This is a genomic window from Streptomyces sp. NPDC001927, from assembly GCF_053594455.1.
The window spans coordinates 281,777-338,701 of the sequence record NZ_JBSFEN010000011.1 but is presented as its reverse complement, the minus strand read 5'-3'; the positions used below and the strand labels follow the sequence as shown (position 1 = coordinate 338,701).

The window sequence follows — 56,925 nt, the reverse complement described above, 5'->3', positions numbered from 1 at the left end:
CGGTCCGTGCGGCCCTGCGTGGACGAAGAGTTGTACGCATTTCTGCCCCGTCTCTCCTGTGCGCGGTGCGTGGCCCCCGCACTCAGGTCTACGCCGGGGGCCCGGGGCCCGCAATACCGCCTTCCGTGCCAAGTGGGCGATCGTGATGGGCTCGTGACGTCCTGTCAGGAGCCGTTCAGGTGCCGTCGGAGGTTGTCAGGTGCGCGTCGCGGGGGTGAGCGGGGAGAGCGGGGTCGCGTCGAGGGAGCGGGCGGCGCGGTCGAGCGCGCTGGCGAGGAGTGCCAGGTCGGTCGGGCCGTTGCCCAGCTCGCGGACGGGTCTGCGGGTGGGCGGATCGCCCATCCGCTCCCACTCCAGCGGGACGACCGTGGGCCGGAGCGTCGCCGTGCGCGGGATGCGGCCGGTGACCCGTCCGGCCTGGAACGGGGTGACCCGGCCGTCCGGGTGACCGAGCCGTCCCCGGCCGGGCGCGGGGTCGTCGGGACCGGGCGCGGCGGGGGCCGCGTCGAGCACGATCCGCAGCCGGGCGCCGTGGGCCAGCTCCGTGTCCGCCGTACGGTCGGGGCGCGCCGAGGTCGCGACCAGGTGCACCCCGAGCCGCGCACCGCCGCGCGCGACGGCTTCCAGGGCCCGTACGACCGACCCGGCGGCGGGCCGGCCGGGCGAACCGAGCGCGGGCGCGACGAGCGCGTCGAAGTCGTCGACCAGCACGACGAGCCGGGGGAGCGCGGCGGCCTCGTCACCGGCCCACAGCCGCTGCGGGTCCGGCTCCCCGCCGGGCCGCGGCACGCGCCCCGACCCCGGCGCCACGAGCTCGTCCGCCCCGGGGCGCGGCGTGTGGCCGCTGGGGAGGTAGGTGAGGGCGTCCGTCCCGGGGTGGGGGGTGCGGCCGCTCGGGCGGTACGTGAGGTCGTCGGCGCCCGCGCCGGGGTGCGGGGTCCGGCCGCTCGGGCGGTCGGCGAGGTCCTCGGCCCCGGAGCGGTGGGTCCGCGCGCTCGGGAGGTAGGTGAGGTCGTCGGAGCCGGGGCGGGGTGTCCGGTCGCTGGGGAGGTACGTGAGGTCGTCCGAGCCGGGGCGGGGTGTCCGGTCGCTCGGGCGGTACGTGAGGTCGTCGGAGCCCGGGCGTGGGGTGCGGGTGTCGGTCGGGGTGTCGGTGCCCGGGCGGGCGCCGACCGAGCCCTCGCCCGTGCGGAGGGTGCGGCTGCTCGGGCGGTCGGCCAGGTCGCCCTTGCGGGCGTCCGGGATGCGGGCGGCGCCCAGGGACTCCGCCGCGCTCGCCGTGCGCTGGCCGATCATGCGGGCCGCCTGGCGGTCCGCGAAGTGCCCGTCGCCCAGGATCTCCGCCCGGCGCTTCAGCTCCGCGCCCAGCGCCTGGGCGAACTCCCGCATCCGGACCGGGTCGGAGGCCACCAGGTGCTCGGTGACGTGCGGCAGCTCCGTGCACGCCGCGAGCCCCTCGCCGCGCTCACCGCCCGCGCCGTCCACAAGGAGCAGCCCCAGCCGGTCCGGGCGGCCGCCGGCCGCCAGGGAGGCCGCGATCGAGCGCAGCAGCTCCGTCCGTCCGCTGCCCGCGGGCCCCTCGATCAGCAGATGGGGCCCCTCCTCCGTCAGGTCGACGGAGACCGGCCCGCGCGGCCCGGCACCCAGGACGGCCGTGCCGTCCCCGGCCGCCGCCCAGCGCGCGAGGAGCGAAGCGGGCGTCGCCCGGGCCAGGCCCAACTCGTCGAGGAGCCGCGCGGACCGGGGCAGCGCCGTCGCGGCCGTCCGCCCCCGCGCGGCCGGGGCGTCCGTGCGCAACGGGGCGAGCGCCCGGCCGAAGCGCTCCGCCCAGGCCACCGACACCGCGTCCACCACGCCCACGGTCCCGTGGCCCGCGGCCCGGCCCCCTGCCGTACGCAGCAGGCGCAGCGCCGTCGCCACGTCACCGCTCAGCAGGGCGACCGCCCCGCACTCGCGGAACGCGAGCGAGGCCGCGCAGGCGCTCTCGTACGTCGCGGCGACCGGGGAGACCGGCGACGCGGCCGGCGCCTCGGCCAGACAGATCAGGTGGATCCCGGCGGCCGGGCCCGCGCCCGCGAGCCGCGCGGTGGTCTCGCGCAGCGCCGCCGAACCGGGGTCGCCGTCCACGATCACGACCGTCACCGGTCCTTCGTACCGCGCCGCTGCCTCGGCGACCGTCGCGCGGTCGGCGCTCGGCCAGCCGGGGCCGAGCGGTCCGTCGTCGAGCCGCCGGGTCAGCTCCGCCGTACGGGCCTGGGCCTGATCGCGGTCGTACGCGAGGAGCAGGCGGCAGTCCTGGCCGTGCGCCGGGCGCAGGTGCGGGAGCCAGCCGAGCCAGCCCCAGGCCCGCCGCCGCTCCTCCACGGGGCGGGCGCGGTCCGCGCTGATCAGCACGATCTCCAGGTCGGCGGGGGAGTGCAGGGCCGCGAGCTGCGCGACCACGGAGCGGGCCAGACCGGCCAGGCGGGCGCCGGGGCCCGCGAGCCCGAGCGAGCCGGCCTCGCGCAGCCCGACGGTGACAGGCACGCCGGACAGCTCGGCCCGGTCGGTGGTGCCGAGCCGGACGACGAGCGCCTCGGGGTGGTCCGCCCCGCGCTCCCAGAGCCGGGGGCCGGGACCGAGCGCCGTGAGCAGGACGGCCGCCGGGTCCGGCCAGGTCTCGGGGCTCGGCGCGGCGGGGCCTGCGAGCAGGTCGCCGCCGGGCTGCCGGGTGTGGGTGTCCGTACCGGAGTCGCCGGGGGCCTGGACGTCCTCCCTGGCGCCGGTGAAGCGGCGGGCCCAGGCTCCTATCCCGCCGCGCCTGCCACGCGGTGCCGGGGCCTCGGGGTTGGTCGCCCGGATCCTGCTGTGCGTCTCGCCCGCGCCCTCGCCGTCCGCGTCCGCGCCCGCGCCCTGCGAGTCGGCCACGCGTGCGTGCGGCGGTGAGCCGGTGGCGGAGCCGCCGTCGCCGGCCGCTCCGTCGCGGGGCGCCGGCGTCGCGAGCTCCACGCGCAGGTGGCCCTCGCCGTCCGGCGCCGTGCGCAGGGAGGCCGAACCACCGGCCGTACCGCCGTCCTCCGGGCCCGTCAGGCGGAGGGCGGACTCGCCGAGGCGCAGGAGCGCGCCCGGGGCGAGCCGGACGGGGCGGTCGCCGACCGCCGTGCCGTCCAGCGTCGTGCCGTTCGTGGAGCCGAGGTCCGCGACCGTGACCCGGCCGTCGTCCCCGACCGTGACCGTGCAGTGCACCCGGGAGACGTCCGGGTCGTCGAGCGGGACGTCCGCGTCCAGGGAACGGCCGATTCTGATCGGTCCGCGGTGCAGGAGGTGCACGCCTCCCGCGTCGGGCCCCGCGACGACATGGAGCCGGGCCGAGGCGTCCTCGGCCGGAAGGTCGTCCTCGCCGGGGACGTGGAGCGTGAGGATCGCGCCGTCGACCAGTGGGGGCTCGCCGAGCGAGCACCGGCGCGCGTCGAGCCGCTCCCGGCCCGCGTACAGCACGGTGGAGCCCGACAGGGAGGTGTCCGGGCCGGAGACGGCCGCGGCGAGATTGGAGGCCACGGCGGCCAGGGCCGTCCCCGCGGGGGCGGTGACGAGCACGTCGCACGCGCGCCCGGCGCCGTGCCCGGCGTTCGGCGCGAGGACGGTCAGCCGGATCTGCATCGCCGTCAGCGGTCCCTTCTGCGCGTGTGCCCGGCAGGGGAACCACCCGTATCTCCCCCCACCCGGCACGGACGCGTCGCCCGGTACAGGTCGGCACGGCGCGAGGGGCTCCCGACCCGTTACGCGACGTGCTGTGTGCATCCTCGCACCTGCCACTGACAACCCGCCCGCGGGTCGCCTTCAAGTGATCTTGAATGGTCGGCTGTGGACCTAAAAGTGCCTGGTTGGGTACGGCTTCGGACGTGCGCGGCAACCACCGGCACCCCCTGCGCGTCTTGTTTTCGGACAAGTCGGATGCCGGAATCAGCCGTCCAGGGGTCGACCGTTGACCCGTGCGGCGGCACTAAAGTGGGTCGGACACCCGGACGGGTCACCACACAGGACAGGAACCCCGGGAACCCCAGGACCACGATCAGCAGGGAGCGCGTGACGTGCGGCCAATCGGCAGCAAGTACCTGCTCGAGGAGCCGCTCGGACGCGGCGCCACGGGCACCGTCTGGCGAGCCCGCCAGCGGGAGGCGGCAGGCGCCGAGGCGGCCGTGCAGGGCCAGCCCGGCGAGACCGTGGCGATCAAGGTCCTCAAGGAGGAGCTGGCCAACGACGCGGACATCGTGATGCGCTTCCTGCGCGAGCGGTCCGTCCTGCTCCGGCTCACCCACCCGAACATCGTGCGCACCCGCGACCTGGTCGTCGAGGGCGATGTCCTCGCCCTGGTCATGGACCTCGTCGAGGGCCCCGACCTGCACCGGTACATCCGCGAGAACGGCCCGCTCACCCCGGTCGCCGCCGCGCTCCTGACCGCGCAGATCGCCGACGCGCTGGCCGCCAGCCACGCCGACGGCGTCGTCCACCGCGACCTGAAGCCCGCCAACGTGCTGCTCGCGGAGCAGCACGGCCAGATGCACCCGATGCTGACCGACTTCGGCATCGCGCGGCTCGCCGACTCCCCGGGCCTGACCCGGACGCACGAGTTCGTCGGCACGCCCGCGTACGTCGCGCCCGAGTCCGCCGAGGGCCGCCCGCAGACCTCCGCCGTCGACATCTACGGCGCGGGCATCCTGCTCTACGAGCTGGTCACCGGCCGTCCCCCGTTCGCCGGCGGCACCGCCCTCGAAGTCCTGCACCGGCACCTGAGCGAGGAGCCGCGCCGCCCGTCGACCGTGCCCGCCCCGCTGTGGACGGTCATAGAGCGCTGCCTGAGCAAGGACCCCGACCGCCGGCCGAGCGCCGAGAACCTGGCCCGCGGCCTGCGTACGGTCGCGGCCGGCATCGGCGTCCACTCCACGCCCGCGCAGATCGAGGCCGCCGACGGCGTCGGCGCGCTGCTCGCCCCCGACCCGGCGCCCGCGCCGGTCCCTGGGATGCCCGGCGCCGCCGACCCGACCCAGGTGCTGCCGAGCAACGCCGGGCAGTACGACCCCGCCGCCCCGACGAGCGTCATGCAGACGAGCGGCCCCGGCGGCGGCCCGATGGGCGGCGCGGACCCGACGGCGGTCATGCCGCCCGTACCGTCGCAGCCGCCGCAGGTCGCGGCGAACGAGGAGCAGCCGCACCCCTGGCAGAGCCAGCTGGCCGCCGCCCGCGACCGCAACGAGCAGACGCAGATGCAGTACCTGGACCCGAGCGAGGACCCGCTGCGTCGGCGTCCGCAGCGCCAGCCGCAGCCGCCGCAGCACCAGCCTCAGCAGCACCAGCAGCAACGGCAGGCCCCGCAGCCGTACCAGCAGCCCCAGCAGCAGCCCCGGTACCAGCAGCAGCCTCCGCAGCAGCAGTACGCGCCCGCGCCGCAGCAGGCGTACCACCCGCCCCAGCAGCAGCAGTACAACCCGCCGCAGCAGCCCGCCCCGCAGGCTCCGCAGCCGCCGGCTCCGCGCGAACCGCGTCCGCCGCGCCGGCGCGGCGCCAACCCGATGCGGATCCCCGGCCTCGGCTGTCTGAAGGGCTGTCTCTTCTCGATCCTGATGTTCGTGGTCGCGGGCTGGCTCATCTGGGAGCTGACCCCGCTCCAGAGCTGGATCGCCGAGGGCAAGAGCTACTGGCAGGCCATCGGGGACGGAATCTCGTCCTTCACCGACTGGGTCTCCGAGCTCGCGGACTCCGGAAGCGGGAGCACCAGCGGTACCACTACCGGCGGTACGGGGCAGTAAGTCTGCCGATTTATCGACTTCCGAGGGGTGATTTCGCTTCGGAAGTGACGACCAGCGGCTGCGGACGCGTAACTTTGACGCGTCCGCCAGCCGCTGAGGGAGCAGTCTTGGCACGCAATATCGGCAGCCGCTACACGGCCCACCAGATCCTCGGTCGGGGCAGCGCCGGCACGGTGTGGCTCGGCGAGGGCCCGGAGGGCCCCGTCGCCATCAAGCTGCTGCGCGAGGACCTGGCCTCGGACCAGGAGCTCGTCGGCCGCTTCGTCCAGGAACGCACCGCCCTGCTCGGGCTCGACCACCCCCGGGTGGTCGCCGTCCGCGACCTCGTCGTCGACGGCAACGACCTGGCGCTCGTGATGGACCTGGTCCGCGGCACGGACCTGCGCACCCGGCTCGACCGCGAGCGCAGGCTCGCCCCCGAGGCGGCCGTCGCGATCATCGCCGACGTCGCGGACGGCCTCGCCGCCGCGCACAAGGCCGGCGTCGTCCACCGGGACGTCAAGCCCGAGAACATCCTGCTCGACATGGAGGGCCCGCTCGGCCCCGGCGGCGCCCACCCCGCGCTCCTCACCGACTTCGGCGTCGCCAAGCTCATCGACACGCCCGGCCGCACCAAGGCGACGCGGATCATCGGCACGCCGGACTACCTCGCCCCGGAGATCGTCGAAGGCCTGCCGCCGCGCGCCGCCGTCGACATCTACGCCCTCGCGACCGTCCTGTACGAGCTCCTGGCCGGCTTCACGCCCTTCGGCGGCGGCCACCCGGGCGCGGTGCTGCGCCGCCACGTCACGGAGACGGTCGTCCCACTGCCGGGCATCCCCGAGGAGCTGTGGCAGCTCATCGTCCAGTGCCTGGCCAAGGCCCCGGCGTCCCGGCTGCGCGCCTCGGAGCTGGGCAGCCGGCTGCGGGAGTGCCTGCCGCTGCTCAAGGGGCTGCCGCCGCTGGACGTGGACGAGCCCGACGACGCCGAGCAGCAGGCGCAGGAGCCGCGCGAGGACGACCCGTACCCGACGGGCGCGAGTGCGGGCGGGGCGGGCACGCCCTCCGGGACGGCCGCCCCGCGCCGGGCCGCCGTGCCCCTGGTCCCGGGCGCGTCCCCCGACTCCAACCGGGACACCCACACCTCCATGCGCGTCCCCGCCCCCGACGAGCTGGCGGGCGGCCCCCTGGGCACGGCCCGCGCCCCGCGCTCGGCGGGCGCCCGGCGCCCGGGCTCGGCCCGCCACAAGGCGGAGACGGTCCGCAAGCGCCGGATCACCCTCGCCGTCGCGGCGCTCCTGGTCGCGGGAGCGGTGGGGGTGGGCGGCTACCTGGCGACCGCGGAGGAGTCGGACGTACCCCCGCAGGACTCGAAGACGTCGACGCAGCCCTAGGGCCTGTCTGGGCCCACGGGGGCCCACCGGGGCCCGTCGTGGCCTGGGGGGCGGGGGATTCGCGGCGAGCCGTTACGCTGGACGCGTGGCAGTCGTCGATGTATCCGAAGAGCTGAAGTCCCTCTCCTCGACCATGGGGTCGATCGAGGCCGTCCTGGACCTCGAAAAGCTGAGGGCCGACATCGCCGTGCTCGAAGAGCAGGCCGCGGCCCCGTCCCTGTGGGACGACCCGGAGGCGGCGCAGAAGATCACCAGCAAGCTTTCGCACCTCCAGGCCGAGGTCCGCAAGGCCGAGGCCCTGCGTGGCCGGATCGACGACCTCGGGGTGCTCTTCGAGCTCGCCGAGGAGATGGACGACCCGGACACCCGCGTCGAGGCGGAGACGGAGCTGGTCTCCGTCCGCAAGGCGCTGGACGAGATGGAAGTCCGTACGCTCCTCTCCGGCGAGTACGACGAGCGCGAGGCGCTGGTCAACATCCGCGCCGAGGCGGGCGGCGTCGACGCCGCCGACTTCGCGGAGCAGCTCCAGCGCATGTACCTGCGCTGGGCCGAGCGGCACGGCTACGGCACCGAGGTCTACGAGACCTCGTACGCGGAAGAGGCCGGCATCAAGTCGACCACGTTCGTGGTCAAGGCCCCGTACGCGTACGGCACGCTCTCGGTCGAGCAGGGCACGCACCGACTGGTGCGCATCTCGCCGTTCGACAACCAGGGTCGCCGCCAGACCTCGTTCGCGGGCGTCGAGATCCTCCCGGTCGTCGAGTCCTCGGACCACGTCGAGATCGACGAGTCCGACCTGCGCGTGGACGTCTACCGCGCGTCGGGCCCCGGCGGCCAGGGCGTCAACACGACCGACTCGGCGGTGCGCATCACGCACATCCCGACCGGCATCGTGGTCTCCTGCCAGAACGAGCGCTCCCAGATCCAGAACAAGGCGAGCGCCATGAACGTCCTCCAGGCCAAGCTCCTCGAGCGCCAGCGCCAGGAGGAGCGCGCCAAGATGGACGCCCTCAAGGACAGCGGCAGCTCCTGGGGCAACCAGATGCGCTCGTACGTCCTGCACCCGTACCAGATGGTCAAGGACCTCCGCACGGAGCACGAGGTCGGCAACCCGCAGGCGGTCCTCGACGGCGAGATCGACGGCTTCCTGGAAGCGGGCATCCGCTGGCGCAAGCAGCAGGAGAAGTAGCCTCCAGCTTTCTGTCCCACCACGCGACGGGCCCCACTCGACCACGAGTGGGGCCCGTTCGTGCGGGTGAGCCGTTCGCGGGCGCAAGTGCCTGAGGGGCGATCCTGACGCTTTGTCGACATGGGAACTGGCCTTGGAGGGACGGTAGTTCCACGTTTACGTCACAGTTGCATCCCCGCATGCTGGGCAACTGGTGATCTTTCGGGCATCGCACGCGCAACGACCTTGACGCGTATGCGGAAACTCGGAAGGGTGACAGGTTGCATGCGTATCTCTGGGGCGTGTGTGAAACGGGGGCCGGTTGAGTGACACGCCGCTCCCGGTGCCCGAGGCCCCGAGCGCTGCTCCAATGACGAGATGAGCTACTGGGGGTAGCAGCCAGATGACCAAGAAGACGCGGATCCGCGTAGCGCGTATAGCGGCCGGCGCGGTGATCGCGGCCGGCGCGTCGCTCACCGCGGCCGGTGCCGCTTCCGCCGTTGGTGTGTCCTTCGGGGCCGAGGTCAACGACGGCACGGTCGAGGTCAAGGCCGGCGTCGAGGGCCTTGATGGTGGCGTCGACGGCGGCGTTGACGGCGGCGTCGATGGCGGCGTTGACGGTGGCGCCGGTAACGGTGGCAACGACGGCGGTGCCGGCAACGGCGGTAACGACGGCGGTGCCGGTAACGGTGGCAACGACGGTGGCGCCGGTAACGGTGGCAACGACGGCGGTGCCGGCAATGGCGGTAACGACGGTGGCGCCGGTAACGGTGGCAACGACGGTGGTGCCGGCAATGGCGGTAACGACGGTGGCGCCGGTAACGGTGGCAACGACGGCGGTGCCGGCAATGGCGGTAACGACGGCGGTGCCGGTAACGGTGGCAACGACGGTGGCGCCGGCAATGGCGGTAACGACGGTGGCGCCGGTAACGGTGGCAACGACGGCGGTGCCGGCAATGGCGGTAACGACGGCGGTGCCGGCAATGGTGGCAACGACGGTGGCGCCGGTAACGGTGGCAACGACGGCGGTGCCGGCAACGGCGGCAACGGTGGCAACGCCGGTAACGGCAACGGCGGGAACGGGAACGGTGGCAACGCCGGGAACGGCAACGGCGGGAACGGGAACGGTGGCAACGCCGGGAACGGGAACGGCGGCAACGGCGGCAACGGCAGCGCCGACAACGGTGGCAGCACCTCCACCAACGGTGGCGCCGGCACCTGCACCGTCGACCTCGATGGCGCCGAGTGCGTGAGCAACAACCCCGACACCGACAACGCCGGCTCGCAGCCCGTCGAGCAGGGCAAGGCCAAGGAGGAGCTGGCTGAGACCGGCGCCGCCGAGACCTCGTTCCTGCTCATCGGTGCCGCGACCATGATCGCCGGTGGCATCGGCTTCCGCATGCTGCCGCGTCTGGTCGGTGGCGGCCGCGCCGCCGTCTGAGACGACGGGCGGTAGCGCGTCGGCGCGGGTAAGTCAGCGCGAAGGCGCGTAGAGCGTACGAGAGGGCCGGGGGGTCACCCCCGGCCCTCTCTCACGTTCCGGCTCGCGTGCGGGGCCTACGCCGCCTGCAGCGCCGCCAACAGGGCCATCGTCGCCAGCAGGGCGATCACGAGGGCCAGCACCATCGCAGGGGTCAGGCCCGTCGACGGGTCAAGCCGCTCCCGGTTCGCGCGGCAGACGGGGCAGCGACCCTCCGCGACGGGGGCCGCGCAGTTGGCGCACACCAGTCGGTCATACGTCATGCGCTCTCCTCCTCCCGCACAGCGGTCCACACGGGGTTTCACACCAAGGACAACGCCCGGTGGCACCCGAGCGTTCCCCCTACCACTGTGCCAGCTCCGACGCGTTTCGGCGCGCCCCGTCGGATTACACCCGGATCGCATCGCTTCCGCCCCGGAGGGCGAAAAGGATAAAGCACGCAAGCCGGGACCGCGACTGCGCGGGCCATCCCCGGTCGCGTAAGGTCGCGCACACCTACTCCCGGCCGACCGTGGTGCATCCGTGATCCGATTCGACAACGTCTCCAAGTCCTATCCGAAGCAGAACCGCCCCGCGCTCCGGGATGTATCCCTGGAGATCGAGAAGGGGGAGTTCGTCTTCCTCGTCGGTTCCTCCGGCTCCGGAAAGTCGACTTTTCTCCGGCTGATCCTGCGCGAGGAGCGCTGCAGCCACGGCCAGGTGCATGTCCTCGGCAAGGACCTCGCCCGGCTCTCCAATTGGAAGGTGCCCCACATGCGGCGCCAGCTCGGGACCGTCTTCCAGGACTTCCGGCTGCTGCCCAACAAGACCGTCGCCGAGAACGTCGCCTTCGCCCAGGAGGTCATCGGCAAGCCGCGCGGCGAGATCCGCAAGGCCGTGCCCCAGGTCCTCGACCTCGTCGGCCTCGGCGGCAAGGAGGACCGGATGCCCGGCGAGCTCTCCGGTGGTGAGCAGCAGCGCGTCGCCATCGCCCGGGCCTTCGTGAACCGGCCCATGCTGCTGATCGCGGACGAGCCCACCGGCAACCTCGACCCGCAGACCTCCGTCGGCATCATGAAGCTGCTCGACCGGATCAACAGGACAGGGACCACCGTCGTCATGGCGACCCACGACCAGAACATCGTCGACCAGATGCGCAAGCGCGTCATCGAGCTCGAAAAGGGCCGCCTCGTCCGCGACCAGGCGCGCGGCGTCTACGGATACCAGCACTGAGCAGGTAGGGGATAGATCACCATGCGCGCTCAGTTCGTGCTCTCCGAGATCGGCGTCGGCCTTCGCCGCAATCTCACGATGACCTTCGCCGTCATCGTCTCCGTGGCCCTCTCGCTCGCCCTCTTCGGCGGTGCGCTGCTCATGCGCGAGCAGGTCAGCACGATGAAGGACTACTGGTACGACAAGGTCAACGTCTCCATCTTCCTCTGCAACAAGAATGACGCGGCCGCCTCCACCAAGTGCGCCAAGGGTGCGGTGACCGCGCAGCAGAAGGAGCAGATCCAGGCCGATCTGAAGAAGATGGACATCGTCGAGTCCGTCCACCACGAGACGACCGACGAGGCCTACAAGCACTACAAGGAGCAGTACAGCGACACCGCCATCGCCTCGGTCATCACGCCCGACCAGATGCAGGAGTCGTTCCGGGTCAAGCTGCACGACCCGGAGAAGTACAAGGTCGTCGCCACCGCCTTCGCCGGCCGGGACGGCGTGGAGTCCGTGCAGGACCAGCGCAACATCCTGCAGAACCTCTTCGACCTGATGAACGGCATGAACATCGCCGCCCTCGGCATCATGGGGCTGATGCTCGTCATCGCGCTGATGCTGATCGTCAACACGGTGCGCGTCTCCGCCTTCAGCCGGCGGCGCGAGACCGGCATCATGCGGCTGGTCGGCGCCTCCAGCTTCTACATCCAGATGCCGTTCATCATGGAGGCCGCCTTCGCCGGACTCCTCGGCGGCGCCGTCGCCTGCGTCATGCTCCTGGTCGGCCGGTACTTCCTCATCGACCACGGCATCGCCCTCGCCGACAAGATGCAGCTCGTCAACTTCATCGGCTGGGACGCCGTCCTGGCCAAGCTGCCGCTCGTCATCGCCATCGGCCTGCTGATGCCCGCCCTTGCGGCCTTCGTGGCGCTGCGCAAGTACCTGAAGGTGTGACAAGGACCCCTCAGACACCCTTGGCGCCGTACGGTCAACCACCGTACGGCGCCATTGCTTTGTCCTAGAGTGAGCGCCATGCCTACCGGCCCCGACCCCAGTCCGCGGCCCCGCGGAGTTCTGCGCGGGGCCGCCCTGACGCTGGTCTTCGCCGGAGTGCTCGCGACGGCCGCGGCCACCGGGGCCCTGCCGCGGCAGGAGCCCATCGCCCTCAAGCGCGCCCCGCAGGCCGCGCCCGCCCGTGACCGGGACACCGTCGACCCGGCCGACCTCTCCCGCGCCGCCGCCGAGGCGATGGCCGACGGGAAGTCCGGCAAGCAGGCCGCCGAGGAGTTCGTCAGCCGCAGCGGCGACCGCTGGGGCGCGGTCTACGGCAAGGCCGAGTTCGAGGAGTTCGCACAGGCCCTCGACGGCTCGTACACCGGCGTCGGGCTCTCCGCGCGCAAGGCGGGGGTGGAGAGGATCGAGATCTCCCGCGTCCACGCCGGCGGACCCGCCGCCAAGGCCGGGCTGCGCGCCGGCGACCGGCTCGTCACCGTCGACGGGCGCTCCCTGGCCGGGCTCTCCGTCTCCGAGGTCGTCGCCCTGCTGCGCGGCGACGGCGCCGGCCGGGCCGGTTCCACCGTCGCCCTCGGCGTCGAGCGCGGCCGCGCCGCCTGGACCGAGACCCTGACCCGGGCCCGGCTCGCCAACGACGACGTCACCGTGCGGCGCCTCGACGACGGCGTCGTACTGATCAAGGTGGCCGCCTTCACCAAGGGCGTGGGCGAGCGGGTACGGGCGGCGGTACGGGCCGCCCCGGCCGGCGCCGGGGTCCTCCTGGACCTGCGGGGCAACGCCGGCGGCCTGGTCGCCGAGGCCACCGTGGCCGCCTCCGCCTTCCTCGACGGCGGTCTGGTCGCCACGTACGACATCGACGGCGAGCAGCGCGCGCTGTACGCGCAGAGCGGCGGCGACACCGCCCGGCCCGTCGTGGCCCTGGTCGACGGCGGCACGATGAGCGCCGCCGAGCTGCTCACCGGCGCCCTCAAGGACCGCGGCCGGGCCGTCACCGTCGGCTCACGGACCTTCGGCAAGGGCGCGGTGCAGATGCCGAGCACGCTGCCCGACGGCTCCGTCGCCGAGCTGACCGTCGGCCACTACCGCACTCCGGCGGGTCACGGCGTCGACGGCCTCGGCATCACCCCGGACCTCGTGGTCAGCGACAGCACGGGCGAGCGGGCCGAGGAGCGGGCCAGAACAGTATTGAGTGGCCTCGGAGGGGGCTCGTAGTGCGAAAATGGCCGCACTATGGCTAAGGGACTCGTGAACGTGCAGGGCAAGCCTGCCAAGAAGAAGGACCAGGACAAGGCTCCTGAGCGCAAGCTCATCGCGCAGAACAAGAAGGCGCGCCACGACTACCACATCATCGACACCTACGAGTGTGGACTGGTGCTCATGGGCACCGAGGTGAAGTCGCTCCGGATGGGCCGGGCGTCGCTGGTCGACGGCTTCGTCCAGATCGACCGCGGCGAGGCGTGGCTGCACAACATCCACGTACCGGAGTACTCCCAGGGCAGCTGGACCAACCACTCGGCGAAGCGGAAGCGCAAGCTGCTGCTGCACCGCGCCGAGATCGACAAGCTGGAGTCGAAGTCCCAGGAGACGGGCCACACGATCGTGCCCCTCGCCCTGTACTTCCTGAACGGCCGGGTCAAGGTCGAGATCGCGCTCGCCAAGGGCAAGAAGGAGTACGACAAGCGGCAGACGCTGCGGGAGAAGCAGGACACCCGCGAGACGAGCCGGGCGATCGCGGCGGCCAAGCGGCGCCAGCGGGCGGCCCAGCTCGCATAGGACCCGTAGGGCCCCGTTAAGTCGCTGGCAACCGTACGCGGTCGTCACGTACGATGGGTCACGCACCTCACAGCGGGTGCGCGCTTTGAAAAATCAACATGGGGATGATCGGTTTCGACAGCGGATGTCGAAGCAGGGGAAGCGTGTCGAGGAAGCGGCAATGATCTCGTAAACCATATGTCGCAACCAATAATCGCCAACACCAAGCGCGATTCCTTCGCCCTCGCTGCCTAAGTAGCGACTTGCGAAGTGTCAGCCCGGGGGTGATCCCGACCCGGATCCTGGCATCATCAAGGGATCTAAACTTCTAAGCCCGGTCACGGGGCCTAGAAGGAAATCAAACAGTGACTGAGCCCGTCGGAGACTTGTCCGCGTGATCTCCGGGGCCGAGAAAATCGCAGCGGACTGCACACGGAGAAGCCCTGATTCTGCACCGTTGGACGCGGGTTCGATTCCCGCCATCTCCACTCATCCCATGTGGGCACGGGCCCGGCAGTCGTCACGACGACCGCCGGGCCTTTGTCATGCCCGGGTGCTCACAGCAGTTGTGCGGGTCCGGTGAGAGCTAGGTTCCGTACCCGTCACTTCGCGCCACCGGCGCCGAAACGCGGCTTGCCTAGCGTCAGCGCTCAAGAGGTCCAGAGCATCTGGACGCTCGGGACCCGACACCGTGGAGGTACGTGATGGGCGGCCGGTGGATCGAACGCTGGGAGCCGGAGGACGAGACCTTCTGGCGTGAAGAGGGAGAACGGATCGCCCGGCGCAATCTGATCTTCTCCGTGCTCTCCGAGCACATCGGGTTCTCCATCTGGAGCCTGTGGTCCGTGATGGTCCTCTTCATGGGGCCGCAGTACGGGATCGACCCTGCGGGCAAGTTCTTCCTGATCGCGACCGCGACCTTCGTCGGGGCGCTGATCCGCGTCCCGTACACCTTCGCCGTCGCCCGCTTCGGCGGCCGGAACTGGACGATCGTCAGCGCGCTGCTGCTCCTGCTGCCGACGGGCGTCGCCTACGCGGTGATGGAGCCAGGCACCTCGTACGGCACCTTCCTGCTGGTCGCCGCGCTCACCGGGGTCGGCGGCGGCAACTTCGCCTCCTCCATGACCAACATCAACGCCTTCTTCCCGCTCCGGAAGAAGGGCTGGGCGCTCGGGCTCAACGCGGGCGGCGGGAACATCGGCGTCCCCGTCGTCCAGCTCGTCGGCCTGCTCGTCATCGGCACCGCCGGCGCGCTGCACCCGCGGATCGTCCTCGGCGTCTACATCCCGCTGATCGTCGTCGCCGCCCTGTGCGCGGCGCTCTTCATGGACAACCTCGCCCCGGTGAAGAACGACACCGGCGCCGCGAAGGAGGCCGTGCGGGCCGGCCACACCTGGATCATGGCCTTCCTCTACATCGGCACCTTCGGCTCCTTCATCGGCTACAGCTTCGCCTTCGGGCTGGTCCTGCAGACCCAGTTCGGGCGCACCCCGCTCCAGGCCGCCTCGCTCACCTTCATCGGCCCGCTCCTCGGCTCGCTGATCCGGCCCGTCGGCGGCTCCCTCGCCGACCGGTACGGCGGCGCCCGCATCACGCTGTGGACCTTCGCCGCGATGGCCGCGTCGACCGGGGTCGTGGTCTACGCCTCGGTGGTCGAGTCCCTCACCGTCTTCCTCGTCGGCTTCATCGGGCTCTTCGTCCTCAGCGGCCTCGGCAACGGCTCCACGTACAAGATGATCCCCGCGATCTTCCTCGCGCAGGGGCACCGCCGGGGCCTGTCGGGCGAGGCGGCGGAGGCGTACGGCCGCAGGCTCTCCGGGGCCGCCATGGGGCTGATCGGGGCCGTGGGAGCGCTCGGCGGGCTCGGGATCAACCTGGCCTTCCGGCAGTCCTTCCAGACCGCGGGCACCGGCACCGCCGCGTTCGTCGCCTTCCTGCTCTTCTACGCGGCCTGCATGGTCGTGACCTGGGCGGTATACCTTCGCCGGCCGGCGGTCGTACCGGACACGGCCGAGGGCGTCGAGGCGGGCGACGGTGCCAGGGACAAGGCCCGGCAGCCCGGTTACGCCGAGGTGTGAGCCCTCCAGTGGTCCGTAACGGGCAGGAAATCCAGGTGAACCGCATCCGTCACGCATCGCCGTCAGGCTCGGCTCTCATGGACGAGCAAGAGCAGGGACCCCTCGCGGGGTTCACCGTGGGGGTCACCGCGGCACGGCGCGCGGACGAACTCGGCGCGCTGCTGCGCCGCCGGGGCGCGGCCGTGACACACGGCCCCGCGCTGCGGATCGTGCCGCTCGCGGACGACACGGAACTGCTCGCCGCGACCAAGGAACTCATCGACCACGCCCCGGACGTCGTCGTCGCCACGACGGCGATCGGCTTCCGGGGCTGGGTCGAGGCCGCCGACGGCTGGGGCCACGGCGAGGAACTCCTCGACTGCCTACGGGGCGTGGAGCTGCTCGCCCGCGGCCCCAAGGTCAAGGGCGCGGTCCGGGCGGCGGGGCTCACCGAGTCGTGGTCGCCGTCGTCCGAGTCCATGGCCGAGGTCCTCGACCGGCTGCTCGCCGAGGGGGTGGCCGGGCGGCGGATCGCGCTCCAGTTGCACGGGGAGCCGCTGCCGGGGTTCGTGGAGGCCCTGACGGCGGGCGGCGCGGAGGTCGTCGGCGTACCGGTCTACCGGTGGATGCCGCCCGAGGACATCGGCCCCCTCGACCGGCTCCTGGACGGGGTCCTGACGGGCGCGCTCGACGCGGTGACCTTCACCAGCGCGCCCGCCGCGGCCTCGCTGCTGTCCCGGGCGGAGCACCGGGGCGCGCTGCCCGAACTCCTCGAAGCGCTGCGGCACGACGTGCTCGCCGTGTGCGTGGGGCCGGTGACCGCGCTGCCGCTCCAGGCGCACGGCATCGACACCCTCCAGCCGGAGCGCTTCCGGCTCGGCCCGCTGGTCCAGGTGCTCTGCCAGGAACTGCCCGCCCGGGCGCGCAGCCTGCCGGTGGCCGGGCACCGGATCGAGATCCGCGGCCACGCGGTCCTCGTCGACGGCCTGCTGCGCCCGGTCCCGCCGGCCGGGATGGCCCTGCTCGCGGCCCTGGCCCGGCGCCCCGGCTGGGTGGTCTCCCGCCCCGACCTGCTCCGCGCCCTGCCCGGCGCGGGCCGGGACGAGCACGCGGTGGAGACGGCGATGGCCCGGCTCCGCACGGCCCTCGGCACCCCGAAGCTGATCCAGACGGTCGTCAAGCGCGGCTACCGGCTGGCCGTGGACCCGGTGGCGGAGACGAAGTACGACGGGTAGGGGTAGGGCGGGGGCGCGGCGCACCGTCAGCGTCCCCTGACCGAAAGCGCCCGCAGCAGGCAGGCGAAACCCGCCGTCGTCAGGACCGCCCGGACGAGGTTCCAGGCCACCCACGGGGACTCGAACTCCGCGCGGGCCCGCACCGGATCGGTGGCCGCCGCGAGGGCGTCGTTGAGCGGGACGTTCACCGCAGAGGTGACCACGAACACGGCCGCGTAGAGGACCAGCGCCGCGAGCACCCAGCCCTTCGCAGCCGTTCCGCGCAGCTGCCACGCCGCCACCGCCGTCAGGATCAGCGCCCCGAAGAACGGGGTGAAGAAGACCGGGTTCTGGATCACGTCGTTGACGTTCCGCATCACCTCGACGAAGACCCGGTCGTCCGCGCGCCCCAGTGCCGGCATCACCGAGCACACGTACGCGAACCACACCCCCGCGACCAGTCCCGTCGCCACCGTCGCCGCCGTCAGAACCGCCCCGGCCGCCTTACCGCCCCTGTTGTTCGTCATGAACGTCAGTCAAGTCGCCCCGGGCGAAAGGATCCATGGATGCCCGTCCAGGTTCCATGCGCGAGCGTCTACCGTGGTCCGGTGATCTCCCTCCGCCCGGCCACCGCCGCCGACGCCCCCGCCCTCGCGGCCGCGCTGTCGCGCAACCGCGCGCACATGCGGCCCTGGGAGCCGTACCGGAGCGAGGCGTACTACACCGCCGAGGGGCAGGCGGCGCGGCTCGGGGACGGTGGGCGGCGGTGGTTCGCGGTGGACGGGGACGAGATCGTCGCCGCCGCCACGCTCTCCGGGATCGCCCTCGGGCCCTTCCGCAGCGCCTCCCTCGGTTACTGGGTCGACGCCCGGTGCACCGGGCAGGGCCTCGCCACCCGGCTCGTCGAGGAGGTATGCCGGGCGGCCCGCGAGGAGCTCGGCCTGCACCGGATCGAGGCCGGCACGGTCCTCGCCAACCACGCCTCCCAACGCGTCCTCGCCAAGAGCGGGTTCGAGCGGATCGGGACGGCGCCCCGCTATCTGCACATCGACGGGGAGTGGCGCGATCACCACCTCTTCCAACGGATCCTCCACGACGAGTCCCCGCCACAGGGCTAGCCGGACCCGCCCCGGCTGGGCACTCTGGTCGGGACGACTGCTTCCGATCGTGAGGTGGTGACAGGGGCATGACCGTACGGTTCGACTCCGGCCGGATCAGCCTGGACCTGGCCGCCCAACCGCTCCGTGATCCCCGGGCGCTCGACCACTTCCTGCGGACCACCGGACTCGTCCCCGCCGCCACCCCGCTCCGCGGGATCGACGTCGTCTGGGTCGTGCGCTTCCGCGAACTGCGCGACTGCGTCGGCGAGCTGGCGCACGCCCAGCTCGACGGCCGGCGCGCCGCCGACCGGGCCCTGGAGCGGCTCAACGTGCTCGCCGCCGCCTCCGCGCCGCCCGCGCCCCGCGCCGTACGCACCGAAACCGGCGGGCTCGTACGGGCCCTGGACGCCGAACCCGACTGCCGGGCCCTGCTCGCCGCCGTCGCCAGGGACGCCGTCGACCTGCTCACCGACCCGACCGCCCGCGCCCTGCTGCGCCGTTGCGAGCGCGACGACTGCCGCCGCTGCTACCTCGACACCTCGCGCGGGCGCCGCCGCCGCTGGTGCTCCAGCGAGGCCTGCGGCAACCGCGAGCGCGTTGCCCGGCATCGGGCAGCCCGGCGGGCCGATGCACCCGCCTGAGCGCCCCGCGCGACCTCCCGAAAAAAACTTCGCGCGCCGTTGAGTCGAACCCGCACCCCGCTCCGTACCCCTGCACGACAAGAGGGACTCGACCGGGGAGGTTCAGGTGCGCAAGGATGCGGCCGTGGCCGATGAACGTCCGCATCGGGCCCGGCATCGCAGCGAGACGTCGCGGGTCAGCCCCGACGTCCCCGACGAGGAGTTGATGCGTGCTCTTTACCGCGAACATGCCGGTCCCCTGCTCGCCTACGTACTCCGTCTCGTCGCCGGCGACCGCCAGCGTGCCGAGGACGTCGTGCAGGAGACGCTCATCCGTGCCTGGAAGAACGCCGGCGCGCTCAACCGGGCGACCGGCTCCGTTCGACCTTGGCTGGTGACGGTTGCCCGGCGCATCGTCATCGACGGTCACCGCAGCCGGCAGGCCCGGCCGCAGGAGGTCGATCCGTCACCGCTCGAGGTCCTGCCCGCGGAGGACGAGATCGACAAGGCTCTGTGGCTGATGACGCTCTCTGACGCGCTCGAGGATCTGACCCCCGCCCACCGGGAAGTACTGGTCGAGACCTACTTCAAGGGGCGTACGGTCAACGAGGCGGCCGAGACTCTCGGCATACCCGCAGGGACCGTGCGTTCCCGGGTTTTCTACGCACTGCGTTCGATGAAGCTCGCGCTGGAGGAGAGGGGGGTATCGGCATGAGCAACGACATGACACCGCCGCACGACGCGGCGGGCGCGTACGTGCTGGGCATCCTGGACGACGTCGACGCCGCCGCCTTCGAGGCGCACCTGGTGGACTGCGATGTGTGCGCCGCGCACATGGAGGAGTTCGCCGGAATGGAGCCGATGCTCGCCATGCTGGCGGACGACGAGGCCGCCCGGCGCGCGCCCCGCCCGCCGGGGGCGTCCGACCCGTACGCCGAGGACGTCTTCGACGCCTTCGCGCCCCGGCCGCCGTCCGCGCCGACCGCGGTGCCCGGCCCGCCCCTGCCCCGCCCGCGGCGCGGTCACGCGAAGTCGGCCCCGATCGCCGTCGCTCCCGCGCCCGAGCTGCTCGACCGGCTCATCGACGAGGTCGGTGCCAAGCGCGCCCGCTCGCGCCGCCGCTCCTTCTACCTCGTCGCGGCCGCCGCGATCCTGGTCGTCGGCGGTCCCGCCGTCGCCGTCGTCGCCACCTCCGACGGCGGTACGGACCACGTGGCGATCGAACCGCACCCCACCAGCCCCGCCGAGGACGCCTTCTTCAACCACATGGAGGAGAAGATCCAGGCCACCGACCCGAAGACCAAGGTCAGCGCCACCGTCGGCCTGGAGAAGAAGGGCTGGGGCACCCACACGGTCCTGGAGCTCAAGAACGTCAAGGGCCCCCTGAAGTGCCGGCTCGTCGCCGTCTCCAAGAGCGGCGAGGAGGAGGTCGTGACCTCCTGGGGCGTGCCGAAGTGGGGGTACGGCATACCCGGCGCCACCCAGGAGTCCGCCAAGAACCCGCTCTACGTCCACGGCGGCGCGGCCATGGACCGTGCCGACATCGACCACTTCGAAGTACGGACCTTCGACGGCGAACGCCTCGTGGAGGTCGAGGCCTGACATTTTGCCCCCCTGTGGCGTACGCTCGACGGCTGCCCAGCACGTCAGAAGGGGGCCTCAGTGGCCGCGCAGGAAGCCGTGGAGGCCATGGACGCCGCCATGGACGCCACCGACACGGTCCGGGACCGTGAGATCGGTGTCGAGCAGGAACATCTGGACAAGGTCTACCGCCGCCTCGAGGAGAAGATCCACGAGGCGGAGTTCCTGATGAACGACGCCGCCAAACGCGGCCAGGTCGGCACCCCCGGCGCGCTCGCGGAGCGGGACGCCCAGGTGTTCCGGGCCGGTGTGCACCTCAACCGGCTCAACAACGAGTTCGAGGACTTCCTCTTCGGCCGGATCGACCTGCTGTACGGCAAGGACGGCAAGAAGGGCCCCGACGGCGCGTACACCTCCGTGGAGCCCGCCGAGGACGCCGTGCGGCCGGACAACACGGCCGAGATCGGCGAGACCCTCCACATCGGCCGGATCGGCGTCCTGGACTCCGACTACGCCCCGCTCGTCATCGACTGGCGGGCCCCGGCCGCCGCGCCCTTCTACCGCTCCACGCCGGTCGACCCCGGCCGCGTGGTGCGGCGCCGGGTCATCCGCTCCAAGGGCCGCAAGGTCCTCGGCGTCGAGGACGACCTCATGCGCCCGGAGCTGACGGCGACCCTCGACGGGAACGCGCTGCCGGTGATCGGCGACGGCGCCCTGATGGCCGCGCTCGGCCAGGCCCGCAGCCACACCATGCGCGACATCGTCTCCTCCATCCAGGCCGAGCAGGACCTGGTCATCCGCGCGCCCGCCGCCTCCGTCACGTACGTCGAGGGCGGCCCGGGCACCGGCAAGACGGCGGTCGCCCTGCACCGGGCGGCCTACCTGCTCTACCAGGACCGGCGCCGGTACGCGGGCGGCATCCTGATCGTCTCCCCGACGCCGCTGCTCGTCTCGTACACCGAGGGCGTGCTGCCCTCACTCGGCGAGGAGGGGCAGGTCGCCATCCGCGCGCTCGGCTCGCTCGTGGACGGCGCGGAGGCCACCACGTACGACGAACCGGCCGTCGCCCGCGTCAAGGGCTCCTCCCGCATGCTCGCCGTGCTCCGCAAGGCCGCCCGCGGGGCCCTGGAGAGCCCGGCCCCCGCGCCGCAGGCCCAGCTCGCCCTGGACGACGAGGAGGCGCCCGCGCCCGTCGGCACGCCCAGCCGCCTCCGGGTCGTCGCCTTCGGGCGCCGTCTGGAGCTGGAGGCCGACGAGCTCCAGCGGATCCGGCACAACGTGCTCGGCGGCTCCGCGCCCGTCAACCTGCTGCGCCCACGCGCCCGCAAGCTGCTGCTCGACGCCCTGTACGCCAAGTCCGGCGCGGCCGGGCGGCACAGCGACCCCGAGCTCGCCGCCGAGCTGCGCTCCTCCTTCGACGAGGACATCTCCACCGAGGACGCCTTCCTCGGCTTCCTCGACGCCTGGTGGCCCGAGCTGACCCCGCGCCAGGTCCTCGACGCGATGGGCGACGAGAAGCGCCTCGGCCGCTGGGCCCGGCGCGTCCTCAACCAGGGCGAGATCCGCCGGCTCGCCCGCTCGCTGCGCCGCGAGGGCCTCTCCGTGCACGACGTGGCGCTCCTGGACGAGCTGCACACCCTCCTCGGCTCCCCGGCCAGGCCGCGCAAGAAGCGGGAGTACGACCCGCTGGACCAGCTGACGGGCCTGGAGGAGCTCATGCCCGTACGGGAGGAGACGCAGCGCGAGCGGGCCGAGCGGCTCGCGGCGGAGCGCACCGAGTACGCGCACGTCATCGTCGACGAGGCCCAGGACCTGACGCCCATGCAGTGGCGGATGGTCGGCCGGCGCGGGCGCACCGCGACCTGGACGGTGGTCGGCGACCCGGCGCAGTCCTCCTGGTCGAGCCCGGACGAGGCCGCGGAGGCCCGCGACGAGGCGCTCGGCAGTCGCCCGCGCCGCCGCTTCGAGCTGACCGTGAACTACCGCAACCCCGCCGAGATCGCCGAACTGGCCGCCAAGGTGCTCGCCCTCGCCATGCCCGGCAAGGAGTCGCCGCGCGCGGTCCGCTCGACGGGCGTGGAGCCCCGGTTCGTGGCGCTGCCGAGCAAGGACGATCTGGCCGAAACCGTACGGGCGGAGGCCCGCCGGCTGCTCGAACGGGTGGACGGCACGGTCGGCGTCGTGGTCGCCATGAACCGCCGCGAGCAGGCCGCGGGCTGGCTGGCCGAGCTCGGCGACCGGGTGGTGGCGCTGGGCTCGCTGGAGGCGAAGGGCCTGGAGTACGACGCCACGGTGGTGGTCTCGCCCGCGGAGATCGCGGACGAGTCCCCGGCCGGCCTGCGGGTCCTGTACGTGGCGCTGACCCGCGCCACCCAGCAACTGACGGTGGTCTCGGGCGCCCGCGACGTGCCGGACGAGGCGGGGGTCCCAGACCTGCTCAGGGACTGATTTCAGGTCAACCTGCGTCGCAGGAATCACTTACCAGAGTGGTTTGTTAGCCTGTCTATGGCACCGGCTCGATCCAAGCCCCCGGGCCCAACCTTCGTCCCTTAGAGGGACCACTTGCCGCGAGGCGAGCATGGCGGGTCGGTGCCATCTTGTACGTACATACAGAAGAGGTCCGCGTCACCCACGGGTGACGCGGACCTCTTCTGTTTCCCCGCAGGTTCTCGTATGGTGGAAACTACTTTCCGAAAACGAAATGACCGCATTACCTGCTACCGGCGGGTAGGTGCGACGATCGGAGGGCGCCGCCGGGCGACCAGCCCGGGCGGCGTAGCAACGAAGCTAAGGGAAAGCAGAGGAACTCGGCCATGGCAACGGCGCCCAGCGTCTCGTACTCGATGACGGTCCGGCTGGAGGTTCCCGCCAGCGGAACCGCGGTCTCCCAGCTCACCACGGCGGTGGAGTCCCACGGCGGTTCCGTCACCGGCCTCGACGTGACCGCCTCCGGCCACGAGAAGCTCCGGATCGACGTCACCATCGCCGCGACCTCCACCGCGCACGCCGACGAGATCGTGGCGCAGCTGCGCACCATCGAGGGCGTCACCCTCGGCAAGGTCTCCGACCGTACGTTCCTGATGCACCTCGGCGGCAAGATCGAGATGGCGTCCAAGCACCCCATCCGCAACCGTGACGACCTCTCCATGATCTACACCCCGGGCGTGGCCCGCGTGTGCATGGCGATCGCCGAGAACCCCGAGGACGCCCGCCGCCTCACCATCAAGCGCAACTCCGTCGCAGTCGTGACGGACGGCTCCGCCGTCCTCGGCCTCGGCAACATCGGCCCGATGGCCGCGCTGCCCGTCATGGAGGGCAAGGCGGCCCTCTTCAAGCGCTTCGCCGGCATCGACGCCTGGCCGATCTGCCTGGACACGCAGGACACCGACGCCATCGTCGAGATCGTCAAGGCGATCGCCCCCGGCTTCGCGGGCATCAACCTCGAGGACATCTCCGCGCCCCGCTGCTTCGAGATCGAGGCGCGGCTGCGCGAGGCCCTCGACATCCCGGTCTTCCACGACGACCAGCACGGCACCGCGATCGTCGTCCTCGCCGCCCTCACCAACGCCCTGCGCGTGGTGGGCAAGGGCATCGGTGACGTACGGGTCGTCATGTCCGGTGCGGGCGCGGCCGGTACGGCCATCCTGAAGCTGCTCATCGCGGCGGGCGTCAAGCACGCCGTCGTCGCCGACATCCACGGTGTCGTGCACGCGGGCCGCGAGGACCTGGTCGAGGCCGCCCCGGGCACCCCGCTGCGCTGGATCGCCGACAACACCAACCCCGAGGGCGTCACCGGCACCCTCAAGCAGGCCGTCGTCGGCGCGGACGTCTTCATCGGCGTCTCGGCCCCGAACGTGCTCGGCGCGGACGACGTCGCCGCCATGGCGGACGACGCGATCGTGTTCGCGCTCGCGAATCCGGACCCCGAGGTGGACCCGGCGATCGCCCGTCAGACGGCGGCCGTCGTGGCCACCGGCCGCTCGGACTTCCCCAACCAGATCAACAACGTGCTGGTCTTCCCGGGTGTCTTCCGCGGTCTCCTCGACGCCCAGTCCCGCACGGTCAACACGGAGATGATGCTGGCGGCCGCCGCGGCGCTCGCCGACGTCGTCACCGAGGGCGAGCTGAACCCGAACTACATCATCCCGTCGGTCTTCAACGACAAGGTCGCGGGCGCGGTGGCCGGCGCCGTCCGCACCGCGGCGAAGGCGGCGGGCGCGGGCGCCGACAACGGGTCGAACGGGCTCTGAGGGGGCTCTGGCGGGGGCTCTGGTACGGGCCCTGACGGGGGCTCTGAAGGGCTCCGGCGGGGCCCTGGCCGGGGCTTGTGGGGCGGCGTGGGGGCGTGACCGGCTCCACGTCCGCCCGGCTGTCCGCCCTGCCGTGCGCCGGGCTGCCCACCCGCCTACGGCGCGTCGCGGGTCGCGGTGTCCCAAACCCGCCTTTAGGGTGGCCCTTCGGCTCCAAAGAGTTTCGGCGGAGTCGACGGAACGTCACCATGCCAGTGGCCGTGGCGCTTTTCGTGTGACCCCAGAGGGTGCCGGATTGGCGTTCCCGCCGCTGGTGGGGGCAGGATGCCTATTCGGGCGCGAGGGTCTGTCAGCAGACCCGGGTCCGGGGACTGTCCGAGGGCCCTGGCAGCATCGGCATCGATCTCACGCCTCACAGGCAAGAAGAACACGGGAGTAACAACATGAACCGCAGTGAGCTGGTGGCCGCCCTGGCCGACCGCGCCGAGGTGACCCGCAAGGACGCCGACGCCGTGCTGGCCGCTCTCGCCGAGACCGTCGGCGAGATCGTCGCCAAGGGCGACGAGAAGGTCACCATCCCCGGCTTCCTGACCTTCGAGCGCACCCACCGTGCCGCTCGCACCGCTCGTAACCCGCAGACCGGCGACCCGATCAACATCCCGGCCGGCTACAGCGTGAAGGTCTCCGCGGGCTCGAAGCTCAAGGAAGCCGCCAAGGGCAAGTAAGGCGCCAAGGGCCTGGAAGCGGGCCTGAAGCGACAGAAGGGCGGCCACCCCTCCAGGGGGTGGCCGCCCTTCTGTTTGCCCTCGTACGCGCGCTACACGAGCGCGCTGCCCGGAAGCTCGACCTTCGCGCCCAGCTCGACGAGCTTCTCCATGAAGTTCTCGTAGCCGCGGTTGATCAGGTCGATGCCGTGCACCCGGGACGTGCCCTGGGCCGCGAGCGCCGCGATCAGGTACGAGAAGCCGCCGCGGAGGTCCGGGATGACCAGGTCGGCGCCCTGGAGCTTCGTCGGGCCCGACACGACCGCCGAGTGCAGGAAGTTGCGCTGGCCGAAGCGGCAGTCCGAGCCGCCCAGGCACTCGCGGTACAGCTGGATGTGCGCGCCCATCTGGTTCAGCGCCGAGGTGAAGCCGAGCCGGGACTCGTACACCGTCTCGTGGACGATGGAGAGGCCGGCGGCCTGCGTCAGGGCCACCACCAGCGGCTGCTGCCAGTCGGTCTGGAAACCGGGGTGCACGTCCGTCTCCAGGGCGATCGCGTTGAGCGAGCCGCCCGGGTGCCAGAAGCGGATGCCCTCGTCGTCGATCTCGAAGGCGCCACCCACCTTCCGGTACGTGTTGAGGAAGGTCATCATCGACCGCTGCTGCGCGCCGCGGACGTAGATGTTGCCCTCGGTCGCCAGCGCCGCCGACGCCCAGGAAGCCGCCTCCAGGCGGTCCGGGAGCGCGCGGTGGTTGTAGCCGTCGAGCTTGTCGACACCGGTGATCCGGATGGTCCGGTCGGTGTCCATGGAGATGATCGCGCCCATCTTCTGCAGAACGCAGATCAGGTCCTCGATCTCGGGCTCCACGGCCGCGTTGGAGAGCTCGGTGACGCCCTCCGCCAGGACGGCGGTCAGCAGCACCTGCTCGGTCGAGCCGACCGAGGGGTACGGCAGCCGGATCTTGGTGCCGCGCAGCCGCTGCGGGGCCTCCAGGTACTGACCGTCGGCCCGCTTCTCGATCGTCGCGCCGAACTGGCGCAGCACGTCGAAGTGGAAGTCGATCGGCCGGCCGCCGATGTCGCAGCCGCCCAGGCCCGGGATGAAGGCGTGGCCGAGGCGGTGCAGCAGCGGGCCGCAGAAGAGGATCGGGATCCGCGACGAACCGGCGTGGGCATCGATGTCAGCCACGTTGGCGGACTCGACGTGCGTCGGGTCGAGGACGAGCTCGCCCGGCTCCTCGCCGGGGCGGACCGTCACCCCGTGCAGCTGGAGGAGTCCGCGGACCACGCGGACGTCACGGATGTCGGGCACATTGCGCAGCCGGCTCGGGCCGCTGCCGAGCAGGGCGGCGACCATCGCCTTGGGCACGAGGTTCTTCGCGCCGCGGACGCGGATCTCGCCCTCCAGCGGGGTTCCGCCGTGGACAAGCAGTACATCGTCTGTGCCGGTCATGAATCTCGCGTTCCGGAGAGGTCGGGCAAGGGGCCAGGGAAAAGGGTAAGGCTCGCGTACCCCCGTCTTGGAAGTCCAAGGGGGCCTCACAGATGTAATGAATACGGCACAACACGTTCCGCTCATGCGATCTTGCGGAGCGTCACCGTCCGTTTGTGTCCGTACGAGGCCGTCGGCGACCCTCTGAACTGCGAGGCTCGCCGGTCTGTCCACAGTCCGCCCTTCGGCCCCCGCGAACCCGGAAGATGCGGGATCATGTGTCGCATGACCGAGGTGTCCTCGCTCACAGGACGGCTGCTCGTCGCCACCCCCGCCCTGGCCGACCCCAACTTCGACCGCGCGGTGGTGCTCCTCCTCGACCACGACGACGAGGGCTCCCTCGGCGTGGTCCTCAACAGGCCGACGCCCATAACGGTCGGCGACATCCTCGCCCCGTGGGCCGATCTCGCGGGCGAGCCGGGCGTGGTCTTCCAGGGCGGGCCCGTCTCCCTGGACGCGGCGCTCGGCGTGGCGGTGATCCCCGGCGACGAGGGCCCGCTGGGCTGGCGCCGGGTCTTCGGCGCGATCGGTCTGGTCGACCTGGAGACCCCGCCCGAACTCCTCGGCCCGGCCCTCGGCTCCCTGCGGATCTTCGCCGGCTACGCGGGCTGGGGCCCGGGCCAACTGGAGACGGAGCTGGGCGACGGCGCCTGGTACGTGGTCGAGTCCGAACCCGGCGACGTCTCCTCCCCACGCCCGGAATCCCTCTGGCGCGACGTCCTGCGCCGCCAACGCAGCGACCTCGCGATCGTCGCGACGTACCCGGACGACCCTTCGCTCAACTGACCCGATGACCTTTCCGTGGCGATGCGAACGTGTGAGCGGGAAGTCGCTGGATGTGGGGTGCTTGAACGAATCTGGTCCAGGTGTGCGAGTCGATGGCTAGCGTGATCGCCGATGAAGGTGACAGTGCAGGTCAAGCTGGACCCGACGCCCGAGCAGCGGCTGGCGCTCGCGGCGACTCTGCATGCCTGCAATGAAGCTGCGTCCTGGGTCGGGAAGATCGCTTTCGAGACGGGGGAGTTCAAGAACTTCTCGCTGCGCAAGCATGCCTACGCGCAGGTGAAGGATCGGTGGGGGCTGGGCGCGCAGGCTGCCCAGCACGTCATCAAGAAGACGTGCGACGCGTATGCGGCGCTGCGGGCGAGCGCGCGCGTCGGCAACCTTGGGCATCGCGCATCGCGGCGCTACCTTCAGGCCACGCAGCGGCCGATCGGCTTCCGCCCTGATGGGGCTCAGCCGTACGACGACCGCATGCTGTCCTGGCGGATCGACGAGGGCACCGTGTCCATCTGGGCCATCGGCGGGCGGCTGAGGAACGTCGCGTTCTCGGGGAGCCCCGCTCAGTTGCGGAAGCTGGCCCTGTATCGCAGAGGTGAGTCGGACCTGCTCTGTCGGGACGGAGCCTGGTTCCTGGTCGCCACATGCGAGGTGCCCGAAGCCGAGCTCAACGACCAGCCGGGCGACTTCCTCGGTGTGGACCTGGGGATCGTGAACATCGCCACCACGTCGGACGGCGAGGTCATGGCCGGGCGGCAGTTGAACCGCCTGCGTGCCCGCGATCGTCGGCTGAGGCAGAAGCTCCGGCGAAAGAACACGAAGTCTGCCAAGCGTCGCGCACGCCGTCGCCGGCGCAAGGAAGCGCGGCGATCGAAGGACGTCAACCACAAGATCGCGAAGAGGATCGTGGCCGAGGCTGAACGCACCGGTCGTGGGATCGCCCTGGAGGACCTCACGGGCATCCGCGAGCGGGTACGGCTTCGCAGGCCCCAACGGGCCACGTTCCACTCCTGGGCCTTCGCTCAGCTCGGAGGGTTCATCGCGTACAAGGCGCGCCGTGCCGGGGTGCCGGTGGTGTACGTGGATCCGGCGTACACCTCCCGCACCTGTGCCGAGTGTGGCCACGTCGACAGGGCGAACAGGGTCTCTCAGGCCCGGTTCGTCTGCCGATCCTGCGGATTCGTTGATCACGCGGATCGGAACGGCTCCCGCAACATCCGGGCCCGAGGTCTGGATCTGTGGCGAAGCGGGGCCCCATCAGCGGCCCCTGCCTCCTCGAATCCGAGGGTGGCTGGACGCGGGCGGAGTGTCGAACAGTTCGATGTCCGTTATGCAAGCCCTGTCGCCTCCATGGCGGGCGGTTGATTACCCTTGGTTCCCATGAGCACTCTCGAGCCCGAGCGCGGGGCAGGAACGGGAACCCTCGTCGAGCCGACGCCGCAGGTGTCCCACGGTGACGGCGACCACGAGCGCTACGCCCACTACGTCCAGAAGGACAAGATCATGGCGAGCGCCCTCGACGGCACTCCCGTGGTGGCGCTGTGCGGGAAGGTCTGGGTTCCGGGGCGTGACCCCAAGAAGTACCCGGTCTGTCCCATGTGCAAGGAGATCTACGAATCCATGGGCGCCGGTGGTGGCGACAAGGACAAGGGCGGCAAGGACAAGAAGTAGGTCGGACGGCCCTGGGAGACGGTCCCTCGAGGGACGGTCCAGGGCGGGTCCTGTCGTCGGGACGGCCCCCGGTGCGCGCACTTCGGTGCGGGCGCCGGGGGCCGTTCGCGTGTCCGGGGGCAAGTGGGGGTGTGGCGGTGGGGCGTTGCACGGGGTGCGTCGGCCGGTCACAGAGTGGTTGAGACCACTTGTCCGGGAGTTGGTCCGCCCCTAACCTCACGCGTGTTGTGCAGCACGAAACGCACGTTGCGTATGTTGCAACACCCTCGGAGGGGACCCGCCATGAAGCTTCCTGCCTTCCCCATCACCGCCCTCGTCCTCGCCGGACTCGCCGTCGCCGGCTGCGCCCCGCAGACCTCCGACGGCAAGGCCGCGACCGACGAGAAGAGCGGCACCCTGCGCGTCTGGCTCTTCCAGGAGGTCGACAACGCGCCCAAGAAGAAGGTCGTCGACGAGGCGATCGCCGCCTTCGAGCAGCGCAACAAGGGCGCGAAGGTGGAGGTCGAGTACATCCCCGTCGAGACCCGCGCCCAGCGCGTCAAGGCCGCCTTCAACGACCCGAAGTCCGCGCCCGACCTCATCGAGTACGGCAACACCGACACCGCCGGCTACGTGAAGGACGGCGGACTCGCCGACATCAGCGCCGAGTTCGGCGCCTGGGACCAGGCCAAGGACACCGATGCCACCGCCAAGGCCTCCGTCACCGTCGACGGCAAGGTCTACGGCGCGCCCCTCTTCGTCGGCGTCCGCGCGCTCTACTACCGCACCGACGTCTTCAAGGACCTCGGCCTCTCCGCCCCCAAGACCCAGGCCGAGCTGATCGCGACCGCGAAGAAGGTCCACAAGGCCAAGCCCGAGCTCTACGGCATAGCCGTCGGCGGCGCCTACACCTACGGCGCCATGCCGTTCATCTGGGCCAACGGCGGCGAACTCGCCACGCAGAACGGCGCGTCGTACACCTCCGCCATCAACAGCGAGGCCGCCCGCACCGGCATCACCGCGTACACCTCCCTCTTCGGCGACGACAACTGCCCGGCCGCCAAGTGCGCCCAGATGGGCGGCAACGCCACCGTCACCGCCTTTGCCTCCGGCAAGGCCGCCATGGCCATCGGCGGCGACTTCAGTCACGCCGCCGTCGAGGCCGGCGCCGTCAAGGGCAAGTACGCCGTCGTCCCGCTGCCCGGCCTGACCCCCGGCTCGATCGCCCCGGCCTTCGCCGGCGGCAACAACATCGGCCTGATGAAGAGCACTTCGCACCGGACCCTCGCCGTCGACCTGATGAAGTCCCTCGCCGGCAAGGAGACGCAGGGCAAGCTTTTCGACGCGATGGGCTTCCTGCCGACCTACACCGACGTCCGGACGAAGGCGGCCGAGAAGCAGCCCTTCGTGAAGCCCTTCATCGACACCCTCGGCGCCGGTACGAAGTTCGTCCCCGCCTCGCCCGGCTGGGGCCAGATCGACGCCTCGCTGGTGCTGCCGACGATGTTCCAGGAGATCGTCAGCGGCCGTAAGGACGTGAAGGCGGCCTCCGACGACGCCGCGAAGAAGATGGACGCGGCGTTCGCGGCCGCGGGCTGACCGCCATGACCCTGACCACCACGAAGACCGCGGGGGCGGGGGAGGGCACGGGCGCGGCGGCCACCGGCCGCCCGCCCCGCCGCCCCCGCGGCGGGTCCGGCTGGACGCCCTGGCTCTATCTGCTCCCCGCCCTCGTCGTCCTCGGCGGCCTCCTGCTCTACCCGATCTACCAGCTCGGGCTCATCTCCTTCCTGGAGTACACCCAGGCCCAGGTCAGCGGCGGCGAGCCGACCTCCTTCCAGGGCTTCGGCAACTACGCCACCCTTTTCGGCGACCCGCAGTTCTGGCAGGTTCTCCTCGCCACGGTCCTGTTCGCCGCGGCCTGCGTCGTCACCACCCTCGCGGTGGGCTGCGCGCTCGCGGTGCTCCTGACCCGCGTACGGGCCCTGCCACGGCTCGCGCTCATGCTCGCCGCGCTCGGCGCCTGGGCCACCCCGGCCGTCACCGGCTCCACCGTCTGGGTCTTCCTCTTCGACCCCGACTTCGGCCCGGTCAACCGGCTGCTCGGGCTCGGCGACTTCTCCTGGACGTACGGGCGCTACAGCGCCTTCGCCCTGGTCCTCTTCGAGGTCGTCTGGTGCTCGTTCCCGTTCGTGATGGTCACCGTCTACGCGGGCATCAAGGCCATCCCGGGCGAGGTCCTGGAGGCCGCGGCGCTCGACGGCGCCTCGCAGTGGCGGATCTGGCGCTCGGTGACGGCGCCGATGCTCCGGCCGATCCTGGTCGTCGTCACGATCCAGTCGATCATCTGGGACTTCAAGGTCTTCACCCAGATCTACGTCATGACGAACGGCGGCGGCATCGCCGGCCAGAACCTCGTCCTCAACGTGTACGCGTACCAGAAGGCCTTCGCGTCCTCCCAGTACAGCCTCGGCTCGGCGATCGGCGTCGTCATGCTGCTGATCCTGCTCGCGGTGACGCTGGTGTACCTGCGACTGCTGCGCCGTCAGGGAGAAGAACTGTGAGCACTCTTCGCATCAGGCGGCCCGGCCGCCTCGCCGCCGAGGCCACCGCCCTCCTCGTCGCGGTCGTGGTCGCCTTCCCGCTGTACTGGATGGTCCTCTCGGCCTTCAAGCCGGCCGGCGAGATCCAGTCGGCCCAGCCGCGTCCCTGGACCCTCTCCCCGTCCCTCGACTCCTTCCGGCGCGTCTTCGAACAGCAGGACTTCGGCCGGTACTTCCTCAACTCGCTGACCGTCGCCTGCGCGGTGGTCCTCGCCTCCGCGCTCATCGCCTTCCTCGCGGCGACCGCGGTCACCCGGTTCCGGTTCCGCTTCCGGACCACGCTGCTGATCATGTTCCTGGTCGCCCAGATGGTGCCGATCGAGGCGCTGACCATCCCGCTGTTCTTCCTGATGCGGGACTTCGGGCAGCTCAACACCCTGGGTTCGCTGATCCTGCCGCACATCGCCTTCTCGCTCCCGTTCGCGATCTGGATGCTCCGCGGCTTCGTCAAGGCGGTGCCGGAGGCGCTGGAGGAGCAGGCCGCGATCGACGGCGCGAGCCGCACCCGCTTCCTCTGGCAGATCCTCTTCCCGCTCGTCTTCCCGGGTCTTGTGGCGACGAGCGTCTTCTCGTTCATCTCGACCTGGAACGACTTCCTGTTCGCGAAGTCGTTCCTCATCAGCGACACCTCGCAGTCGACCCTCCCGATGGCGCTGCTCGTCTTCTTCAAGCCGGACGAGAACGACTGGGGAGGCATCATGGCGGGATCGACCGTGATGACGATCCCGGTGCTCGTCTTCTTCGTACTCGTACAGCGCCGCCTGGTCTCCGGACTGGGCGGGGCGGTGAAGGACTGAATCCGATGGACCTGATTCCGGCCCCCGCGAAGATCGAGGGCCCTCACACCTGCGGCTTCCACCTCGACGCCGACACCGTCCTGGTGGCCGGACCGGGCACCGAGAGCACCGGGCGCTGGCTGCGCTCCACCCTGGGCGCCGCGTTCGGGCTGCCGCTGCCGCCCGCCGGCGAGGAAGGCCACAACGACGTCCGGCTGCGCGTCGACGGCTCGCTGGGCCCCGAGGCGTACCGGCTCGCCGTCTCCTCGACGTTCGGCGTGGAGATCACCGGCGGCGACGCGGCGGGCGTCTTCTGGGGCGCACAGACGCTGCGTCAACTGCTCGGCCCGGATGCCTTCCGTCGTGCCCCTGTGCCGCGCGAGGCCACCCCCGGCATTCCGGACCAAGTCGTCACCGACGCCCCCCGGTTCCACTGGCGCGGGTTCATGCTCGACGTGTCCCGGCACTTCCTGCCCAAGGACGACGTCCTGCGCCAGCTCGACCTCATCGCCGCGCACAAGCTGAACGTCTTCCACTTCCACCTCACCGACGACCAGGGCTGGCGCGTCGAGATCAAGCGCCACCCGCGCCTCACCGAGGTCGGCGGCTGGCGGGCCCGTACGAAGTGGGGGCACCGGGCCTCGCCGCTGTGGAACGAGACGCCTCACGGCGGGTTCTACACCCAGGACGACATTCGCGAGATCGTCGCGTACGCCGCCGAGCGGCACATCACCGTCGTCCCCGAGATCGACATTCCGGGCCACTCCCAGGCCGCCATCGCCGCCTACCCCGAACTCGGCAACACCGACGTCGTCGACACGAGCGCGCTGACCGTCTGGGACACCTGGGGCGTCAACCCGAACGTCCTCGCCCCCACCGACGCCACCCTGCGCTTCTACGAGGGCGTCTTCGAGGAGATCCTCGACCTCTTCCCGTCCACCTTCGTCCACGTCGGCGGCGACGAGTGCCCCAAGGACCAGTGGAAGGAGTCCCCGACGGCCCAGGCCCGCATCAAGGAGCTGGGCCTCGCCGACGAGCACGAGCTCCAGTCCTGGTTCATCCGCCACTTCGACCGCTGGCTCGCCGACCGGGGCCGTCGCCTCATCGGCTGGGACGAGATCCTGGAGGGCGGCCTGGCGCCCGGCGCCGCCGTCTCCTCCTGGCGGGGGTACGCGGGCGGCATCACCGCCGCAGAGGCGGGCCACGACGTCGTCATGTGCCCCGAGCAGCAGGTGTATCTGGACCACCGTCAGGCGCCCGGCGAGGACGAGCCGATGCCCATCGGTTTCGTACGGACCCTGGAGGACGTCTACCGCTTCGAGCCCGTCCCGCCGGGCCTGAGCCCCGAGGCCGCCGCCCACGTCCTGGGCACCCAGGCCAATGTGTGGACCGAGGTCGTGGAGAACCGCTCCCGGGTCGACTACCAGACGTTCCCGCGCCTCGCCGCCTTCGCCGAGGTCGCCTGGTCCGCCCTGCCCGCGCCGGACGAGCGGGACTTCGCCGCCTTCGAGCGCCGGATGACCGCCCACTACCGCCGCCTGGACGCCCTCGGCGTCGACTACCGGCCGCCCGCCGGACCCCACCCGTGGCAGCAGCGCCCCGGGGTCCTCGGCAGGCCGATCGAGGGGGCGCCCCCGAACGTGTGAGGCACCTCGCGTCCCCACGTCACCCAAGAGCGGCAAAACGGAAGTTACCGTCTCCGGTGGGGCTTCCTGGACGGAACCGTCCTTCGCGGACCCTCGCGTCGGACGGCTCGGAAGATGTGCCAGAGTTGCCACGTCCAGCCTGTGAGCACGTACGGTACGGCCACACAGGCGCGACAGCCGGGGACGAGTCGGGGACCGCCGGGGACACCGGGAAGGGGCAGCGGGTTGACCACGCACGCACCACAGACGGCGCAGTCCGTGACGTTGCCGGCCTCGCTCGACGAGGCCGTGGCGGCGCTCACCGCCATGCCCGCCGCCGTACCGGTCGCGGGCGGCACGGACCTGATGGCCGCCGTCAACAGGGGCCAGCTCAGGCCGGCCGGCCTGGTCGGCCTCGGCCGGATCAACGAGATCCGCGGCTGGCAGTACCAGGACGGCCACGCCCTCCTCGGCGCCGGCCTCACCCACTCCCGGATGGGCCGCCCCGACTTCGCCGCCCTCATCCCCGCCCTGGCCGCCGCCGCACGCGCCGCAGGGCCGCCCCAGATCCGCAACGCGGGCACCCTCGGCGGCAATGTCGTCACGGCGGCGCCCACGGGCGACTCGCTGCCCGTCCTGGCGGCCCTGGAGGCGGACCTCGTCGTCATGGGCCCGCTCGGCACGCGCGAGATCCCGGTCTCCCACCTGCTGGCGGGCCGCGACCTGCTGGCCCCCGGAGAGCTGGTCGCGTTCGTCCGCGTACCCCTCCTGCACGCCCCGCAGGTCTTCCTCAAGGCCACCGGACGCACCGGGCCGGCCCGCGCCACCGCCTCCGTCGCCGTCGTCCTCGACCCGGCGCGACGCGGCGTGCGCTGCGCCGTCGGCGCGATCGCCCCGATGCCGCTGCGGCCGCTCGAGGCCGAGCACTGGATCGCCTCGCTGGTGGACTGGGACGGCGACCGGGGCCTCGCCCCGGAGGCGCTGACGGCCTTCGGCGAGTACGTGGCGGCGGCCTGCATCCCGGACCCGCCGGGCGAGGAGCAGCTGCCACCTGCCGTACTGCACCTGCGGCGCACGGTCGCCGCGCTGGCTCGACGGGCACTGGGGAGGGCGCTGTCGTGAGCAACGAACCGAACGAGAACCAGAACGCGAGCGGGAGCGGGCACGCGGGCGGGCACGGGAACGCGGGCGGCTGGGAGCCGATCCCGCAGAGCGAGGGGTACGACGGCGACGCCACGGCCTTCGTCCACCTGCCCCCGGAGTTCATGCTCGACGGCGTCCCGCTGGAGGCCCCGGGCCACGGCTACGTACCGCCGATGATCGTGCCGCTGACGCCGCTCACCCCGGCCGCGGGGACGGACCCGGCGGCGACGGGCCAGTGGGTGGTGCAGACGCCGACGGCGGCGGAGCACGTCGAGCAGCCGGACGCGCAGACCACGGCCGAGTGGACCTTCCCCGATGCGGGGGAGCCCGACCCGCACGCGACGGGCCAGTGGAACTTCACGGAGGAGGCCCGCCCGGCCGACTCCGGCTCCGCCTCGACCGGTCAGTGGACGATTCCGGTCGTGACGGAGGGCGCGGACGCGTCCGAGGAGTCGGGCGAGTACACGACGTCGATGCTGGCGCAGTACGCGAGCAGCGCCCCGGCGACCCTGCCGGGCGGCGCTCCGGCGCCGTGGGCGGTGCAGGAGCCGGAGGCCGCGGAGGCGCCGGTCGAGGAGCGGCCGGAGGAGCCGGTCGCCGCGTCCGAGGAGCCGTCGGCCGAGGAGCTGTCGGTCGAGGAGCTGTCGGTCGAGGAGCCGGAGCCGCTCCCCGCCGTGGAGGACCCCGTTCCCGCCGCCTCCACGGGCAGCAGCGCGGACAGCGACGAGCACCCGCACATCTCGTACACCCTGCGTGTGAACGGCGCCGACCGTCCGGTGACGGAGTCGTGGATCGGCGAGTCGCTGCTCTACGTCCTGCGCGAGCGGCTCGGCCTCGCGGGCGCCAAGGACGGCTGCTCGCAGGGCGAGTGCGGCGCGTGCAACGTGCAGGTCGACGGCCGGCTCGTCGCCTCCTGCCTGGTGCCGGCGGCGACGGCGGCCGGCAGTGAGGTGCGTACGGTCGAGGGCCTGGCCACCGACGGCGAACCGTCGGACGTGCAGCGGGCCCTGGCGCGCTGCGGGGCCGTCCAGTGCGGCTACTGCGTACCCGGCATGGCCATGACCGTCCACGACCTCCTCGAGGGGAACCACGCTCCGACCGAGCTGGAGACCCGCCAGGCGCTCTGCGGCAACCTCTGCCGGTGCTCGGGCTACCGGGGCGTGCTCGACGCCGTGCGCGAGGTCGTCGCCGAGCGCGACGCGCAGGCGGCGGCGTCGGCCGCGGCGGCCGAAGAGGCGCGCATCCCGCACCAGATTCCCCACCCGCACGACGGAGGCATGGCGTGAGCAGCGACGCGACCACCGCGCCACCCACCCCCACGGTGGTCGACGCCCTCGACCTCGAACCGGAGGAGGCGGCCCCGCACGGCCTGGGCACCTCCCTGCCGTCGGCCGACGCACGCGCGAAGGCCGAGGGCACCTTCCCGTACGCCTCCGACCTGTGGGCCGAGGGCCTGCTGTGGGCGGCGATCCTGCGCTCGCCGCACCCGCACGCCCGGATCGTGTCGATCGACACGAGCGCGGCGGCGGACCTGCCGGGCGTACGGGCCGTGGTGACGCACGCGGACGTGCCGGGCGAGGCGACGTACGGCAGGACGGTCGCCGACCGCCCGGTCTTCGCCTCCGACCTGGTCCGCCACCACGGTGAGGCGATCGCGGCCGTGGCCGCGGACCACCCGGACACGGCGCGGCTCGCGGCGGCGGCGATCGCGGTCGAGTACGAGGTGCTGGAGCCGGTCACCGACCCGGAGAAGGCGTTCGCGGCCGAGGCGCTGCACCCGGACGGGAACCTGATCCGGCACATCCCGCTGCGGTTCGGGGACGCGGACGCGACCGGCGAGGTCGTGGTCGAGGGCCTGTACCGGATCGGGCGGCAGGACCCGGCCCCCATCGGCGCGGAGGCCGGCCTCGCCGTGCCGCGCCCCGACGGCGGGGTCGAGATCTACACGGCCTCCACCGACCCGCACACCGACCGGGACCTGGCGGCGGCCTGCTTCGGCCTGGCGCCCGAGCAGGTCAAGGTGGTCGTGACGGGCGTCCCGGGAGCCACCGGCGACCGTGAGGACCCGGGCTTCCAGATCCCGCTGGGCCTCCTCGCCCTGCGCACGGGCTGCCCGGTCAAGCTCACGGCGACGCGCGAGGAGTCCTTCCTCGGCCACGCCCACCGCCACCCGACGCTGCTGCGCTACCGCCACCACGCGGACGCGGAGGGCCGCCTGGTGAAGGTGGAGGCGCAGATCCTGCTGGACGCGGGAGCGTACGCGGACGCCTCGTCGGAGTCGCTGGCGGCGGCGGTGTCGTTCGCCTGCGGCCCGTACGTCGTGCCGCACGCCTTCATCGAGGGCTGGGCGGTCCGTACGAACAACCCGCCGTCCGGCCATGTGCGGGGCGAGGGGGCGATGCAGGTGTGCGCGGCGTACGAGGCGCAGATGGACAAGCTGGCGGCGAAGCTGGGCATGGACCCGGTGGACGTACGGCTGCGCAACGTGCTCGCGACGGGCGACATCCTCCCGACGGGCCAGACGGTGACGTGCCCGGCTCCCGTGGCGGAACTCCTGTCCTCGGTCCGCGACTTCCCCCTCCCGTCCCTCCCGATGGACACCCCGGAGGAGGACTGGCTGCTGCCCGGCGGCCCCGAGGGCGCGGGCGAACCGGGCGCGGTGCGCCGGGGCGTGGGCTACGCGGTCGGCATGGTCCACATGCTCGGCGCGGAGGGCGCGGACGAGGTCTCGACGGCGACGGTGAAGGTCCAGGACGGCGTGGCGACGGTCATCTGCGCGGCCGTGGACACGGGTTCGGGCTTCGCGACCCTCGCGCGCCAGATCGTCCAGGAGACGCTGGGCCTCGAGGAGGTCCATGTCGCGTCGGTGGACACGGACCAGCCGCCGGCGGGCCCGGCGACGCACGGCCGCCACACGTGGGTGTCGGGCGGCGCGGTGGAACGCGCGGCGAAAATGGTCCGCACGCAGTTGTTGCAACCCCTGGCCCACAAGTTCGGCATGTCGACGGAGCTGCTCCAGATCACGGACGGCAAGATCACGTCGTACGACGGTGTCCTGTCGACCACGGTGACCGAGGCGATGGACGGCAAGGAACTGTGGGCCACGGCCCAGTGCCGCCCCCACCCGACGGAGCCCCTGGACGAGTCCGGCCAGGGCGACGCGTTCGTGGGCCTGGCGTTCTGCGCGATCCGCGCGGTGGTGGACGTGGACATCGAGCTGGGTTCGGTACGGGTCGTGGAGATGGCGGTGGCCCAGGACGTGGGCCGCGTCCTGAACCCGGCCCAGCTGTCGGCCCGTATCGAGGCGGGCGTCACGCAGGGCGTGGGCGCGGCCCTCACGGAGAACCTCCGCACGGCCCGCGGCCTCCTGCGCCACCCGGACTTCACGGGCTACGCCCTGCCGACGTCCCTGGACGCCCCGGACATCCGCCTCGTCAAGCTCGTCGAGGAACGCGACGTGGTGGCCCCCTTCGGCGCGAAGCCGGCGAGCGCGGTCCCGGTCGTCACCTCCCCGGCAGCGGTCGCCTCCGCGGTCCGCGCGGCCACGGGCCGCCCGATCAACCGCCTCCCGATCCGCCCGCAGGCGGCGGTGGGGGCTGCGCCGAACGTGTAGGGGCGCACGGCATCAACACCGAGCGGCGGCGGAGGCCCCTGGAGCCGCAGTGCTTCAGGGGCAGTTCAGCTCGCGCTTCGCGAAGGTGACCAACTGCTGCAACAGGCCCGGGAGCGCGGCGCGCAGCTTCTTCTCGTCGGGGGAGCGGTCCACGTCCACAGACATCTGGATGTACCTTCCGGGATCGGAAGGCGACTTGGAGGGATCGCACACGATGTGCGTGCCTGCGCCGCTTGGCCAGATGATGCCCTTCTCACCCACATCGATGGGCTGGGGCTTGGTCCTGTCCCAGGGGGACCAGTCGACCTGATCTTCGAATTTGTAGCTTGTCGCCCTGGCCGACAGGCTTTCGGCACCGTCGATGTACAGGTTGCATGTGACGGAGCTGAGTCTGTCTTCGTCAAAGACGAAGGGTCCGTCCGACATCGTGGCTTTCGTGCCTGTCGGCATGAGAGGAGCGATCTCGGCTCCGGCGAAGACGCCCCAGCAGAGCCGTTCGGGGAGCTTCGGAACCGTCTTGGTCTCACCGTTGGAGCATCCGACCGCCACTGCGAGGAGCAGGGTGCTCGTCAGCGCGGCCAGTGCACGGGCGCCCAGCGTTCGGCGCATCTAGCTTCCCTTCGGGGCTGAACTGGCGATCAGGTCACGACCGATGGAATGTGCCGTCGCGGTCTTCGTGGAGGCCGCTCCCTGGTACTCCTTGATCTGTTCCGGTGTGAGATCGGATCCTCGGGCGGCGGCCTCCACTGCGGATTTCGCTGCCTCCTTCGCCGCCCTTTCTGCGTCGGTGTAGCCCTCAGCCGACTCGACACGGGACTCGCCGGCCTTGTCGCCCTGCGCCTTCTCCACGGCGGACTCCGTGATGTCCTCCTTGAGCCACATGATCACGTCGCCGCCCACAGGGACCATCTCGATGTACTTGCCCCCCACAGCATCGATGATCCGGTTCGTCCACATGGCGTTGTCCTCCACGCCCTTGTTGAACTCCTCAGTCTCGTGCGCATGGGTGTCGTGGACGGCCTGTGCCCTGGCCTCGGTCATGATGCCCGCGATCTCGCCGCCCGGGTGGACGGCGTTCTCGATCGCGGCCTGGGTGTCCCCGTGCTTCTCGGGGTTGTGGAAGACGTCCGAGACGAGCGCCGTGGTGTAGGCCTGCTGGGCGTTCGTGATCGCACCGTAGGCCTGGGGATCCTGGCCGACCGCGCCGAGGAACAGTGCCATCTGGTCCTTGCGGAACTCGGCCATCACCCCGAACGGCTTCGCCTGGTTCGCCCCGTTCTCCGCGGTCGCCTGCAGATCGGGCATGTACTCGGCGGCCATGTTGCCGAACTGCGGAGCCAGGGCGTGGAGCGGGCCGGGCGGGTCGCCGAGTTTCGCGGCCACCAGTTCCGGTTCCGCGCCGATCTTCGCGACGACCTTCTCCATCACGCTGCTCATGGTCTTGGTGTGCTCCACCGGTGGTGCGTCGTCGTCACCCGGTTCGCGGCCGGTGACCGCCGCCTCCAGAGCGTTGCCCATGGCGGTCTGGCCGGGGTTGTACTCTCCGCCGATGGTGGTGTCGTAATAGTCCGCCGTCGGCTTCTTGTCGAGCATGTACTCGACCATGCCCTGAGCGTCCTTGCCCTTGATGGCGCTGTCGGACAGCGTCACGACACCGTCCTTGTTGGTGTCCTCACGCAGCGGTTCGTCGAAGAAGGCCGCTGATGCCTCGGGATTCCGGCTCATTGCCTCCATGAGGCCGGTGAGGGGGTTGAAGCCCTTGCCGCCCGTCTCGTCGAGGTTGAAGGCCATCTTCTGGTCGTACGGCATGTTCCGCTGCCAGATGTCGGGGTTCTGCTTGTCCATGGCGACCATGTCGCGACCGACCGCGGTAAGGAATTCCTTGTTGTAGGTCCCTTCCCTGAGCAGGGAACCCAGGGCCTGGTAGCCGTACACCTCGGTGCCCAGGCCGGCGTAGCCCGAGACGTCGATCTGTTTGCGGCCCGCCTTCAGGAGCTGTGTGGTCCAGGTGGCGTCGAGGTGGTTCGGTGTCGACGCCTGCGTGGCGAGGCCGAGCATGGCGCCCATGTCGCCCTGGATGTTGCGGACCATGTTCGCGCGGTCCTGGCCGATGGGCCCGAGAGAGGTCGAGTCCAGCGACATCCTCGTGTACGCCTCCAGGGTCCCCTCGGCACCCAGCTTCCGGTAGAAGCCGGCCGAGAACTCCGGGTCCGTGCGGTTGTCGTCCAGAAGCTCTTCGAGGTCCCTGAGCGCGGCCACGTTGCGCGCGGTGCCGCCGTCCCCGGTGACCTTCTTCATGAGTTCCGCCGCCCGGTCGACCTGCTCCGCGTCGAGGCTCTTGTACGTGGGCGCGGTGAAGTTGTGGTCGTCCTTCACGTTCGCGGCGAGGGCGCGCTTCAGGGACTCGTCGGCGTCGGAACAGTCCTCGACGATCCGGTCGAGCTTCCTCTGCCAGGAGGCGACGGCCTCCTTCTGCTTGCGCAGGGCCTCCGGATAGTCGGGGTCGTGGCGCGCCGTTTCGTCGTCCTCCAGCGGATGACGAGGCCTGACCTTGCCGTTGGCGTCCACATGGATGCCTGCGGCCGGGCCCTCCTCGTCCTTGATCCTGACGAGCGCGTCCTTGGCGGCCTTGAACGACGTGTGCGCGTCGTCGAGGAGCAGTTTGATGCCCTTGGCCTGAGCGGCGGCGTCGTCGAACTCCTTGGCCGTCTTCGTGATGAACGGCTTGGTGACGCCCGCGTTGACACCTTGCCAGTCGGCCTTGTCCGACTTCACCTTCATGCCAAGCCGAGCGTCGTCGGCGAGCTTCTCCAGCTTGGCGACCATTTCCGACCAGTCGTCGACCGCTTCCTTGAGCTTGCCGACAGGCGCGTTGACGACGTCGTCGAACTTCAGCATCGGGTCCCCCGTGGACTACTTGAAGTACTCGCTGATCTTGGATACCGCGGTCAGGTTGCCGGCGATGTCGACGTCGTTGTTCGCGTGACTGGCCTTCGTGTAGTCGAGATGGTTGGAGATGTGGGCGCACGCGTCGAGAAGAGTTCGCAGCTGTGTGTTCCAGCGGTCATGGACCTTCAGCAGCTCCGAGCCGCTGGTGAAGTTGCCGTTCATCAAGGCGATCGCCGCGTTGAAGGTCGAGGGGCGGGCGTGGTCCCCGTCCTTCGACAGCCGTCCGTAGAGGCCGTACGCGTCGTGCCCGATGCCTCCGAGCTCGTCGGAGTTCACTGCCAGAACCGCGGCATCGCTCGCAGGGCCGACCGGGCTCCCGTCGACCTGGTTGAGGCGCATCGCCGAAGACTGCGCGGCACTCGCACGGGCGGCAGCCCACTCCTCTTCGAAGGCCATGACCCTTCGCCCCTCCCCCTTTGCCCCGGCCGTCTTCGGCCGGGAAAGTGGTCGTAGCCTACGCGTTCGCTACGGAGCAAAGTGGGGGCGTGGTGGGTTTCGCGCCACAGGAACGAGCTTCCTGTGTGTAGAGGCCGTGATCGGAATTGAACCGACGTAACTCGCTTTGCAGGCGAGCCCCTGAGCCACTCGGGCACACGGCCGTGTTGGTGATGAGAACGACCGTAGGGCGGGGATGCAGCGGCGCTCAAGGGAATCCGGGGTCGTGCAACATGACTGTCATGGCGCGTTCATGGTCGTACGTCCAGGGGACCAGTGGGCGTGGGACTTCGGACAGGGGTCAGAGCGGGCTATGCCTCTTACTCTGGGGGTATGAGCGCCCTCGAACCCCGCGACGCAGACGTCGCGCCCGCCACCGCCGTCCCCAGTCCGGGCGGCGGGTCCGTGCTCGATCGAGAGCATCGGGCGCTCAGCGTCGGCATCGTCTCCGTCGTGCTGCTCATCGCCTTCGAGGCGACCGCCGTCGGGACCGCCATGCCCGTCGCGGCGCGCGAGCTGAACGGCATCCCGCTGTACGCCTTCGCCTTCTCCGCGTACTTCACCACCAGCCTCTTCGCCATGGTCCTGTCCGGGCAGTGGTCCGACCGCAGCGGGCCCCTCGCGCCGCTCACCGTCGGCATCAGCTCCTTCGCCGCCGGGCTCGTGCTCTCCGGGACCGCCGGCACCATGTGGCTGTTCATCCTCGGGCGGGCCGTGCAGGGGCTCGGCGGCGGGCTTGTGATCGTGGCGTTGTACGTGGTGGTGAGCCGGGCGTACCGCGAGGAGCTGCGGCCCGCCATCATGGCCGCCTTCGCCGCGAGCTGGGTCGTCCCCTCCGTCGTCGGGCCGCTCGCCTCCGGGACCATCACCGAGCACCTCGGGTGGCGGTGGGTGTTCGTGGGGATTCCCGTTCTGGTTGTTTTTCCGCTTGCGCTTGCTCTGCCTGCTATACGGCGTACCGCCTCCGGGCCCGCCGATCCCGCCGCGCCCCTCCCGCCGTACGACCGGCGGCGCATCCGGCTCGCCCTCGGCATCTCCGCCGGCGCCGGGCTCCTCCAGTTCGCCGGGCAGGAGCTCCGCTGGCTCTCGCTGATCCCGGCCGTCGCGGGCGCGGCGCTGCTCGTGCCCGCCGTGCTCGGGCTGCTGCCGCGCGGCACCTACCGGGCGGCCCGGGGCCTGCCGTCCGTGGTGCTGCTGCGCGGGATCGCGGCGGGGTCGTTCATCGCCGCCGAGTCCTTCGTACCGCTCATGCTCGTCACCCAGCGTGGCCTCAGCCCCACGCTCGCCGGCCTCTCGCTCGCGGTCGGCGGCGGGACCTGGGCGCTCGGGTCGTGGGTCCAGTCCCGGCCGTGGACGGAGCCGTACCGGGAGCGGCTCGTCGTGATCGGGATGCTGCTCGTCGCCGCCGCGATCGCCGCCGCGCCCAGCGTGCTGGTGCCCTGGGTGCCCGCCTGGATCGTCGCCCTCGCCTGGGCCTGGGGGTGCCTGGGCATGGGCCTGGTGATCTCCTCGACGAGCGTGCTGCTCCTGAAGCTCTCCGCCCCTGAGGAGGCGGGCGCGAACTCGGCGGCCCTCCAGATCTCGGACGGCCTGTCCAACGTCCTGCTGCTCGCGGTCGGCGGGGCGGCGTTCGCCGCGCTCGGCGGGGGAGCGGTGGGACACGCGGCCGCCTCCGCCGGGAGCGCCGGCTCCCATCCGGCCGCCTTCGCCGCCGTCTTCCTGCCCATGGCGGGGGTGGCGTTGGTGGGGGCGTGGGTGGCGACGCGGCTGCGGGTGCCGGAAACCCGCTGACACCGCGTGGTACCGCGCGGTACCATGTGGTACATGGCTGGTCTCAACGTCAGGTTCACCGAGGAAGAGCTGGACGCGCTGCGTGAGCGCGCCGAGGCGGAGGGCCGCAGCATGCAGTCCTTCGCGCACGACGCCGTGATGCGGGCGATCGACGAGCACTCCCGCCTCTTCAACGAGGCGGCCGAGCACGTCCTGAAGGTCAGCGGGGAGCTGAACCGGAGGCTTGCGTGACGCACTACCTCACACTGCCGCAGCTGCTGAACCTCGCGGAGCGCCTGGGAGCGAACGAGGTGCGCGACTACGGTCTGCTCGACTCCGCCCTCGCGCGCCCGCAGTCGAGCGTGTTCGGCCAGGACGCCTACCCCGATGTCTGGCAGAAGGCCGCGGCCCTCATGGAATCGCTGGCTCGCAACCACGGCCTTGTGGACGGGAACAAGCGCATCGCCTGGTATGCCACCTGGGTGTTCCTGCACATCAACGGGCATCCACTGGATCCCGAGTTCGATGTCGACAAAGCCGAGACGTTCGTACTGGACGTGTGCCAGGGGGCGCTGGACGTCCCCAAGATCGCCGCACAGCTGCCGACGTTCGCCCGCTGAGACCCGCCGAGACCCGCTGAGGCCCGCTGAGACCCCCGGCATCCGCTGGCATCCGCTGAGACGGGGCTGTGACGCTCGCCGCACCGGGCGAGGTCACGGCCTCGTCCGCCACGTGCCGCCTCGGCCCCACCGGTAAGGTGGCCCGGTTGTCATATCTGGACGAGCGTCGAACCGGAGACCGTGACTACCACCGCCACCTCCTCCCATCACCTCTCTCCCGCCTTCCCCGGCCGGGCCCCCTGGGGTACCGCCAACAAGCTGCGCGCCTGGCAGCAGGGCGCGATGGAGAAGTACATCCAGGAGCAGCCCCGCGACTTCCTCGCGGTCGCGACGCCCGGCGCCGGAAAGACCACCTTCGCGCTGACCCTCGCGTCCTGGCTGCTGCACCACCACGTCGTGCAGCAGGTCACGGTCGTCGCCCCCACCGAGCATCTGAAGAAGCAGTGGGCCGCCGCCGCCGCGCGGATAGGGATCAAGCTCGACCCCGACTACAGCGCCGGGCCGCTCAGCAAGGAGTACCACGGCGTCGCCATCACCTACGCCGGTGTCGGCGTGCGCCCCATGCTCCACCGCAACCGCTGCGAGCAGCGCAAGACCCTCGTCATCCTCGACGAGATCCACCACGCCGGTGACTCCAAGTCCTGGGGCGAGGCCTGCCTGGAGGCCTTCGACCCGGCGACCCGCCGCCTCGCCCTGACCGGTACGCCCTTCCGGTCCGACACCAACCCCATCCCCTTCGTCACGTACGAGGAGGGGAACGACGGCATCCGGCGCTCCTCCGCCGACTACACCTATGGGTACGGAAACGCCCTCGGTGATGGTGTGGTGCGGCCCGTCATTTTCCTCTCCTACAGCGGCAACATGCGGTGGCGCACCAAGGCCGGTGACGAGATCGCCGCCCGCCTCGGCGAGCCCATGACCAAGGACGCCATCTCCCAGGCCTGGCGCACCGCCCTCGACCCGCGCGGCGACTGGATGCCGAACGTCCTGCGCGCCGCCGACCAGCGGCTGACGGAAGTCAGGAAGGGCATTCCCGACGCCGGCGGGCTCGTCATCGCCTCCGACCAGGACTCCGCCCGCTCCTACGCCAAGCTGATCCGCGAGATCACCGGTACGAAGGCCACGGTCGTCCTCTCCGACGAAGCCGCCGCCTCCAAGCGGATCGACGAGTTCAGCGAGAACAACGACCGCTGGATGGTCGCCGTCCGCATGGTGTCCGAGGGCGTCGACGTTCCCCGTCTCGCCGTCGGCGTCTACGCCACGACGATCTCGACCCCGCTCTTCTTCGCCCAGGCCGTCGGACGTTTCGTACGTTCCCGCAGGCGCGGCGAGACCGCCTCCGTGTTCCTTCCCACCATCCCCAACCTCCTCGGCTTCGCCAACGAGATGGAGGTCGAGCGCGACCACGTCCTCGACAAGCCGAAGAAGGACGGCGAGGAGGACCCGTACGCCGAGTCCGAGAAGGAGATGGCGGAGGCCGAGAAGCAGCAGGACGAGGACACCGGCGAGCAGGACCAGCTGCCCTTCGAGGCGCTCGAGTCCGACGCCGTCTTCGACCGCGTCCTTTACGACGGCGCCGAGTTCGGCATGCAGGCCCACCCGGGCAGCGAGGAGGAGCAGGACTACCTCGGCATCCCGGGCCTGCTGGAGCCGGACCAGGTGCAGCTGCTGCTGCAGAAGCGGCAGGCCCGGCAGATCGCGCACAGCCGCAAGAAGCCCGACACCGAGGCCGACCTCCTCGAGCTCCCCGCCGAACGGCGACCCGTCGTTTCCCACAAGGAGCTCCTCGAGCTGCGCAAGCAGCTCAACACCATGGTCGGCGCGTACGTCCACCAGAGCGGCAAGCCCCACGGCGTCATCCACACCGAGCTGCGCCGCGTCTGCGGCGGGCCGCCGAGCGCCGAGGCCACGGCCGGGCAGATCCGCGAGCGGATCAAGAAGGTGCAGGAGTGGGCGACCCGGATGCGGTGAGGTGCCGGGCCGCCACAAAAGGCCGTTTCCTGGGTCCGTACGTCCGCGGATCGGTGCGGTTTGTTCGTACGTACGAGCAGTGCCGAACCCTTCCCTTGGCCTGAATCGCTCGCACGACAAAGCCGATCTTGTCCGCCGAAGTCCCCCGACGGGACGACGTACACCGCGAACCCGGCCTATCGGGGCGCACGCGCCCGGATTCTGGACGAGGTCTTCCGCTGAGCGGAGTGGCTCGCTACTGTCCCCGCAATGCAAACGCCCCGTGGCAGCGCCGCCGCGGAGCGCAGCCGGTGCGCATGGCCTGCCGGCGGCCTCTGACGTGCGTCGCCGCGGGACCGGTGTCGCAGCTCTCGTTTGAAGGTCCGCCGTCACTCACTCCGAAGGAGAGGGCGTCGTGACCGCGGAAACCTCCCAGACGCTCGACCGGGGCCTCAGGGTCCTCAAGCTGCTCGCCGACACCGACCACGGCCTGACCGTCACCGAGTTGTCCAACCGACTCGGGGTCAACAGGACCGTCGTCTACCGTCTGCTCGCCACACTCGAACAGCACGCCCTCGTCCGACGCGACCTGGGCGGCCGTGCCCGGGTGGGCCTCGGCGTGCTGCGGCTCGGCCGCCAGGTCCATCCGCTCGTACGCGAGGCAGCGCTGCCCGCGCTGCGTTCGCTGGCCGAGGACATAGGCGCCACCGCCCACCTCACCCTCGTCGACGGGGCGGAGGCGCTGGCGGTCGCCGTCGTCGAACCCACCTGGACCGACTACCACGTGGCCTACCGCGCCGGTTTCCGCCACCCGCTCGACCGGGGCGCGGCAGGCCGCGCCATCCTCGCGGCCCGCCAGGGCAACCTCATCGAACCCGGGTTCACGCTCACCCACGGCGAGCTGGAGGCGGGCGCGAGCGGGGCGGCGGCGCCGCTGGTGGGCATCACCGGCATCGAGGGCAGCGTCGGCGTCGTCATGCTCGCGGACGCCGTCCCGGAGCGCGTCGGCCCGAGGGTCGTCGACGCGGCCAGGGAAGTCGCCGACGCGTTGCGGTAGGGGTGCCGACGCGTTGCGGTATGAGCAGACGCGGTGGGGTAGGAGCTGACGCGCTGCGGTATGGGCTCGGCGCGTTGCGGTAGGCGTGGGCAGGGGTTCTACGAGGTTCGCTCGCTCAGCATCGCCGCTGTCAGCCCCCGTCGCCCACCAGCAGCGCGCCCAGGGGCGTCCTGCGGTGTTCCACCGCACGGCCCGCCCGTGCCGTCGTGATCAGGCCCGCCCCGCGCAGCGCGGACGCGTGCGCCGAGGCCGTCGCGTTGCTGACGCCGACGCGGCGGGCCAGGGCCGTCGTCGTGTGGGCGTCGGCCAGTGCGCGGAGGAGTTCCAGGCGGGTGCGGCCCAGGACCGCGGCCAGGGACTCGTCCGTGCCGGGGGCCGCGTCCGGGGTGAGCGGCAGGCCGGGGCCCGCCGCGTACGTCACCACCACCGGCCGGCCCGGCAGGTCCTGGACCAGTGGCCGGCCCGTCCAGTGGAAGGTCGGCAGGAGGACGAGGCCTCGGCCGGTGAGGGGGATCTCCCGCCCGCCCGGTCCGTCCGCCCCCGGCCACTCCCACGTTCCCTCCCGCAGCCGCGTGCCCGGGACCAGGAGCGGCAGGGCCGTGCCCACCCCGTGTGCGGCGACCAGCAGGGCGTACCGCGTGAACTCCGCCCGGTGCAGCTCCTGGACCAGCGGCCACACCGGTGCCACGACCGTCTCGAACGCCGCACGCTGCGCGCGCCGCAGCACCCGCCACGCGCCCGCCCCGCCGGCGTGGAGCTCGCGGATCCACCCCGGGGACGGGCGGCCCGCGTAGACCCGTTCCAGCTCCGCACGCACCAGGCCGGGCGGAGCCCCCTCCACCAGGTCCAGGCCCTCGGCAAGGCTCTCGCCGAGGACGTCGAGGAACAGCGGGGGATCACCCGCCGGGACCAGCTCCCCGAGCGGCGCCACGGCGTCCGGCAGGGACCGCAGCGCCCGGCGCCGCCAGCGGCCGAAGAGCAGCGCGTCGCCGCCGCCGAACATCATCTGGAAGGCCGCGTTCAGCTCCGGCACCGGGGCAGGGCGCGCGGCGAACCGCACCCGGGCGAAGTCCTCCGCCGTGAAACCGATCCGGATCGTCACCGCGCAAGCCTTTCGATCACAGCCTCAACCTTCGCCCGGGACCGCCGTCCGGCGCCAGCCTGCCGGTATGGAAACCACAGAAGCCACATCGCCGCTCATCAGCCGACGGGCCGTCACCCAGGCCGGGCTGCTCGCCGCCTCCCTGGCCGCCCTCGCCCCGACCGCCGCCCGCGCTGCCGCCGCCGCCCTCGCCCCGCGCGACCTCGTCCTCCGGCTGCCCGCGCCCACGGGCCCGTATCCCGTCGGCGCCACCACCCTCCACCTCGTCGACCCCTCCCGCAACGACCCCTGGGTGCCCGAGATCGGTGTACGGGAGGTCATGGTGAGCGTCCTCCACCCCGCCCGTACCGTCCGCGGATACCCGCGCGCGCCGCAGCTGACCCCGGGCGAGGCCGGGCTCTTCACCTTCCTCGCGCCCGCCGTCCACGGGCTGCCCGCGGCCGGTGTCGACTGGGCCGCCACCCTCACCCACACCCACCCGGGCGCCCCCGTCGCCCGCGGCCGGCGGCCCGTGCTGCTCTACAGCCCCGGTGGCGGCGAGGCCCGCACCATGGGCACCTCGCTCGCCGAGGACCTTGCCAGCCACGGCTGGGTCGTCGTCACCGTCGACCACCCCGGCGACGCGAGCCAGGTGGAGTTCCCCGCCGCGCGGCCGGGGCGCGACAAGGTGCGGCAGTCGGTCTTCACCGGCCCGCCCGACGCCGAGCAGTTCCGCACCATGGTCGACACGCGGCTCGCCGACGTCCGCTTCGTCCTCGACCGGCTCGAAGCCCTGGAGGGCCCCCTGGGCCGCGCCCTCGACCTCGGGCGGGTCGGGATCCTCGGGCACTCCGCGGGCGGCACCACCGCCGCACAGGCCCTGTACGACGACCGGCGCTTCGCCGCCGCCGTGAACCTGGAGGGCTACCTGGACCAGGTCGACGGCACGCTCTTCCCGGTGGCCCGGGACGGCGTCGACCGGCCGCTGCTCCTGCTGGGCACCGACGGCTTCTGTGACGCGCGGCTCGACCGCTCCTGGGGCGCGCTGCTCGCCCACCCCGGGGCGCGGGCCCGCCGGCGGCAGCTCGCCGACGCGGGCCACTGGGTCTTCACCGACTACGCCGCCCTCGTGCCCCAGCTCCAGGCCGCCGGGCTGACGACCGAGGCCGACCGGGTCCGGCTGGTCGGCGCGATCGAGGCGGGGGCTGCCGTGCGCGCGGTGCGCCGTCAGGTGCGGGGGTTCCTTGGGGCGCGGTTGCCCGTCGGGGGCGACCAGTAGATTGGGGGCGTGCTCTCCAGTCTCTCGCGTCACCGTGCGCTCGCGCTCTGTGCCCTGCCCGTCGCCGCGCTCTTCGCCGTCGTCGGGCTCGCGCCGTTGCCGTTCGCGATCGCCTCGCCCGGTACCACCGCCGACGTGCTCGGCGCGGTCGACGGGCGGCCGGTGATCACGATCAGCGGCGCACCCGTCCAGGAGACGGATGGCAAGCTCCTGATGACGACCATCGTGGCCACCGGGCCGAGCGTGGACAACGACTTCGCCGACATCGCCGACGCCTGGTTCCGTACCGACCAGGCCGTGCTGCCGCGCGACTCCGTCTACCCGCCCGGCAAGTCGGACGCCGAGGTCGAGAAGCACAACCTCGGCACGATGAAGGAGTCGCAGGACGCCGCCACCGTGGCTGCCCTCGGCTATCTGAAGCTCGACCCGAAGGAGGTGAAGGTCACCCTCCACCTCGCCGACATCGGCGGGCCGAGCGCCGGGTTCATGTTCTCCCTCGGGATCGTCGACAAGCTCGACGGCCAGACCGGCGGCGAACTCACCGGCGGGCGGACCATCGCCGGTACGGGGACGATCGACCCGGACGGTGCCGTCGGCGCCGTCGGCGGGGTCTCCCTGAAGACCCAGGCCGCCGCGCGGGACGGCGCGAGTGTCTTCCTCGTACCGAAGGCGGAGTGCTCCGACGCGCAGGCCGAGCTGCCGAAGGGGATGCGGCTGATCCCCGTCACCACGCTCAGCGAGGCGGTGGACTCGCTCCGGGCGCTGGAGCAGGGGCAGGACGCGAAGGTCCCGAGCTGCTGACCCGCGGCTCCGCCTCGGGCGGTACGTCCACGGGCGGTGCGTCCATCGTGCGCCAGGACGGGAAGACCATCGGCGCGAGCGTGGCCAGGAAGTAGACCCCGCCGAAGGCGAACAGGGCCACCGTGAGCCCGGCCCCCTCGACCAGCTGCCCGGCCGCCAGACCGCCGAGCGGGGTGGCCAGGAGCACCCCGGCCGTGCTCACCCCGGAGACCCGGCTGCGCAGCTCGTCCGGGACGACCTCGTACTTCACCGTCGCCAGGATCGGGTTGAGCACCCCCGCCCCGAACCCGCCCGCCGCCAGGACCACGAGCAGCGGCGCCGTGGTGTCGGTCAGGGCGGCCGTGACGTACGGCGGCGCGCCGCACAGCAGGAAGCCGACTGTGAAGAGCGCGCGGCGCGGGAAGCGGTGCCCGACCACCCCGTACGCGAGCGCGCCGAGCAGCGCGCAGCCGCCGAAGACGGCGACCATCAGGCCGAGCGCGGCAGGGCCCCCGAGGTTCTCCCGGGCGTGCACCGGCAGGAGCACCGAACTCCAGCCCTGGTTCAGGCCGTTGGTGACCATCACCATGACGACGATGCCGAGGATCAGCCGGGAGCGCAGCACGAAGGTGTACCCCTCCCGGAGGTCGGCGCGGTAGCCGGAGAGGGAGAAGGGAGGCGGGTCGGGCAGCGGCGCGGCCGCCCCCACGCCCCGCAGACCGACGAGGATCAGCAGGGCGGAGAGCCCGAAGGTGACCGCGTCGAGGTACAGGACGGAGTCGGCGCCGAGCACCGCGACGAGCACGCCCGCCAGGGCGGCTCCCGTCATGCGTGCGCCCCGGGACACCGCGTCGTAGAGGCTCGCGGCGCGCGCGAGCGGGGTCCCGGCGTGCCGGGCGAGGTCGGGCACGAGGACGGAGCGGGCGGTCTCGCCGGGCGCGTGGAAGAGGCCGGTCACGGCCATCAGCGCGCACAGCATCCAGAACTCGAGCAGCCCCGCGCGGTGCAGGAGCGGGATCGCGGCGAGCGCGAGCGCGCAGACCAGGTCGGAGGCGACGCTGATCCGCCGGCGCCCGATCCGGTCGATGACCGGTCCGCCGACGATCGCGGAGACGACGACGGGGACCGCCGCGCAGAACGCGACCAGACCCGCCTTGCCCGGGCTGCCCGTGGTGTCGAGCGCGAACCACGGGACGCCGATGAGGGTCAGCGAATTGCCGGTGACGGAGACGGCGTTGGCGGCCAGGACCGTGGCCAGGGGGGTGCGGTTCGGTGAGAGGGGGGAGGGCGGCGGTCGTAAGTGGGACGGGCGTACGTGTTTCCCGGGGCCGCTCATGCGGCGAGGGTGGCCGTGCGGGCGGCGGCCTGCTTGCCGCCGGGGACGGCGAGTCTGAGCCCCAACTCGACCAAGGTCCAGCCCAGTTGGGCGCGTACCCGGGTGCGGGGGAGGGGGTGCTCCGCCAGGGTGGCGGCGGCGGTGTGGAGTTCGGCGGCGCGGAGGTCGTGGAGCAGGAGGTGGACATCGGCGTGCATGACTTCGTGATCCCTTCCGGCTGTGGTGGGTGTGTGGCCGCTGGGCTCAGTTCTCGGCCTGCGGGAAGGCGTGCAGATGCACGCGGACGCGACGGGCTTCCGGGTCGTCGGCGGCGGGGGAGGTGCGGTAGCTCTCGATGAGCGCGTGGAGCTTGTCGTCGAGTTCACGCAGCACGGCCGGCGGGAGCCGCAGCGTGAAGTCGCTCATGTCGGAGGCGCCGAGCCACTCCTCGTCCCACTCGTGGCGGGTGCCGAGGTAGGTGTTCAGCTCCTGGGTGTGGATGGTCGCGATCTCGTGCAGGTAGACCGCCACCGCGCCCTGCACCTCGGGGTCCCGGTTCCGGTACAGCGACTCGTCGAACGTCGTGCCCTGCTGGGCCGACTTCCACCAGCGCTCCCTGCCCTTGCCCCGCGTCGGGTCGTCCTCGACGAAGCCGTGGGCGGCGAGCTGGCGCAGGTGGTAGCTGGTCGCGCCGCTGGACTCGCCAAGCCGCTCGGCCAGTTGGGAGGCCGTGGCGGGGCCGTGCTGGCGCAGGCTGCGCAGCAGCTGGATGCGCAGGGGGTGGGCGAGGCCGCGCAGGGAGCGGGGGTCGAGTGAACGGACCGCGAGCTTCTCGGGCTGCGGCTCGGACGGCTTTGCGGGCTGCGGCTCGGACTGCTTCTCGGGCTGCTTCTCGGGCTCGGGCATGGCTTGAGCGTAGACATGCAAAGAAGTGGTTGCAAGGACTTTTTGCAACCACTTCTTTGGAACTCTGACCGTCCCGGCTACGGGCTACTCCGCCCCGTCCTCCGCCGCCTGCTCCACCAGCGGGATGATCCGCAGCGGCACCGGGTTCTCCATCACGATCGCCGTCGACGCCCGCACGATCCCCTCGAAGCCGACGACCCGGTCGATCACCCGCTGGAGGTCCGCGTTGGAGCGGGCGACAAGGCGGCAGAGCATGTCGCCGTGGCCGGTCGTCGTGTGCAGTTCGAGCACCTCGGGGACGGTCGCCAGGTGCCCCCGTACATCCGCCCCCTGCCCCTGCTTGATCTCCAGGGTCGCGAACGCCGTCACCGGATACCCCAGCGCCGCCGGGTCCACCTGCGGGCCGAAACCGCGGATCACCCCGTTCGCCTGGAGGCGGTCCATCCGGGCCTGCACGGTGCCGCGCGCCACGCCGAGCCGGCGCGAGGCCTCCAGGACCCCGATCCTCGGTTCACGTGCCAGGAGCACGATCAGTCGGCCGTCCAGATGATCGATCGCCACGGGGACCTCCTCATGGTCATCCTGTACAAGTCATCCGCTGATCCTGGCCTACCACTGTGCATATTGCCCAGCCCTGAGGCGAACTATTGCGCAGCTTGCCGATCGGCGGGACTCTGCCGTCATGACTGAGACCATCGATCACACGCCCTCCACCGCGCGGCAGGCCGACCCCTTCCCCGTGAAGGGAATGGACGCGGTCGTCTTCGCCGTCGGCAACGCCAAGCAGGCCGCGCACTACTACTCCACCGCCTTCGGCATGAAGCTCGTCGCCTACTCCGGGCCGGAGAACGGCAGCCGCGAGACCGCGAGTTACGTCCTGACGAACGGCGCCGCCCGTTTCGTGTTCACCTCCGTCATCAAGGTCTCCACCGACCGGGGCCGCTTCCTCGCCGAGCACGTCGCCGAGCACGGCGACGGCGTCGTCGACCTGGCGATCGAGGTGCCCGACGCCCGCGCCGCGTACGCCTACGCCGTCGAGCACGGCGCCACCGGCATCACCGAGCCGCACGAGGTCAAGGACGAGCACGGCACCGTCGTCCTCGCGGCCATCGCCACGTACGGCAAGACCCGCCACACCCTCGTCGAGCGCTCCGGCTACGACGGCCCCTACCTGCCGGGCTTCGTCGCCGCCAACCCGATCGTCGAGCCGCCGGCCAAGCGCACCTTCCAGGCGATCGACCACTGTGTCGGCAACGTCGAGCTCGGCAAGATGAACGACTGGGTCGGCTTCTACAACAAGGTCATGGGCTTCACGAACATGAAGGAGTTCGTGGGCGACGACATCGCGACCGAGTACTCGGCGCTGATGTCCAAGGTCGTCGCCGACGGCACCCTCAAGGTGAAGTTCCCGATCAACGAGCCGGCGATCGCGAAGAAGAAGTCGCAGATCGACGAGTACCTGGAGTTCTACGGCGGCGCGGGCGTCCAGCACATCGCGCTCGCCACGAACGACATCGTCGCCACCGTGCGCTCGATGCGGGCCGCGGGCGTGTCCTTCCTCGACACCCCGGACTCGTACTACGACACCCTCGGCGAGTGGGCGGGCGAGACCCGCGTGCCCGTGGAGACCCTGCGCGAGCTGAAGATCCTCGTCGACCGCGACGAGGACGGCTACCTGCTGCAGATCTTCACCAAGCCGGTCCAGGACCGCCCGACCGTCTTCTTCGAGATGATCGAGCGCCACGGCTCCATGGGCTTCGGCAAGGGCAACTTCAAGGCCCTCTTCGAGGCGATCGAGCGCGAGCAGGAGAAGCGCGGCAACCTGTAGTCCGCCGCCAGTCCCGCGCCCCCCTTCGTGGGCAGTCGTTCTTCGGGGGAGGAACGACTGCCCACAACCGTGTGGCTACCTCGGCTGCCGGGGCGCCGGGGTCTCCCGGGACGCCGACGCCGGGGCGTCGGCGTCAGCCTCCGCCTTCGCGTCCGCCTGCGCGTCGGCCTTCGACGTCCTCGCCTCCGCCTTCACGGCCTTCGCCGTCCTGGACGGCTCGGCCGTCGGCTCCGGCTCCGGGCGGAGTTCCTTCGGGAGTTCGTCCGGCGGGTCGCCGAGGGCCTTCACCGCCTGGCGGGCCTTCGGGGCAAGCAGGGGCGAGAAGTCCGGGTTGATGCGGAGGGCCTCCGCCAGATGGCGGCGGGCCGGGCCGTACGCCTCCATCGCCCGCTCGATCTCGCCCCGGTGGTACGCGAAGAGCGCGCTGCGCAGCCCCTCGTCCGTGGCCTTCTTCGCGTACTCGAGGGCCTCCTTCGGCTCCCCCGACCGGAACAGCGCCCATCCCAGCGCGTCCGCCACCTGCACCGACCGGTGCCCGCGCGCCCACTCCGCCTTCAGCCGCCGTACCGCGGCCGCAGGGTCGCCGTGGTCCGCCTCGAAGAGGCCGAGGACCACCTCCGCGCCCACCCACGTCCGCGTCCGCAGCAGCTCGTACTGGCTGCGCGCGTCCCCGTCGAGGCCCAGCGACGCGTAGAACTCGCCCGCCTCCAGGACGTACTCGGCGCGCGGCAGCAGGGTCAGGGCGGTCCGGTAGTCGACCATCGCCTCTTCCGTGCGGCCGAGCGCCGCGAGTGCCCGGGCCCGCCCGGCCAGCGACGGGCCGTGGTCCGGTACGAGCCGCAGCGCCTTCCCGTACTGGTCCACCGCCTCCGCAGGCTCGCCCCGCTCCCACTCCAGATCCGCGAGCCGCGCGACCGCGGCCGCCTTGTCCGTGGCGGACTCGGCCTGCGCGACCGCCTTGTCCGCCGTCGCCGCCGCGTCCTCGCGCCAGCCCCGGTTGCGGTACGTCTGCGCCGTCCGCGCGCTCACCGCCGCGCCCGAGTGCAGCTCCTCCAGGGTCGCCAGGGCCTTCTGCGCGGCCTTGTAGTCGCCGAGCCCGTTGTACGCGTCGATCAGCACCGGGTACGCCGACCAGCGCTTCGGGGCCTCCTTGCGGACCGCCTCGCCCCAGGTGCGGGCCGTCCGCCAGTCGCCCCGCGCGTTCGCCAGGGCGCCGAGACCCAGCTGCGCGTCGAGGTTCCCGCGCGCGGCGGGCCGGACCTCCAACGAGCGCTTCAGGGCCTGTTCGGCGCGCGGGAAGTACGCCGGGTCGGCGAGCCGCGCGCCCCGCTCCGTGTACGCCGCCCCAAGGACGGCCCATGACTCCTCGTCCGCCGGATGGTCCTTCAGCCACTTCTCCCGGTCGCCGATCAGCGCGGCCAGATCGGGCAGGGAGGCCTGCGCCCCCGCGTTCGCCGCGAGGACCGCGCGGTCGGCGGGGCCCGGCGGGCGCTGCGGACCCCCGCCGAACAGACCGGGTGCCAGATCGGGGGCGTAGAGCAGTGCCGTCGCCGCGAGCACCGCGCCCACCCCGGCGGCCAGGACCGACCGCGACACGTTCTCCGTCTTCATGCCGCTCACTGTGCGCCCGCAGGCCCCCTGTACGAAGAGCACACGAAGGTCCACGGCGGCGGGTTCACACCGATGGCCCCGAGTGCCAGGCTGGACGCATGGACGATCTTCTGACGCGGCTCCACGCGGACCTGCGTGCGGGCCTTCCCGCCGAGGCGCTGATCACCGACCCGGACGTCACCGCCTCCTACGCGAACGACATGGCGAGCTTCTGCGCGGCCGGCGACCCCGCCGTCGTGGTGCTCCCGCGCACCGTCGAGCAGGTCCAGCACGTCATGCGCACGGCGACCGCGCTGCGCGTCCCGGTCGTCCCGCAGGGCGCGCGCACCGGCCTGTCCGGCGCCGCGAACGCCTCCGACGGCTGC

The 56,925-nt window shown here is 71.8% G+C and carries 50 protein-coding genes, 1 tRNA gene and 1 other RNA gene (2 of these 52 only partly in view); 37 read left to right on the top strand and 15 right to left on the bottom strand.

Annotated features, from left to right (window positions below; translation table 11 throughout):
* Both ACWCO8_RS29395 and ACWCO8_RS29390 read right to left on the bottom strand, forming a co-directional pair.
* Positions 1-40: the 5' portion of an ABC transporter substrate-binding protein gene (locus tag ACWCO8_RS29395; protein WP_451034787.1), read on the bottom strand. The gene continues 1,334 nt to the left of window position 1, outside the view; only the first 40 of its 1,374 coding nucleotides appear in the window; it begins with the start codon at positions 38-40; its stop codon lies beyond the left edge, outside the window.
* Between the two features lie 155 nt (positions 41-195).
* Positions 196-3,639 (bottom strand): FHA domain-containing protein, encoded by a 3,444-nt coding sequence (locus ACWCO8_RS29390; RefSeq protein ID WP_451034786.1) that lies wholly within the window; start codon positions 3,637-3,639, stop codon positions 196-198.
* A gap of 431 nt (positions 3,640-4,070) precedes the next feature.
* Here ACWCO8_RS29390 and ACWCO8_RS29385 point away from each other — a divergent pair, with 431 nt between their 5' ends.
* The 4 genes from ACWCO8_RS29385 (at position 4,071) to ACWCO8_RS29370 (ending at position 9,768) form a co-directional block, all read left to right on the top strand.
* Positions 4,071-5,786, top strand: a complete 1,716-nt coding sequence (locus ACWCO8_RS29385) for a serine/threonine-protein kinase (protein ID WP_451034785.1) — start codon at positions 4,071-4,073, stop codon at positions 5,784-5,786.
* Between the two features lie 107 nt (positions 5,787-5,893).
* The gene (locus ACWCO8_RS29380) at positions 5,894-7,159 is read left to right on the top strand and encodes a serine/threonine-protein kinase (protein ID WP_362011906.1); all 1,266 of its coding nucleotides are present in this window, start codon (positions 5,894-5,896) and stop codon (positions 7,157-7,159) included.
* Positions 7,160-7,244: 85 nt separating this feature from the next.
* Positions 7,245-8,348, top strand: a complete 1,104-nt coding sequence (gene prfB, locus ACWCO8_RS29375; RefSeq protein WP_362011903.1) for a peptide chain release factor 2 — start codon at positions 7,245-7,247, stop codon at positions 8,346-8,348.
* Between the two features lie 382 nt (positions 8,349-8,730).
* The gene (locus ACWCO8_RS29370) at positions 8,731-9,768 is read left to right on the top strand and encodes a hypothetical protein (protein ID WP_451034784.1); all 1,038 of its coding nucleotides are present in this window, start codon (positions 8,731-8,733) and stop codon (positions 9,766-9,768) included.
* A 116-nt stretch (positions 9,769-9,884) separates the two neighbouring features.
* Here the strand turns inward: ACWCO8_RS29370 and ACWCO8_RS29365 are convergent, their stop codons facing one another.
* Positions 9,885-10,070, bottom strand: coding sequence for a hypothetical protein (locus ACWCO8_RS29365; RefSeq protein ID WP_362011899.1), 186 nt, complete (start codon positions 10,068-10,070; stop codon positions 9,885-9,887).
* A gap of 259 nt (positions 10,071-10,329) precedes the next feature.
* Here ACWCO8_RS29365 and ftsE point away from each other — a divergent pair, with 259 nt between their 5' ends.
* From ftsE to ACWCO8_RS29330, 7 genes are all read left to right on the top strand, one after another.
* Positions 10,330-11,019 (top strand): cell division ATP-binding protein FtsE, encoded by a 690-nt coding sequence (gene ftsE / locus ACWCO8_RS29360; protein WP_215071052.1) that lies wholly within the window; start codon positions 10,330-10,332, stop codon positions 11,017-11,019.
* 21 nt (positions 11,020-11,040) lie between these two features.
* On the top strand, positions 11,041-11,958 hold the full coding sequence (ftsX, locus tag ACWCO8_RS29355; protein WP_362011897.1) for a permease-like cell division protein FtsX: 918 nt from the start codon (positions 11,041-11,043) through the stop codon (positions 11,956-11,958).
* A gap of 78 nt (positions 11,959-12,036) precedes the next feature.
* Positions 12,037-13,230 carry a S41 family peptidase gene (locus tag ACWCO8_RS29350; protein ID WP_451034783.1) on the top strand — a complete coding sequence of 398 codons (1,194 nt, stop codon included), beginning with the start codon at positions 12,037-12,039 and terminating at the stop codon, positions 13,228-13,230.
* Between the two features lie 18 nt (positions 13,231-13,248).
* Entirely contained in the window at positions 13,249-13,791 is a 543-nt protein-coding gene (gene smpB / locus ACWCO8_RS29345) for an SsrA-binding protein SmpB (RefSeq protein ID WP_362011892.1), read from the top strand.
* Positions 13,792-13,891: 100 nt separating this feature from the next.
* Positions 13,892-14,261: a transfer-messenger RNA gene (gene ssrA, locus ACWCO8_RS29340) on the top strand.
* A 213-nt stretch (positions 14,262-14,474) separates the two neighbouring features.
* The gene (locus ACWCO8_RS29335) at positions 14,475-15,848 is read left to right on the top strand and encodes a nitrate/nitrite transporter (protein ID WP_451034782.1); all 1,374 of its coding nucleotides are present in this window, start codon (positions 14,475-14,477) and stop codon (positions 15,846-15,848) included.
* Between the two features lie 77 nt (positions 15,849-15,925).
* Positions 15,926-17,062 carry a uroporphyrinogen-III synthase gene (locus tag ACWCO8_RS29330; RefSeq protein WP_451034781.1) on the top strand — a complete coding sequence of 379 codons (1,137 nt, stop codon included), beginning with the start codon at positions 15,926-15,928 and terminating at the stop codon, positions 17,060-17,062.
* A 26-nt stretch (positions 17,063-17,088) separates the two neighbouring features.
* Here the strand turns inward: ACWCO8_RS29330 and ACWCO8_RS29325 are convergent, their stop codons facing one another.
* Entirely contained in the window at positions 17,089-17,568 is a 480-nt protein-coding gene (locus ACWCO8_RS29325; protein WP_451034780.1) for an anthrone oxygenase family protein, read from the bottom strand.
* A gap of 39 nt (positions 17,569-17,607) precedes the next feature.
* On the opposite strand from ACWCO8_RS29325, the gene ACWCO8_RS29320 reads away from it, so the two are divergent.
* The 7 genes from ACWCO8_RS29320 to ACWCO8_RS29290 all read left to right on the top strand — a co-directional run bounded on the left by ACWCO8_RS29320 (position 17,608) and on the right by ACWCO8_RS29290 (position 25,317).
* Positions 17,608-18,159, top strand: a complete 552-nt coding sequence (locus ACWCO8_RS29320; RefSeq protein WP_451034779.1) for a GNAT family N-acetyltransferase — start codon at positions 17,608-17,610, stop codon at positions 18,157-18,159.
* Between the two features lie 68 nt (positions 18,160-18,227).
* Positions 18,228-18,782, top strand: coding sequence for an ABATE domain-containing protein (locus tag ACWCO8_RS29315; RefSeq protein ID WP_451034778.1), 555 nt, complete (start codon positions 18,228-18,230; stop codon positions 18,780-18,782).
* Between the two features lie 106 nt (positions 18,783-18,888).
* Positions 18,889-19,476, top strand: coding sequence for a sigma-70 family RNA polymerase sigma factor (locus ACWCO8_RS29310; protein WP_362011878.1), 588 nt, complete (start codon positions 18,889-18,891; stop codon positions 19,474-19,476).
* Positions 19,473-20,363, top strand: a complete 891-nt coding sequence (locus ACWCO8_RS29305) for an anti-sigma factor family protein (protein WP_451034777.1) — start codon at positions 19,473-19,475, stop codon at positions 20,361-20,363. The genes ACWCO8_RS29310 and ACWCO8_RS29305 overlap by 4 nt, the downstream gene beginning before the upstream one ends.
* Before the next feature lie 87 nt (positions 20,364-20,450).
* Positions 20,451-22,790 carry a HelD family protein gene (locus tag ACWCO8_RS29300; RefSeq protein ID WP_451034824.1) on the top strand — a complete coding sequence of 780 codons (2,340 nt, stop codon included), beginning with the start codon at positions 20,451-20,453 and terminating at the stop codon, positions 22,788-22,790.
* A gap of 365 nt (positions 22,791-23,155) precedes the next feature.
* Positions 23,156-24,592: a malic enzyme-like NAD(P)-binding protein gene (locus tag ACWCO8_RS29295; protein WP_451034776.1), complete on the top strand. Its 1,437-nt coding sequence runs from the start codon at positions 23,156-23,158 to the stop codon at positions 24,590-24,592.
* A 443-nt stretch (positions 24,593-25,035) separates the two neighbouring features.
* Positions 25,036-25,317, top strand: coding sequence for an HU family DNA-binding protein (locus ACWCO8_RS29290; RefSeq protein ID WP_003968811.1), 282 nt, complete (start codon positions 25,036-25,038; stop codon positions 25,315-25,317).
* Positions 25,318-25,409: 92 nt separating this feature from the next.
* Here the strand turns inward: ACWCO8_RS29290 and murA are convergent, their stop codons facing one another.
* Positions 25,410-26,750: a UDP-N-acetylglucosamine 1-carboxyvinyltransferase gene (gene murA / locus ACWCO8_RS29285; RefSeq protein WP_362011870.1), complete on the bottom strand. Its 1,341-nt coding sequence runs from the start codon at positions 26,748-26,750 to the stop codon at positions 25,410-25,412.
* A 264-nt stretch (positions 26,751-27,014) separates the two neighbouring features.
* On the opposite strand from murA, the gene ACWCO8_RS29280 reads away from it, so the two are divergent.
* The 10 genes from ACWCO8_RS29280 to ACWCO8_RS29235 all read left to right on the top strand — a co-directional run bounded on the left by ACWCO8_RS29280 (position 27,015) and on the right by ACWCO8_RS29235 (position 38,979).
* Positions 27,015-27,575, top strand: a complete 561-nt coding sequence (locus ACWCO8_RS29280) for a YqgE/AlgH family protein (RefSeq protein ID WP_362011868.1) — start codon at positions 27,015-27,017, stop codon at positions 27,573-27,575.
* Between the two features lie 111 nt (positions 27,576-27,686).
* Positions 27,687-28,934, top strand: a complete 1,248-nt coding sequence (locus tag ACWCO8_RS29275) for an RNA-guided endonuclease InsQ/TnpB family protein (RefSeq protein WP_451034775.1) — start codon at positions 27,687-27,689, stop codon at positions 28,932-28,934.
* 15 nt (positions 28,935-28,949) lie between these two features.
* Positions 28,950-29,240 carry a DUF3039 domain-containing protein gene (locus ACWCO8_RS29270; RefSeq protein WP_318106551.1) on the top strand — a complete coding sequence of 97 codons (291 nt, stop codon included), beginning with the start codon at positions 28,950-28,952 and terminating at the stop codon, positions 29,238-29,240.
* 282 nt (positions 29,241-29,522) lie between these two features.
* Positions 29,523-30,818 (top strand): extracellular solute-binding protein, encoded by a 1,296-nt coding sequence (locus ACWCO8_RS29265; RefSeq protein WP_451034774.1) that lies wholly within the window; start codon positions 29,523-29,525, stop codon positions 30,816-30,818.
* Between the two features lie 5 nt (positions 30,819-30,823).
* A complete protein-coding gene (locus ACWCO8_RS29260) occupies positions 30,824-31,783 on the top strand; it encodes a carbohydrate ABC transporter permease (RefSeq protein ID WP_451034773.1) in 960 nt (319 codons plus the stop codon).
* Positions 31,780-32,619, top strand: coding sequence for a carbohydrate ABC transporter permease (locus ACWCO8_RS29255; protein WP_362011858.1), 840 nt, complete (start codon positions 31,780-31,782; stop codon positions 32,617-32,619). Before ACWCO8_RS29260 ends, ACWCO8_RS29255 begins: the two co-directional genes overlap by 4 nt.
* 5 nt (positions 32,620-32,624) lie before the next feature.
* Positions 32,625-34,244 (top strand): beta-N-acetylhexosaminidase, encoded by a 1,620-nt coding sequence (locus ACWCO8_RS29250; protein ID WP_451034772.1) that lies wholly within the window; start codon positions 32,625-32,627, stop codon positions 34,242-34,244.
* Positions 34,245-34,469: 225 nt separating this feature from the next.
* Entirely contained in the window at positions 34,470-35,345 is an 876-nt protein-coding gene (locus ACWCO8_RS29245; RefSeq protein WP_362011855.1) for an FAD binding domain-containing protein, read from the top strand.
* Entirely contained in the window at positions 35,342-36,652 is a 1,311-nt protein-coding gene (locus tag ACWCO8_RS29240; protein ID WP_451034771.1) for a 2Fe-2S iron-sulfur cluster-binding protein, read from the top strand. Before ACWCO8_RS29245 ends, ACWCO8_RS29240 begins: the two co-directional genes overlap by 4 nt.
* Entirely contained in the window at positions 36,649-38,979 is a 2,331-nt protein-coding gene (locus ACWCO8_RS29235) for a xanthine dehydrogenase family protein molybdopterin-binding subunit (RefSeq protein ID WP_451034770.1), read from the top strand. The genes ACWCO8_RS29240 and ACWCO8_RS29235 overlap by 4 nt, the downstream gene beginning before the upstream one ends.
* Positions 38,980-39,033: 54 nt before the next feature.
* Here the strand turns inward: ACWCO8_RS29235 and ACWCO8_RS29230 are convergent, their stop codons facing one another.
* From ACWCO8_RS29230 to ACWCO8_RS29215, 4 genes are all read right to left on the bottom strand, one after another.
* Positions 39,034-39,588, bottom strand: coding sequence for a hypothetical protein (locus ACWCO8_RS29230; protein WP_451034769.1), 555 nt, complete (start codon positions 39,586-39,588; stop codon positions 39,034-39,036).
* On the bottom strand, positions 39,589-41,877 hold the full coding sequence (locus tag ACWCO8_RS29225; protein WP_451034768.1) for a DUF6571 family protein: 2,289 nt from the start codon (positions 41,875-41,877) through the stop codon (positions 39,589-39,591).
* A 15-nt stretch (positions 41,878-41,892) separates the two neighbouring features.
* The gene (locus ACWCO8_RS29220) at positions 41,893-42,324 is read right to left on the bottom strand and encodes a hypothetical protein (protein ID WP_451034767.1); all 432 of its coding nucleotides are present in this window, start codon (positions 42,322-42,324) and stop codon (positions 41,893-41,895) included.
* 131 nt (positions 42,325-42,455) lie between these two features.
* A tRNA-Cys gene (locus ACWCO8_RS29215) sits at positions 42,456-42,527 on the bottom strand.
* A 169-nt stretch (positions 42,528-42,696) separates the two neighbouring features.
* Here ACWCO8_RS29215 and ACWCO8_RS29210 point away from each other — a divergent pair.
* From ACWCO8_RS29210 to ACWCO8_RS29190, 5 genes are all read left to right on the top strand, one after another.
* The gene (locus tag ACWCO8_RS29210; protein ID WP_451034766.1) at positions 42,697-44,154 is read left to right on the top strand and encodes an MFS transporter; all 1,458 of its coding nucleotides are present in this window, start codon (positions 42,697-42,699) and stop codon (positions 44,152-44,154) included.
* Positions 44,155-44,187: 33 nt separating this feature from the next.
* Positions 44,188-44,385, top strand: a complete 198-nt coding sequence (locus ACWCO8_RS29205) for a plasmid mobilization protein (RefSeq protein ID WP_451034765.1) — start codon at positions 44,188-44,190, stop codon at positions 44,383-44,385.
* Positions 44,382-44,753, top strand: coding sequence for a type II toxin-antitoxin system death-on-curing family toxin (locus ACWCO8_RS29200; RefSeq protein WP_451034764.1), 372 nt, complete (start codon positions 44,382-44,384; stop codon positions 44,751-44,753). Before ACWCO8_RS29205 ends, ACWCO8_RS29200 begins: the two co-directional genes overlap by 4 nt.
* A 180-nt stretch (positions 44,754-44,933) precedes the next feature.
* Positions 44,934-46,724: a DEAD/DEAH box helicase gene (locus ACWCO8_RS29195; RefSeq protein WP_362011829.1), complete on the top strand. Its 1,791-nt coding sequence runs from the start codon at positions 44,934-44,936 to the stop codon at positions 46,722-46,724.
* Between the two features lie 394 nt (positions 46,725-47,118).
* Positions 47,119-47,760 carry an IclR family transcriptional regulator gene (locus ACWCO8_RS29190; RefSeq protein WP_362011826.1) on the top strand — a complete coding sequence of 214 codons (642 nt, stop codon included), beginning with the start codon at positions 47,119-47,121 and terminating at the stop codon, positions 47,758-47,760.
* Between the two features lie 130 nt (positions 47,761-47,890).
* Here ACWCO8_RS29190 and ACWCO8_RS29185 read toward each other — a convergent pair whose 3' ends face one another.
* Positions 47,891-48,862: an ArsR/SmtB family transcription factor gene (locus ACWCO8_RS29185; RefSeq protein WP_451034763.1), complete on the bottom strand. Its 972-nt coding sequence runs from the start codon at positions 48,860-48,862 to the stop codon at positions 47,891-47,893.
* Positions 48,863-48,929: 67 nt separating this feature from the next.
* Between ACWCO8_RS29185 and ACWCO8_RS29180 the strand changes: the two genes are divergently transcribed.
* On the top strand, positions 48,930-50,120 hold the full coding sequence (locus ACWCO8_RS29180) for an alpha/beta hydrolase family protein (RefSeq protein ID WP_451034762.1): 1,191 nt from the start codon (positions 48,930-48,932) through the stop codon (positions 50,118-50,120).
* A 9-nt stretch (positions 50,121-50,129) separates the two neighbouring features.
* The gene (locus ACWCO8_RS29175; protein ID WP_451034761.1) at positions 50,130-50,921 is read left to right on the top strand and encodes a S16 family serine protease; all 792 of its coding nucleotides are present in this window, start codon (positions 50,130-50,132) and stop codon (positions 50,919-50,921) included.
* Here the strand turns inward: ACWCO8_RS29175 and ACWCO8_RS29170 are convergent.
* The 4 genes from ACWCO8_RS29170 to ACWCO8_RS29155 all read right to left on the bottom strand — a co-directional run bounded on the left by ACWCO8_RS29170 (position 50,854) and on the right by ACWCO8_RS29155 (position 53,682).
* On the bottom strand, positions 50,854-52,236 hold the full coding sequence (locus tag ACWCO8_RS29170) for an MFS transporter (RefSeq protein ID WP_451034760.1): 1,383 nt from the start codon (positions 52,234-52,236) through the stop codon (positions 50,854-50,856). The genes ACWCO8_RS29175 and ACWCO8_RS29170 overlap by 68 nt on opposite strands.
* On the bottom strand, positions 52,233-52,433 hold the full coding sequence (locus ACWCO8_RS29165) for a hypothetical protein (RefSeq protein WP_451034759.1): 201 nt from the start codon (positions 52,431-52,433) through the stop codon (positions 52,233-52,235). Before ACWCO8_RS29165 ends, ACWCO8_RS29170 begins: the two co-directional genes overlap by 4 nt.
* A gap of 46 nt (positions 52,434-52,479) precedes the next feature.
* Positions 52,480-53,121 (bottom strand): ArsR/SmtB family transcription factor, encoded by a 642-nt coding sequence (locus tag ACWCO8_RS29160; RefSeq protein ID WP_451034758.1) that lies wholly within the window; start codon positions 53,119-53,121, stop codon positions 52,480-52,482.
* 84 nt (positions 53,122-53,205) lie between these two features.
* Entirely contained in the window at positions 53,206-53,682 is a 477-nt protein-coding gene (locus tag ACWCO8_RS29155) for an Lrp/AsnC family transcriptional regulator (RefSeq protein ID WP_362011812.1), read from the bottom strand.
* A 121-nt stretch (positions 53,683-53,803) separates the two neighbouring features.
* Between ACWCO8_RS29155 and hppD the strand changes: the two genes are divergently transcribed.
* Positions 53,804-54,949, top strand: coding sequence for a 4-hydroxyphenylpyruvate dioxygenase (gene hppD / locus ACWCO8_RS29150; RefSeq protein WP_362011809.1), 1,146 nt, complete (start codon positions 53,804-53,806; stop codon positions 54,947-54,949).
* A 75-nt stretch (positions 54,950-55,024) separates the two neighbouring features.
* Here the strand turns inward: hppD and ACWCO8_RS29145 are convergent, their stop codons facing one another.
* Positions 55,025-56,560: a tetratricopeptide repeat protein gene (locus ACWCO8_RS29145; RefSeq protein ID WP_451034757.1), complete on the bottom strand. Its 1,536-nt coding sequence runs from the start codon at positions 56,558-56,560 to the stop codon at positions 55,025-55,027.
* Positions 56,561-56,658: 98 nt separating this feature from the next.
* Here ACWCO8_RS29145 and ACWCO8_RS29140 point away from each other — a divergent pair, with 98 nt between their 5' ends.
* Positions 56,659-56,925 carry the 5' end (the start) of an FAD-binding oxidoreductase gene (locus tag ACWCO8_RS29140; protein ID WP_451034756.1) on the top strand. It continues 1,113 nt past the right edge of the window, so 267 of the gene's 1,380 nt are visible here — the first part of the coding sequence; its start codon is at positions 56,659-56,661; the stop codon falls past the right edge of the window.

Coding starts and splice junctions, on each gene's coding strand:
- ACWCO8_RS29390 (WP_451034786.1), bottom strand. CDS start 3,639: ATGCAGATCCGGCTGACCGTCCTCGCGCCGAACGCCGGGCACGGCGCC.
- ACWCO8_RS29370 (WP_451034784.1), top strand. CDS start 8,731: ATGACCAAGAAGACGCGGATCCGCGTAGCGCGTATAGCGGCCGGCGCG.
- ACWCO8_RS29365 (WP_362011899.1), bottom strand. CDS start 10,070: ATGACGTATGACCGACTGGTGTGCGCCAACTGCGCGGCCCCCGTCGCG.
- ftsX (WP_362011897.1), top strand. CDS start 11,041: ATGCGCGCTCAGTTCGTGCTCTCCGAGATCGGCGTCGGCCTTCGCCGC.
- ACWCO8_RS29350 (WP_451034783.1), top strand. CDS start 12,037: ATGCCTACCGGCCCCGACCCCAGTCCGCGGCCCCGCGGAGTTCTGCGC.
- smpB (WP_362011892.1), top strand. CDS start 13,249: ATGGCTAAGGGACTCGTGAACGTGCAGGGCAAGCCTGCCAAGAAGAAG.
- ACWCO8_RS29335 (WP_451034782.1), top strand. CDS start 14,475: ATGGGCGGCCGGTGGATCGAACGCTGGGAGCCGGAGGACGAGACCTTC.
- ACWCO8_RS29330 (WP_451034781.1), top strand. CDS start 15,926: ATGGACGAGCAAGAGCAGGGACCCCTCGCGGGGTTCACCGTGGGGGTC.
- ACWCO8_RS29325 (WP_451034780.1), bottom strand. CDS start 17,568: ATGACGAACAACAGGGGCGGTAAGGCGGCCGGGGCGGTTCTGACGGCG.
- ACWCO8_RS29320 (WP_451034779.1), top strand. CDS start 17,608: ATGCCCGTCCAGGTTCCATGCGCGAGCGTCTACCGTGGTCCGGTGATC.
- ACWCO8_RS29315 (WP_451034778.1), top strand. CDS start 18,228: ATGACCGTACGGTTCGACTCCGGCCGGATCAGCCTGGACCTGGCCGCC.
- ACWCO8_RS29305 (WP_451034777.1), top strand. CDS start 19,473: ATGAGCAACGACATGACACCGCCGCACGACGCGGCGGGCGCGTACGTG.
- ACWCO8_RS29300 (WP_451034824.1), top strand. CDS start 20,451: ATGGACGCCGCCATGGACGCCACCGACACGGTCCGGGACCGTGAGATC.
- ACWCO8_RS29295 (WP_451034776.1), top strand. CDS start 23,156: ATGGCAACGGCGCCCAGCGTCTCGTACTCGATGACGGTCCGGCTGGAG.
- ACWCO8_RS29290 (WP_003968811.1), top strand. CDS start 25,036: ATGAACCGCAGTGAGCTGGTGGCCGCCCTGGCCGACCGCGCCGAGGTG.
- murA (WP_362011870.1), bottom strand. CDS start 26,750: ATGACCGGCACAGACGATGTACTGCTTGTCCACGGCGGAACCCCGCTG.
- ACWCO8_RS29280 (WP_362011868.1), top strand. CDS start 27,015: ATGACCGAGGTGTCCTCGCTCACAGGACGGCTGCTCGTCGCCACCCCC.
- ACWCO8_RS29275 (WP_451034775.1), top strand. CDS start 27,687: ATGAAGGTGACAGTGCAGGTCAAGCTGGACCCGACGCCCGAGCAGCGG.
- ACWCO8_RS29270 (WP_318106551.1), top strand. CDS start 28,950: ATGAGCACTCTCGAGCCCGAGCGCGGGGCAGGAACGGGAACCCTCGTC.
- ACWCO8_RS29265 (WP_451034774.1), top strand. CDS start 29,523: ATGAAGCTTCCTGCCTTCCCCATCACCGCCCTCGTCCTCGCCGGACTC.
- ACWCO8_RS29260 (WP_451034773.1), top strand. CDS start 30,824: ATGACCCTGACCACCACGAAGACCGCGGGGGCGGGGGAGGGCACGGGC.
- ACWCO8_RS29250 (WP_451034772.1), top strand. CDS start 32,625: ATGGACCTGATTCCGGCCCCCGCGAAGATCGAGGGCCCTCACACCTGC.
- ACWCO8_RS29230 (WP_451034769.1), bottom strand. CDS start 39,588: ATGCGCCGAACGCTGGGCGCCCGTGCACTGGCCGCGCTGACGAGCACC.
- ACWCO8_RS29225 (WP_451034768.1), bottom strand. CDS start 41,877: ATGCTGAAGTTCGACGACGTCGTCAACGCGCCTGTCGGCAAGCTCAAG.
- ACWCO8_RS29220 (WP_451034767.1), bottom strand. CDS start 42,324: ATGGCCTTCGAAGAGGAGTGGGCTGCCGCCCGTGCGAGTGCCGCGCAG.
- ACWCO8_RS29210 (WP_451034766.1), top strand. CDS start 42,697: ATGAGCGCCCTCGAACCCCGCGACGCAGACGTCGCGCCCGCCACCGCC.
- ACWCO8_RS29205 (WP_451034765.1), top strand. CDS start 44,188: ATGGCTGGTCTCAACGTCAGGTTCACCGAGGAAGAGCTGGACGCGCTG.
- ACWCO8_RS29180 (WP_451034762.1), top strand. CDS start 48,930: ATGGAAACCACAGAAGCCACATCGCCGCTCATCAGCCGACGGGCCGTC.
- ACWCO8_RS29170 (WP_451034760.1), bottom strand. CDS start 52,236: ATGAGCGGCCCCGGGAAACACGTACGCCCGTCCCACTTACGACCGCCG.
- ACWCO8_RS29165 (WP_451034759.1), bottom strand. CDS start 52,433: ATGCACGCCGATGTCCACCTCCTGCTCCACGACCTCCGCGCCGCCGAA.
- ACWCO8_RS29160 (WP_451034758.1), bottom strand. CDS start 53,121: ATGCCCGAGCCCGAGAAGCAGCCCGAGAAGCAGTCCGAGCCGCAGCCC.
- hppD (WP_362011809.1), top strand. CDS start 53,804: ATGACTGAGACCATCGATCACACGCCCTCCACCGCGCGGCAGGCCGAC.
- ACWCO8_RS29145 (WP_451034757.1), bottom strand. CDS start 56,560: ATGAAGACGGAGAACGTGTCGCGGTCGGTCCTGGCCGCCGGGGTGGGC.